63 protein-coding genes (1 of these 63 running past the window's edge) are annotated in these 56,120 nt (G+C 44.5%); 32 read left to right on the top strand and 31 right to left on the bottom strand.

From position 1 onward, the window contains the following. On the top strand, positions 1 to 127 hold the final stretch of the coding sequence (gene fnr / locus BGI33_RS00320) for a fumarate/nitrate reduction transcriptional regulator Fnr (RefSeq protein ID WP_100089398.1). Its footprint begins 617 nt before the window's first position; 127 of the gene's 744 nt are visible here — the last part of the coding sequence; the start codon falls outside the window, past its left edge; its stop codon occupies positions 125 to 127. A gap of 125 nt (positions 128 to 252) precedes the next feature. On the opposite strand, the gene BGI33_RS00315 is transcribed toward fnr, so the two are convergent. From BGI33_RS00315 to BGI33_RS00295, 5 genes are all read right to left on the bottom strand, one after another. Beyond that, positions 253 to 1,035 (bottom strand): hypothetical protein, encoded by a 783-nt coding sequence (locus tag BGI33_RS00315; protein WP_100089397.1) that lies wholly within the window; start codon positions 1,033 to 1,035, stop codon positions 253 to 255. 68 nt (positions 1,036 to 1,103) lie between these two features. Next, the gene (locus tag BGI33_RS00310) at positions 1,104 to 2,417 is read right to left on the bottom strand and encodes an NAD(P)/FAD-dependent oxidoreductase (RefSeq protein ID WP_100089396.1); all 1,314 of its coding nucleotides are present in this window, start codon (positions 2,415 to 2,417) and stop codon (positions 1,104 to 1,106) included. 80 nt (positions 2,418 to 2,497) lie between these two features. Next, the gene (locus tag BGI33_RS00305) at positions 2,498 to 3,379 is read right to left on the bottom strand and encodes an ABC transporter permease subunit (RefSeq protein ID WP_100089395.1); all 882 of its coding nucleotides are present in this window, start codon (positions 3,377 to 3,379) and stop codon (positions 2,498 to 2,500) included. Then, a complete protein-coding gene (locus tag BGI33_RS00300; protein ID WP_100089394.1) occupies positions 3,372 to 4,340 on the bottom strand; it encodes an ABC transporter permease subunit in 969 nt (322 codons plus the stop codon). Before BGI33_RS00300 ends, BGI33_RS00305 begins: the two co-directional genes overlap by 8 nt. A 19-nt stretch (positions 4,341 to 4,359) precedes the next feature. Beyond that, positions 4,360 to 5,490 (bottom strand): ABC transporter ATP-binding protein, encoded by a 1,131-nt coding sequence (locus tag BGI33_RS00295; RefSeq protein ID WP_180297080.1) that lies wholly within the window; start codon positions 5,488 to 5,490, stop codon positions 4,360 to 4,362. Positions 5,491 to 6,014: 524 nt separating this feature from the next. On the opposite strand from BGI33_RS00295, the gene coaBC reads away from it, so the two are divergent. Beyond that, a complete protein-coding gene (gene coaBC, locus BGI33_RS00290) occupies positions 6,015 to 7,202 on the top strand; it encodes a bifunctional phosphopantothenoylcysteine decarboxylase/phosphopantothenate--cysteine ligase CoaBC (RefSeq protein WP_100089392.1) in 1,188 nt (395 codons plus the stop codon). 79 nt (positions 7,203 to 7,281) lie between these two features. Beyond that, complete coding sequence (gene dut / locus BGI33_RS00285) at positions 7,282 to 7,743, top strand: dUTP diphosphatase (protein ID WP_100089391.1); 462 nt, start codon at positions 7,282 to 7,284, stop codon at positions 7,741 to 7,743. A gap of 136 nt (positions 7,744 to 7,879) precedes the next feature. Here dut and ppk1 read toward each other — a convergent pair whose 3' ends face one another. The 9 genes from ppk1 to aroQ all read right to left on the bottom strand — a co-directional run bounded on the left by ppk1 (position 7,880) and on the right by aroQ (position 16,607). After that, a complete protein-coding gene (gene ppk1 / locus BGI33_RS00280) occupies positions 7,880 to 9,943 on the bottom strand; it encodes a polyphosphate kinase 1 (RefSeq protein ID WP_100089390.1) in 2,064 nt (687 codons plus the stop codon). An 85-nt stretch (positions 9,944 to 10,028) separates the two neighbouring features. Further along, positions 10,029 to 10,580: a serine acetyltransferase gene (locus BGI33_RS00275; RefSeq protein WP_100089464.1), complete on the bottom strand. Its 552-nt coding sequence runs from the start codon at positions 10,578 to 10,580 to the stop codon at positions 10,029 to 10,031. A 72-nt stretch (positions 10,581 to 10,652) separates the two neighbouring features. After that, positions 10,653 to 10,925, bottom strand: coding sequence for an oxidative damage protection protein (locus BGI33_RS00270; RefSeq protein WP_100089389.1), 273 nt, complete (start codon positions 10,923 to 10,925; stop codon positions 10,653 to 10,655). A 62-nt stretch (positions 10,926 to 10,987) separates the two neighbouring features. Further along, positions 10,988 to 12,325, bottom strand: coding sequence for an amino-acid N-acetyltransferase (gene argA, locus BGI33_RS00265; protein ID WP_100089388.1), 1,338 nt, complete (start codon positions 12,323 to 12,325; stop codon positions 10,988 to 10,990). Continuing rightward, positions 12,322 to 13,122, bottom strand: coding sequence for a hypothetical protein (locus tag BGI33_RS00260; RefSeq protein WP_143557246.1), 801 nt, complete (start codon positions 13,120 to 13,122; stop codon positions 12,322 to 12,324). The genes argA and BGI33_RS00260 overlap by 4 nt, the downstream gene beginning before the upstream one ends. A 124-nt stretch (positions 13,123 to 13,246) precedes the next feature. After that, complete coding sequence (prmA, locus tag BGI33_RS00255; protein WP_100089463.1) at positions 13,247 to 14,143, bottom strand: 50S ribosomal protein L11 methyltransferase; 897 nt, start codon at positions 14,141 to 14,143, stop codon at positions 13,247 to 13,249. 91 nt (positions 14,144 to 14,234) lie between these two features. Then, entirely contained in the window at positions 14,235 to 15,593 is a 1,359-nt protein-coding gene (gene accC / locus BGI33_RS00250; protein ID WP_100089386.1) for an acetyl-CoA carboxylase biotin carboxylase subunit, read from the bottom strand. A 46-nt stretch (positions 15,594 to 15,639) separates the two neighbouring features. Then, entirely contained in the window at positions 15,640 to 16,107 is a 468-nt protein-coding gene (gene accB / locus BGI33_RS00245; protein WP_100089385.1) for an acetyl-CoA carboxylase biotin carboxyl carrier protein, read from the bottom strand. Between the two features lie 41 nt (positions 16,108 to 16,148). Continuing rightward, positions 16,149 to 16,607: a type II 3-dehydroquinate dehydratase gene (gene aroQ / locus BGI33_RS00240; RefSeq protein WP_100089384.1), complete on the bottom strand. Its 459-nt coding sequence runs from the start codon at positions 16,605 to 16,607 to the stop codon at positions 16,149 to 16,151. A gap of 1,006 nt (positions 16,608 to 17,613) precedes the next feature. Between aroQ and queA the strand changes: the two genes are divergently transcribed. The 6 genes from queA to pntB all read left to right on the top strand — a co-directional run bounded on the left by queA (position 17,614) and on the right by pntB (position 23,928). After that, positions 17,614 to 18,654 carry a tRNA preQ1(34) S-adenosylmethionine ribosyltransferase-isomerase QueA gene (gene queA, locus BGI33_RS00235; protein WP_100089383.1) on the top strand — a complete coding sequence of 347 codons (1,041 nt, stop codon included), beginning with the start codon at positions 17,614 to 17,616 and terminating at the stop codon, positions 18,652 to 18,654. A gap of 11 nt (positions 18,655 to 18,665) precedes the next feature. Beyond that, positions 18,666 to 19,058 (top strand): lactoylglutathione lyase, encoded by a 393-nt coding sequence (gene gloA, locus BGI33_RS00230; protein WP_100089382.1) that lies wholly within the window; start codon positions 18,666 to 18,668, stop codon positions 19,056 to 19,058. A gap of 223 nt (positions 19,059 to 19,281) precedes the next feature. Then, positions 19,282 to 19,599 carry a quaternary ammonium compound efflux SMR transporter SugE gene (gene sugE, locus BGI33_RS00225; protein ID WP_100089381.1) on the top strand — a complete coding sequence of 106 codons (318 nt, stop codon included), beginning with the start codon at positions 19,282 to 19,284 and terminating at the stop codon, positions 19,597 to 19,599. 148 nt (positions 19,600 to 19,747) lie between these two features. Next, the gene (locus tag BGI33_RS00220; protein WP_100089380.1) at positions 19,748 to 20,689 is read left to right on the top strand and encodes a siderophore ABC transporter substrate-binding protein; all 942 of its coding nucleotides are present in this window, start codon (positions 19,748 to 19,750) and stop codon (positions 20,687 to 20,689) included. Between the two features lie 308 nt (positions 20,690 to 20,997). Then, entirely contained in the window at positions 20,998 to 22,536 is a 1,539-nt protein-coding gene (locus BGI33_RS00210) for a Re/Si-specific NAD(P)(+) transhydrogenase subunit alpha (RefSeq protein WP_100089378.1), read from the top strand. A 12-nt stretch (positions 22,537 to 22,548) separates the two neighbouring features. Further along, a complete protein-coding gene (gene pntB / locus BGI33_RS00205; RefSeq protein WP_100089377.1) occupies positions 22,549 to 23,928 on the top strand; it encodes a Re/Si-specific NAD(P)(+) transhydrogenase subunit beta in 1,380 nt (459 codons plus the stop codon). 418 nt (positions 23,929 to 24,346) lie between these two features. On the opposite strand, the gene mog is transcribed toward pntB, so the two are convergent. Continuing rightward, the gene (gene mog, locus BGI33_RS00200) at positions 24,347 to 24,922 is read right to left on the bottom strand and encodes a molybdopterin adenylyltransferase (RefSeq protein WP_100089376.1); all 576 of its coding nucleotides are present in this window, start codon (positions 24,920 to 24,922) and stop codon (positions 24,347 to 24,349) included. Between the two features lie 70 nt (positions 24,923 to 24,992). On the opposite strand from mog, the gene moaC reads away from it, so the two are divergent. The 3 genes from moaC to BGI33_RS00185 all read left to right on the top strand — a co-directional run bounded on the left by moaC (position 24,993) and on the right by BGI33_RS00185 (position 27,791). Further along, positions 24,993 to 25,478, top strand: a complete 486-nt coding sequence (gene moaC, locus BGI33_RS00195) for a cyclic pyranopterin monophosphate synthase MoaC (protein WP_100089375.1) — start codon at positions 24,993 to 24,995, stop codon at positions 25,476 to 25,478. Positions 25,479 to 26,537: 1,059 nt separating this feature from the next. Then, a complete protein-coding gene (locus tag BGI33_RS00190; protein ID WP_100089374.1) occupies positions 26,538 to 27,281 on the top strand; it encodes an XRE family transcriptional regulator in 744 nt (247 codons plus the stop codon). A gap of 189 nt (positions 27,282 to 27,470) precedes the next feature. Further along, positions 27,471 to 27,791 carry a tetraacyldisaccharide 4'-kinase gene (locus BGI33_RS00185; RefSeq protein WP_100089373.1) on the top strand — a complete coding sequence of 107 codons (321 nt, stop codon included), beginning with the start codon at positions 27,471 to 27,473 and terminating at the stop codon, positions 27,789 to 27,791. Between the two features lie 311 nt (positions 27,792 to 28,102). Here BGI33_RS00185 and BGI33_RS00180 read toward each other — a convergent pair whose 3' ends face one another. Next, positions 28,103 to 28,375, bottom strand: coding sequence for a DksA/TraR family C4-type zinc finger protein (locus BGI33_RS00180; protein ID WP_100089372.1), 273 nt, complete (start codon positions 28,373 to 28,375; stop codon positions 28,103 to 28,105). 671 nt (positions 28,376 to 29,046) lie between these two features. Between BGI33_RS00180 and BGI33_RS00175 the strand changes: the two genes are divergently transcribed. The 3 genes from BGI33_RS00175 to BGI33_RS00165 all read left to right on the top strand — a co-directional run bounded on the left by BGI33_RS00175 (position 29,047) and on the right by BGI33_RS00165 (position 31,340). Further along, complete coding sequence (locus BGI33_RS00175; protein WP_100089371.1) at positions 29,047 to 29,376, top strand: four-helix bundle copper-binding protein; 330 nt, start codon at positions 29,047 to 29,049, stop codon at positions 29,374 to 29,376. 171 nt (positions 29,377 to 29,547) lie between these two features. Next, positions 29,548 to 30,204, top strand: a complete 657-nt coding sequence (locus BGI33_RS00170; RefSeq protein WP_100089370.1) for a hypothetical protein — start codon at positions 29,548 to 29,550, stop codon at positions 30,202 to 30,204. Positions 30,205 to 30,221: 17 nt separating this feature from the next. Then, complete coding sequence (locus BGI33_RS00165; RefSeq protein WP_100089369.1) at positions 30,222 to 31,340, top strand: XRE family transcriptional regulator; 1,119 nt, start codon at positions 30,222 to 30,224, stop codon at positions 31,338 to 31,340. Positions 31,341 to 31,451: 111 nt separating this feature from the next. On the opposite strand, the gene dapB is transcribed toward BGI33_RS00165, so the two are convergent. Together dapB and BGI33_RS00155 are read right to left on the bottom strand one after the other, a co-directional pair. Beyond that, a complete protein-coding gene (gene dapB, locus BGI33_RS00160; RefSeq protein ID WP_100089368.1) occupies positions 31,452 to 32,264 on the bottom strand; it encodes a 4-hydroxy-tetrahydrodipicolinate reductase in 813 nt (270 codons plus the stop codon). Between the two features lie 3 nt (positions 32,265 to 32,267). Then, positions 32,268 to 32,651 (bottom strand): outer membrane protein assembly factor BamE, encoded by a 384-nt coding sequence (locus BGI33_RS00155; protein ID WP_100089367.1) that lies wholly within the window; start codon positions 32,649 to 32,651, stop codon positions 32,268 to 32,270. 129 nt (positions 32,652 to 32,780) lie between these two features. On the opposite strand from BGI33_RS00155, the gene fur reads away from it, so the two are divergent. Genes fur through dapD form a run of 3 tightly spaced genes read left to right on the top strand, consistent with a single transcriptional unit; the run spans position 32,781 to position 34,858 of the window. After that, positions 32,781 to 33,215 (top strand): ferric iron uptake transcriptional regulator, encoded by a 435-nt coding sequence (gene fur / locus BGI33_RS00150; RefSeq protein WP_100089366.1) that lies wholly within the window; start codon positions 32,781 to 32,783, stop codon positions 33,213 to 33,215. Positions 33,216 to 33,241: 26 nt separating this feature from the next. Then, positions 33,242 to 34,024 (top strand): leucyl/phenylalanyl-tRNA--protein transferase, encoded by a 783-nt coding sequence (aat, locus tag BGI33_RS00145; RefSeq protein ID WP_100089365.1) that lies wholly within the window; start codon positions 33,242 to 33,244, stop codon positions 34,022 to 34,024. Between the two features lie 15 nt (positions 34,025 to 34,039). Next, positions 34,040 to 34,858: a 2,3,4,5-tetrahydropyridine-2,6-dicarboxylate N-succinyltransferase gene (gene dapD, locus BGI33_RS00140; RefSeq protein ID WP_100089364.1), complete on the top strand. Its 819-nt coding sequence runs from the start codon at positions 34,040 to 34,042 to the stop codon at positions 34,856 to 34,858. Positions 34,859 to 34,969: 111 nt separating this feature from the next. On the opposite strand, the gene BGI33_RS00135 is transcribed toward dapD, so the two are convergent. The 3 genes from BGI33_RS00135 to BGI33_RS00125 form a co-directional block, all read right to left on the bottom strand. Continuing rightward, entirely contained in the window at positions 34,970 to 35,263 is a 294-nt protein-coding gene (locus tag BGI33_RS00135) for a hypothetical protein (RefSeq protein WP_100089363.1), read from the bottom strand. 2 nt (positions 35,264 to 35,265) lie between these two features. Beyond that, a complete protein-coding gene (locus BGI33_RS00130) occupies positions 35,266 to 35,673 on the bottom strand; it encodes a phage holin family protein (RefSeq protein ID WP_100089362.1) in 408 nt (135 codons plus the stop codon). An 86-nt stretch (positions 35,674 to 35,759) separates the two neighbouring features. Then, positions 35,760 to 36,074 carry a DUF883 family protein gene (locus BGI33_RS00125; protein WP_100089361.1) on the bottom strand — a complete coding sequence of 105 codons (315 nt, stop codon included), beginning with the start codon at positions 36,072 to 36,074 and terminating at the stop codon, positions 35,760 to 35,762. A 223-nt stretch (positions 36,075 to 36,297) separates the two neighbouring features. Here BGI33_RS00125 and BGI33_RS00120 point away from each other — a divergent pair, with 223 nt between their 5' ends. The 5 genes from BGI33_RS00120 to BGI33_RS00100 all read left to right on the top strand — a co-directional run bounded on the left by BGI33_RS00120 (position 36,298) and on the right by BGI33_RS00100 (position 40,431). After that, on the top strand, positions 36,298 to 37,161 hold the full coding sequence (locus BGI33_RS00120) for a phosphoribosylaminoimidazolesuccinocarboxamide synthase (RefSeq protein WP_100089360.1): 864 nt from the start codon (positions 36,298 to 36,300) through the stop codon (positions 37,159 to 37,161). A gap of 649 nt (positions 37,162 to 37,810) precedes the next feature. After that, positions 37,811 to 38,080 (top strand): hypothetical protein, encoded by a 270-nt coding sequence (locus BGI33_RS00115; protein WP_100089359.1) that lies wholly within the window; start codon positions 37,811 to 37,813, stop codon positions 38,078 to 38,080. Between the two features lie 508 nt (positions 38,081 to 38,588). Further along, positions 38,589 to 39,386, top strand: coding sequence for a polyamine aminopropyltransferase (locus BGI33_RS00110; protein WP_100089462.1), 798 nt, complete (start codon positions 38,589 to 38,591; stop codon positions 39,384 to 39,386). A gap of 68 nt (positions 39,387 to 39,454) precedes the next feature. After that, entirely contained in the window at positions 39,455 to 39,790 is a 336-nt protein-coding gene (locus BGI33_RS00105) for a (2Fe-2S) ferredoxin domain-containing protein (protein WP_100089358.1), read from the top strand. 5 nt (positions 39,791 to 39,795) lie between these two features. Then, positions 39,796 to 40,431, top strand: a complete 636-nt coding sequence (locus tag BGI33_RS00100; protein ID WP_100089357.1) for an alpha/beta hydrolase — start codon at positions 39,796 to 39,798, stop codon at positions 40,429 to 40,431. Between the two features lie 291 nt (positions 40,432 to 40,722). On the opposite strand, the gene BGI33_RS00095 is transcribed toward BGI33_RS00100, so the two are convergent. Then, positions 40,723 to 41,289 carry a TetR/AcrR family transcriptional regulator gene (locus tag BGI33_RS00095; protein ID WP_100089356.1) on the bottom strand — a complete coding sequence of 189 codons (567 nt, stop codon included), beginning with the start codon at positions 41,287 to 41,289 and terminating at the stop codon, positions 40,723 to 40,725. 173 nt (positions 41,290 to 41,462) lie between these two features. Between BGI33_RS00095 and BGI33_RS00090 the strand changes: the two genes are divergently transcribed. The 7 genes from BGI33_RS00090 to BGI33_RS00060 all read left to right on the top strand — a co-directional run bounded on the left by BGI33_RS00090 (position 41,463) and on the right by BGI33_RS00060 (position 45,819). Beyond that, positions 41,463 to 42,014 carry an HPP family protein gene (locus tag BGI33_RS00090; RefSeq protein ID WP_100089355.1) on the top strand — a complete coding sequence of 184 codons (552 nt, stop codon included), beginning with the start codon at positions 41,463 to 41,465 and terminating at the stop codon, positions 42,012 to 42,014. A 274-nt stretch (positions 42,015 to 42,288) separates the two neighbouring features. After that, entirely contained in the window at positions 42,289 to 42,954 is a 666-nt protein-coding gene (locus tag BGI33_RS00085; protein ID WP_143557247.1) for a hypothetical protein, read from the top strand. Next, complete coding sequence (locus BGI33_RS00080; protein ID WP_100089353.1) at positions 42,951 to 43,388, top strand: putative T6SS immunity periplasmic lipoprotein; 438 nt, start codon at positions 42,951 to 42,953, stop codon at positions 43,386 to 43,388. Before BGI33_RS00085 ends, BGI33_RS00080 begins: the two co-directional genes overlap by 4 nt. A gap of 168 nt (positions 43,389 to 43,556) precedes the next feature. After that, positions 43,557 to 44,000 (top strand): putative T6SS immunity periplasmic lipoprotein, encoded by a 444-nt coding sequence (locus BGI33_RS00075; protein ID WP_100089352.1) that lies wholly within the window; start codon positions 43,557 to 43,559, stop codon positions 43,998 to 44,000. A 170-nt stretch (positions 44,001 to 44,170) separates the two neighbouring features. Further along, on the top strand, positions 44,171 to 44,611 hold the full coding sequence (locus tag BGI33_RS00070) for a putative T6SS immunity periplasmic lipoprotein (protein WP_100089351.1): 441 nt from the start codon (positions 44,171 to 44,173) through the stop codon (positions 44,609 to 44,611). A gap of 170 nt (positions 44,612 to 44,781) precedes the next feature. Further along, on the top strand, positions 44,782 to 45,210 hold the full coding sequence (locus BGI33_RS00065) for a putative T6SS immunity periplasmic lipoprotein (RefSeq protein ID WP_100089350.1): 429 nt from the start codon (positions 44,782 to 44,784) through the stop codon (positions 45,208 to 45,210). A gap of 171 nt (positions 45,211 to 45,381) precedes the next feature. After that, complete coding sequence (locus BGI33_RS00060) at positions 45,382 to 45,819, top strand: putative T6SS immunity periplasmic lipoprotein (protein ID WP_100089349.1); 438 nt, start codon at positions 45,382 to 45,384, stop codon at positions 45,817 to 45,819. A gap of 529 nt (positions 45,820 to 46,348) precedes the next feature. On the opposite strand, the gene BGI33_RS00055 is transcribed toward BGI33_RS00060, so the two are convergent. After that, on the bottom strand, positions 46,349 to 46,630 hold the full coding sequence (locus tag BGI33_RS00055; protein ID WP_100089348.1) for a hypothetical protein: 282 nt from the start codon (positions 46,628 to 46,630) through the stop codon (positions 46,349 to 46,351). A 323-nt stretch (positions 46,631 to 46,953) separates the two neighbouring features. On the opposite strand from BGI33_RS00055, the gene hslO reads away from it, so the two are divergent. Further along, entirely contained in the window at positions 46,954 to 47,868 is a 915-nt protein-coding gene (hslO, locus tag BGI33_RS00050; protein WP_100089461.1) for an Hsp33 family molecular chaperone HslO, read from the top strand. Between the two features lie 230 nt (positions 47,869 to 48,098). On the opposite strand, the gene BGI33_RS00045 is transcribed toward hslO, so the two are convergent. From BGI33_RS00045 to BGI33_RS00010, 8 genes are all read right to left on the bottom strand, one after another. Continuing rightward, positions 48,099 to 48,395 carry a hypothetical protein gene (locus tag BGI33_RS00045; protein ID WP_180297074.1) on the bottom strand — a complete coding sequence of 99 codons (297 nt, stop codon included), beginning with the start codon at positions 48,393 to 48,395 and terminating at the stop codon, positions 48,099 to 48,101. Continuing rightward, positions 48,340 to 48,789, bottom strand: a complete 450-nt coding sequence (locus tag BGI33_RS14030; protein ID WP_373885068.1) for a DUF2778 domain-containing protein — start codon at positions 48,787 to 48,789, stop codon at positions 48,340 to 48,342. The genes BGI33_RS00045 and BGI33_RS14030 overlap by 56 nt, the downstream gene beginning before the upstream one ends. Positions 48,790 to 49,211: 422 nt before the next feature. Further along, positions 49,212 to 50,534 carry an aminopeptidase P N-terminal domain-containing protein gene (locus BGI33_RS00035; RefSeq protein ID WP_100089346.1) on the bottom strand — a complete coding sequence of 441 codons (1,323 nt, stop codon included), beginning with the start codon at positions 50,532 to 50,534 and terminating at the stop codon, positions 49,212 to 49,214. Between the two features lie 2 nt (positions 50,535 to 50,536). Then, positions 50,537 to 50,932, bottom strand: a complete 396-nt coding sequence (locus BGI33_RS00030; protein WP_100089345.1) for a VanZ family protein — start codon at positions 50,930 to 50,932, stop codon at positions 50,537 to 50,539. Then, positions 50,929 to 51,138: a dioxygenase gene (locus BGI33_RS00025; RefSeq protein WP_100089344.1), complete on the bottom strand. Its 210-nt coding sequence runs from the start codon at positions 51,136 to 51,138 to the stop codon at positions 50,929 to 50,931. Before BGI33_RS00025 ends, BGI33_RS00030 begins: the two co-directional genes overlap by 4 nt. 71 nt (positions 51,139 to 51,209) lie before the next feature. After that, a complete protein-coding gene (locus tag BGI33_RS00020; RefSeq protein ID WP_100089343.1) occupies positions 51,210 to 51,938 on the bottom strand; it encodes a YebC/PmpR family DNA-binding transcriptional regulator in 729 nt (242 codons plus the stop codon). Positions 51,939 to 52,107: 169 nt separating this feature from the next. Next, positions 52,108 to 52,584, bottom strand: coding sequence for a low molecular weight protein-tyrosine-phosphatase (locus tag BGI33_RS00015; protein ID WP_100089342.1), 477 nt, complete (start codon positions 52,582 to 52,584; stop codon positions 52,108 to 52,110). A 1-nt stretch (position 52,585) separates the two neighbouring features. Continuing rightward, positions 52,586 to 53,689, bottom strand: coding sequence for a conjugal transfer protein (locus tag BGI33_RS00010; protein WP_100089341.1), 1,104 nt, complete (start codon positions 53,687 to 53,689; stop codon positions 52,586 to 52,588). 214 nt (positions 53,690 to 53,903) lie between these two features. Between BGI33_RS00010 and htpG the strand changes: the two genes are divergently transcribed. Next, on the top strand, positions 53,904 to 55,802 hold the full coding sequence (htpG, locus tag BGI33_RS00005) for a molecular chaperone HtpG (protein ID WP_100089460.1): 1,899 nt from the start codon (positions 53,904 to 53,906) through the stop codon (positions 55,800 to 55,802). Positions 55,803 to 56,120 lie beyond the last annotated feature (318 nt).

Raw genomic sequence — 56,120 nt, 5'->3', positions numbered from 1 at the left:
GAGCCGCACACTGTCCAAATTCCAGCATGAGGGCTGGATTAAGGTTGAGCACAAGCACATACAGTTGTTACAGCCGTGGATGTTGCAGGAAATGGTGATGCAGTGCCAGAAAGCAGCGGCGAATTAAATTTTGCCTTTATCTTAAACAGGGCTGTAGCACACGATTGTTGCTACAGCTTTTTTGTTTTAGGCAATTGCTGAGTGTGCCCGAATGCAAGCGCATCACAACCAGTTTACTGATATCCGGCTGTATCAGGCATAACTGGCCATGGCTGCCAGCTTGAGGGTGTCTTTGCCATAAAATCTAGCGGTGAAGTAGCGCATCCAGCGGATTTTACGCAAACTGTTGACCACGATGGTGTGAACTTCTTGAGGCTGATTATGCAGCATACTGTCCCACAAGGCTTTGGCCTGGTTGGCCACGCTATATTCCTGCATCAGGCGTGCGCCTGAGTGCAAGTAACACAGCCAGTCGCGGGCATGGCAGTGGGGTAAAGTCATAACTGACAGCGGGTCGTCTTCAAAATCAATGAAGCCTATGCTGTGCTGATTCACGTAAATCATGTTGCGGGCAAAGGTTTCACTCAGGTATTGCTTGCGTTTGTGTACATCTGCGATAGCGTTAAGACCAAGCTGCCAGCGTTGCAGCAGGATTTCTGGCTGCTGTTTGTGCTGTTTCCATTCCTTTTCCAGATTGTGTTCGCCAATGTGGCTAATCATCAGTGCATTCTGCTGCTGCGCCAGAATGGCCGGTACCTGAACACCTGCTGTGGCCAGAGCCTGCAAACGGGCTGCTTCGGTTTGCAGGGAAGGAGTGCCGCCCAGATTGGGTACAGGCTGAAGCATGTGAATACCGCTGATTTTCTGGGCTATTTTTAACAGACGATAACGCCAGACACTGTTGCGCGCGCCTGCCTGTCGTACCCATACTTTTTCTCCATTTGCCAGTGTATGGCTTTGCATCAGATCAGTTTGTATCAGTAGGCACTGCTGTAAGGCATGTTGATAAAAGGCAGTCGAATCGGAAACAGTCATGTAGCTTGTTGCTGAAAATTCAAAACAGGACATTGATTGTACTATAGTTGTGTTTAGTACTCTTAAATTTAAGGTAATAAATCTTTCAGGCGGTAATAACCGACACCAAGCCATTGTGCTGGCAGGCGTAACAGCTTGCCACCCGGAAAATTGTGATGAGTTATTTTTTCAAACAGACGCAGGCGGCTGTCATCACCGCCGATGGCTTCGGCAATAATCTGTCCGCCTAGTCCGGTAGCAGCTACACCATGCCCGGAAAATCCCTGTAAAAAGTATAGCTGCGGATTAAGACGGCCGAAATGGGGAATACGATTCATGCTGATGTCAACCTGTCCGCCCCATGCATAGTCAATGTGCACGTCTGCCAGTTGCGGAAAAACTTTTAACATATCCTGGCGCATGCCCTGAATTAATTGCTGCTGGCCGGGCTCATGGCCAGAGTAGTTAACTTTGCCACCAAATAACAGGCGCTTGTCTGCGCTGAGGCGGTAATAATCAAGTACAAAACGCGTGTCACATACGGCCATGTTGTTTAGTATGAGTTGCTGAGCACGCTCACCTAATGGTTCTGTAGCAATCATATAAGTGCCTACTGGCAGAATTTTGGCTGCCAGTGACTGGATGGGCGCGTGTTGCAGGCTGCGGGTAAAGGCATTAACGGCGATAACAAGGTTTTTGGCCATAATACAGCCGTTCGGCGTGGTAATCCGGTAGCCATGCTGCCATGGTTCAAGGCTAAGCATGGGGGATTGTTCGAATAGCAATGCGCCGGCTGCTGTCGCAGCACGTGCCAGCCCCAGCGTGTAGTTGAGTGGATGCAAATGGCCGGCCTGATAGTCAAATATCGCGCCTGCATAGCGTTCACTAGCCAGTTGTTGTTGTAGCTGGTGTTGATTCCATATCTGGTAATCGTGAAAATGATAATGTGTGGCGGCTTCTTTCACCCATTCAGTTAGGGCATGCAGATGTCGTGGCCGAATGGCAACATGGGCATAGCCACGGTGCCAGTCGCAGTCTATCCGGTAAGTTTGTATCTGTTGTTCTACCAGAGCAACGGCTTGGCGACTCCAATGCCATAGGGTTTGGGCATTTTTCAGGCCAATCATGCTGGCTATGCTGCTCATTTCGGCAGCATAGCCATAAATCACCTGACCACCATTACGACCGGAAGCGCCGTAACCAATCTGTGCTGCTTCGATAAGCGCCACGCTGCGCTGCTGCTGTGCCAGTGGCAATGCTGTGCCGATACCACTTAGGCCACCACCGATAATGCACGTTTCAACTTCTATCGTGCCCTGTACACTGGGGTAATGAGTGTGGTCATTGCGGCTGGCAGTATAATAGCTGTGAATGGGTTCTGTATGCGTGAATGATGTAGACATGGGCGCTGGGTGAAACAGGGCTGAAAGATAAAAAAATTGGCAGTTATCTTGAATCAGATAACTGCCATTGTAAACGGATATTATTTATTAGCCTCAAGTAATTGGCTCTGGCGGTAGGCTTCAGCCATTTCCCGTTCGCGTCTGGTATTTTGTCGCATCATGCAATAGTTGATACCGATAGCCAAGGTGCCTACCAGTGCGATGATGATGGTGGCCAGTACATTCATTTGCGGATCCAGTCCCAGTTTGATTTTGGAGAAAATAATCATAGGTAGGGTGGATGAACCCGGGCCGGATAGGAACGAGGTAATCACCAGATCATCCAGTGATAGGGTAATGGATAACAGGAAGCCAGAAGCAATTGCCGGTGCAATAGAGGGCAGGGTAATCAGGAAAAATACTTTTAATGGACGTGCTCCAAGGTCTTTGGCCGCTTCTTCCAGCGACTGGTTCAGCTCAGACAGGCGCGAGCGGATAACAACAGTCACGTAAGCCATGCACAGGGTAGTATGACCCAGCCAGATGGTAAAGAAGCCGCGTTCAAAATACAGGAAGCTGAAAGCACTGTTTTGCAGCAGCATTTGCACCTGAATAATCAGCAGCAGCATGGACAGGCCGGTGATGATATCCGGCATAACCATCGGTGCTGATACCATACCGGCAAACAGGGTATTGCCGCGAAAGCGCTTGATACGTGCCAGTGCATAACCGGCCAGTGTACCCAGAATAACGGCTGCTGCGGCTGAACACAGAGCAATGCGTACGGATAACCATGCTGCGTCCAGTATCTGTTCGTTCTGTAGCAGCTTGCCATACCATTGGGTTGAAAAGCCGCCCCAGACAGTAACCAAACGCGAGCTATTAAACGAGTAAATAACCAGAATCACCAGCGGCATGTACAGAAAGGCCAGTCCCAGAATCAGCATACCTCTGAGAAACCAGGATGATTTTTGGTTATGCATGGCCGGCTCCTTCTTCAATTTCGCGGGTTTCATAGCGATGGAATAGGGTAATCGGAATCACCAGTAACAGCACCATAATTACGGCTACGGCTGAAGCCAGGGGCCAGTTATTTTCGCCAAAGAATGCTTGCCACAATATTTTACCAATCAATTGGTTTTCAGGGCCGCCTACCAGTTCGGGAATCACGAATTCGCCTACTGCCGGAATGAATACCAGCATTGAACCAGAAATAATACCGGCCTTGGACAGGGGCAGGGTAATGGAAACAAAAGCCTTAATCGGACCCGCCCCCAGATCAGCTGCTGCTTCTAGCAAACGGTTATCCAGCTTCACCAGCTGGGTGTATAACGGCAGAATCATAAAGGGCAAATAGGCGTAAACCATCACTAGATTTAGAGAGAATGAGTTGTAAAACATATCCAGTGGCTGGTCGATAAGCCCCCATTTCAGCAGATAGGTGTTAATGATGCCGTTATGGCCGAGCAGGCTCATCCATGCATACACACGCAACAGGAAGGAAGTCCAGAAAGGCAGCATGATGGCAAGTAGCAGACCATTGCGGATTTTTTCTGGTGCCCGGGCAATGGCGTAGGCTATCGGATAGCCAGCCAGAAGGCAGATTAGTGTGGTGGTAAAGGCGGTTTTAATCGACAGCCAGTAAGTCAATAGGTAAATATTGTCACCACGATTGCCAGTTAGCATCTGTCCGAGAGAAAGCCAGAAATCGTTAAAGATGTCAGCATAATTCTGATAGCTGACCAGAATATTAATGCGTCCTAAGTCGGTATCAAGGTTGTATAACGGTGTATAGGGCGGGATGGCAATGGCCTGTTCGCCGAAACTGATTTTGAGTACGATAAAAAACGGTACCAGAAACAGTCCCAGCAGCCAGATGTAGGGTATACCTATTACCAGCCCCTGCGTTGGTCGCAAGCCTTTCAGGCGGTTAAACCAGTTCATGTTTAAGCTCCCACGGCTGTTAATGAGTCAAGGGGCTGGCCTGATTGTCTGGCCAGCTAATGTAAACTTTTTCTTCCCAGGTGGGCATGGGAATGTTGGATTGTTCCCAATATGAGGATAAAACCTGGCTTTTGATGATTTTGCCGGAAGGGAGCTGGATATGAAAAATACCAAAGCTGCCCAGATAGGCAATTTCTTTGACGATGCCTGCTGACCAGTTGTATTCCTGCTGTGGCTGTTCGCGATAGATATTGATGTCTTCCGGACGAATGGACAGCCAGATGTTCTGGTCTTCCGGTCCGCTGATGCCATGACCAAGATAAACCATCTGTTGCAGGTCAGGACACTGAATAATGGTGTGATCGGAACCATCTTCTGTAACTTTACCGGCCAGAATATTGGTTTCACCCATAAATTCAGCGGTAAAGCGGCTGTTAGGATAATCGTAAATGTCAGAAGGCGTACCTACCTGTTGCAACTGTCCGTCAGACATGATAGCTATGCGCGAGGCCATGGTCATGGCTTCTTCCTGATCATGAGTAACCATGATGCAGGTGGCACCTACTTTTTCTAGTGTATTAACCAGTTCGAGCTGGGTTTGTTGCCGCAGTTTTTTATCTAGTGCACCCAGTGGTTCGTCCAGTAGCAGCAGTTTCGGCCGTTTGGCCAGACTGCGCGCCAGTGCAACACGCTGCTGCTGCCCGCCGGAAAGCTGATGTGGTTTACGCTTGGCGTATTTGGCCATTTGTACCAGACGCAGCATTTCTTCGACACGAGCGCTGATTTCGCCTTTAGGAAGTTTGTCCTGTTTCAGGCCGAAAGCAATATTCTGTTCGACACTCATATGAGGAAACAGGGCATAACTCTGAAACATCATATTGATGGGACGGTCGTAGGGTTGCAGTTTGGTGATGTCTTCACCATCGAGGATAATTTGCCCCTGAGTCGGTGTTTCCATACCGGCCAGCATGCGTAACAGGGTTGATTTACCGCTACCGGAGCTGCCAAGCAAGGCGAAAATTTCATTTTTTTTAATAGTGAGATTGACATGGTCAACGGCGTAGTTGTCGCCATAGGTTTTGACGATGTCTTTAATCTGTAAGTAATGTGCGGGATCGGCACCTAGCTTGGTGGTTGCGTTTTCGCTCATGATAAAGGTTACTCCAGAAAAATCGTTCCAGCCAATGCTCGGCATATGGATGTTTACTGTAATGTGTAAAGAACGGTGCAAAAACGATTCTGCTCCTGCTTTAGGGGGGGCATTGTATGCAAGCATTTTGCGTGGGGCAATGAAATTTAACTGTTAATACATTTAAATTCTCCACTTTGTGTATAACTTTGCATGTAAACAGGTATTTAGTACTGCTTTCTAACTTGAATTAATTTTTGTTAGGATCACGCTAAGGTACGGGTTTTAAAGTATGGCCTGTCTGGCGAACTAAGTAATGCCTAGTGTATCATGTAATAATTGTCTGTTATATTCGTTCAGGTCTGGCTTTGTCTGATAACTGAACCATATTACTTATATGCATGGATGTCTATTTACCAATATAAATGGATTATGCAAAAAATTTTCCATTTAATCAAAAAGTTTTCTTCATTTTACTGAATTGGTAATGTGAATTTGATGTGATTGTTGCTGTAAGCTGATTTTGGCTATAGGTGGTATAGGTAATGAAAAAAAAGGTATTGCTGGGTATTTGTGGTGGTATTGCTGCATATAAAAGCTGTGAGCTGGTGCGGCTGCTGAAAAAGGCAGGGCATCAGGTAAATGTGGTAATGACTCAGGCAGCTACTGATTTTATCAGCCCAACTACTTTTCAGGCTCTAAGTGGTGAACCAGTGTTGCTGGATACACACGATGGATCTGGTGGTAATGGCATGGCACATATCAATTTAAGCCGTCAGGCAGATGTGATGCTGATTGCGCCGGCTTCTGCCAATACGCTGGCAAAAATAGCTCAAGGCATGGCAGATAATCTGCTGACCACACTGGTAGCTGCCCGTAGCTGCCCGCTTGCTGTTGCACCAGCGATGAATGTGCAGATGTGGAATAATCCGGCTAATCAGCGCAATCTGGCCTTATTACAGCAGGATCAGATAAAAATACTGGGGCCGGCTGTTGGCGAACAGGCCTGCGGTGAAGTCGGCAGCGGGCGTATGCTGGAAGCGGCAGAGCTGGCTGATTTGCTGGTTGATGTCTGGACACCACCTGTACTGGCGGGCAAAAGGGTTTTAATGACTACCGGAGCCACTTTTGAAGCCATTGATCCGGTACGCGGTATTACCAATATTTCCAGCGGGCAGATGGGGATGGCGCTGGCGCGTGCCTGTCGCGCTGCCGGAGCTGATGTGTCTCTGGTGTATGGGCAGGTACAGACGGCACTGGCCGCCGGGCTGGCTTATACTGAACAGGCTGTCAGTGCGGATGCGATGCTGGCGGCGGTGCAACGCTTATTGCCTGAGCAGGATGTATTTATATCGGTAGCTGCGGTGGCTGATTATAAGGTTAGAAACCGCAGTGAACAGAAACTGAAAAAACAGGCCGGTCAATCCATACCGGTGATAGAGCTTGCTGAGAATGCTGATATTCTGGCTATTGTGGCTGCCCAGGCTGATGCGCCGTTCTGTGTGGGTTTTGCCGCTGAAAGTGAGCATGTGCTGGAGCATGCACGTGCCAAACGGCTGAAAAAAGGCGTGCCGTTATTGGTGGCCAATGAGGTGAGTCAGGCAATGGGTAAATCCACTAATCAGGTGATACTGCTTGATGACGAGCAGGAAACTGCCTTGCCGCAAATGAGTAAAGATGATACAGCTACTGCAATTGTTGCCCGGCTGGCGCAACTGCTGGCGCAGCAGTAAGTAAGACTGTATTTATGTATCGGGGAGCTTGCTGCCCCGATATTTGTTAACTATAAATTATATAAAGACTGGTTGGTTTATGAGTGCTTCTGAGTTATCTGTACAAATTAAGGTATTGCATCCGTTAATGGCGGAACAGTTACCACAATATGCAACTATTGGTTCGGCTGGTCTGGATTTACGTGCCTGTATTGAAGCACCGGTTACTTTACAGCCGGGAGAAAGCTTTCTGTTGCCAACCGGGCTGGCCGTATATCTGGCCGATCCGGGCTATGCAGCCTTAATCTTGCCGCGCTCCGGTTTGGGGCATAAGCACGGTATTGTGCTGGGTAATCTGGTGGGACTGATTGACTCTGATTATCAGGGTGAATTAAAAGTATCGCTGTGGAATCGCAGTCAGGAAGCATATGTAATTGAACCATTGGCACGGATTGCGCAGATGATTATTGTGCCAGTGATGCAGGCGGCTTTTACCGTTGTGGATGAATTTGCGCAAAGCAGCCGCGGAGAAGGTGGCTTTGGCAGTACTGGCCACCAGTAATTTTGGGCGTTAAATAAACGAAAAGCAAGGTATCCGGATGGATTACCTTGCTTTTTTTGCCATGGCACTGGCTAAACTGCTTACTGTAAATTTACTTCAGCATTCTGACTGGCCAGATTGATGGCTGATAACCGCATTATTGTTGGCGATAACGTTCAATCAGCATATTCTGCATATTAGATACAGACTCATTGTCTGCTGCTTTAACTCGCTGATACCGGCCATCAGGCTGCATCACCCATGCACACTGATTATCAGCCAAAGCGAGCATCAGCGTTTCCTTGATTATACGTTGTTTTAGCTCAGGTGTTTCAATTGGTGTGCAAATTTCTACACGGCGGAACAGATTGCGCCCCATCCAGTCGGCACTGGATATCCATACTTTAGTGTCGCCGCCATTTTCAAAATAAAATACTCGTGCATGTTCCAGCAGACGGCCGACAATGGAACGAACCCGAATATTTTCCGATAGTCCTTTAACGCCTGGGCGCAACACGCACATACCACGCACGATTAGTTCTATCTGTACGCCAGCCTGACTGGCTGCATACAAGGCATCCACTATAGTAGGTTCAACCAGAGCGTTCATTTTGGCAATAATACGCGCTGTTTTTCCGGCTTTTGCCTGTTCGATTTCACCATTAATACTGTCGAGCAGCATTTTGTGCAGTGTAAACGGACTCTGGGCTATTTTATTCAGATGATTAGGTTGTCCCAGCCCGGTAATTTCCATAAACACTGTGTTGACATCAACACTGATGTCGGGGTTGCAGGTCATGAATCCTAAATCGGTATAGATGCGGCTGGTACCTTGATGGTAGTTGCCAGTGCTCACATGAGCATAACGTTTCAGTTTGCCGTCTTCGCGGCGCACAATCAACGCCATTTTGGCATGAACTTTGTAGCCGAATACACCATACACTACATGGGCGCCAGCGGTTTCTAGCTGGCTGGCCCAGTTCAGATTGGTTTCTTCGTCAAAACGTGCCATCAGTTCAACCACTACTGTAACCTGTTTACCGGCCAGTGCCGCTTTCATCAGCGCTTTCACCAGATCAGAATTACTACCGGTACGGTAGATAGTCATTTTAATGGCAATAACCTGAGGGTCATCTGCCGCCTCCTGAATCAGGCGCACTGTTGGTTCAAAAGACTGATAGGGGTGGTAGAGCAGAATATCGCGCTGGCTGATAATACTGAACAGGTCGCGATTTTTATTCAGTATGGCCGGCGTACCGGGAATAAATGGCGGGAATTTTAAATCATTGCGTTCAACCATATCCGGTACGGCCATCAGGCGTACCAGATTGACCGGACCATTCACCCGATACAGTTCATCGCGTCCCAGATGAAAATGGCTGAGCAGGAAATCGTAAACATGTGCCGGACAGTTGTCTGCTACTTCCAAACGTACACCATCCCCATACTGACGTCCCTGTAATTCACCGGCAATGGCGGTGCGCAGGTTTTCTAAATCCTCTTCGTCAACGCTTAAATCACTGTCGCGGGTAATGCGGAACTGGTAGCAGCCTTTGACACTCATACCTGTGAACAGAGTATGTACATGGGCATGCAGGATTGAAGACAGAAAAACAAAACCATCGTGTCCATTACATAGTTCTTTGGGTATTTTTAATACCCGTGGCAGAATACGCGGCGCCTGAACAATTGCCATGCCTCCAGTCCGGCCGAAAGCATCTTTACCTTCCAGCTCTACGGCAAAATTCAGCGATTTATTGAGTAAACGTGGAAAGGGATGAGATGGATCCAGTCCGATAGGTGTAAGAATGGGTAACAGTTCATGCTGGAAATAGTCAGCCACCCACTGGCGCTGCGCCTCACTCCATGCACTGCGCGGATAAAACGATATGCTTTCACTGCGCAAGGCCGGAATCAGCTCGTCGTTAAACAGGCGGTATTGCTCGGCAATGATGGCATGTGCCTGTTTGGTGACGTTGGTGATGACAGTATCCGGCAGTTCGCCATTGGCCAGCGGAATATGGGGCGAGAGCTCACGGGTACGGCGCAGCCATGCCATCCGAACTTCAAAAAATTCATCCAGATTGGAAGAAACAATGCATAAAAAACGTAAACGCTCAAGCAGGGGTACCTGTGTATCCTGTACTTGTGCCAGTACACGACGATTGAATGCCAGTAGGCTAAGTTCACGGCAAAGTAAGTGTGGCTGAATTTTGGACATGGAGCATACCTGTTACTATCATTATGGGTAAGGATGTGTCAGCTTGATGTTAATCTATTAACATTGGCACTGTTTTACAAATAGGTCAAGAGTCATGTTGATTTATTGGTGGCCAGCGATTGTGAATAAACTGACCAGGATTCTGAAAATTTAACACCTTGGCGTAATTACCCGCAGCAGTTGCATTTGCCGGGATATTTTTAGTGACCACACTGCCAGCGCCAATGGTAGCATTGTCACCAATACTGACATTTTCAATCAGGTTACAATTAGGACCGATATAGACATTGTCACCAATGATGGCCGCTGGCCCCTTATTGGCACCAATTACTGTATAGGGTGAGAGGTTGACATTGTTACCCAGCCGGGCACTGCTATTAATAATCAGCGGCCCGCCATGGCCGATATACAGCCCGTAGCCAATAGGCGTGCGCGGGCTGATGATGATTCCACTGCGGCGTTTCTGCCATACATACATCGGGTAGGCCAGTTTGCGCCAGACTCCCGGTGCAGCAGCCAGTCTTAGCCAGCAGGTAAAGCGAAAGCCCCGGTTACAAAAGTAATGGCGTATGAGTGTGCGCCAGTCAGTACGGCCGCTGTAACGAAATAAATCACTTTTAATGAGCTGTATAACCATAAAAGCTGTAACAAGGTATTGGACAAATAAAAAAAGCTGTTCATCTGCATACAGTCGAACAGCCATTAGATTTTATTCCTGTGGCGGAGTATAGCCGTTAATGTGGTCGGCACCATCGCCGAAGAAGTAATTTTCCATTTGTTGGGTAATGTACTGACGGGCACGTGGGTCGGCCAAACTGAGGCGGTTTTCATTAATAATCATGGTCTGATATCGTAACCAGCCGTCCCATGCTTCTTGTGATACATTATCGTAAATGCGTTTACCCAGTTCATTGGGAAATGGCGGAAATTTCAAGCCGGGTGCTTCTTTGCCCAGTTTGACGCAATGCACTGTATGACTCATGTGTCTTCCTTAGTGGCAATCAGAGAAAAGGGTAGATTGTAAAAGATTTTTGCTGGCCGCGTTCAAAGTTGGCGGCGAAATATTTTCGAACGGCGTTTATTGCTGGTGTACTGTTGCTGCCGCTCTGCCGGTAATTGTGCCAGTGTGGCACTGCTGAAGCCACGTTCGACAAACCAGTCGCCGGTATGGGTGCTCAGGGCAAACAGTGCCTGTAGCTGTAACTCTTGTGCCTGTTTGATGACATGTGCCAGCAGCAGCTCGCCGTAGCCGCGCGCACGCGCATCCGGGGAAACAATCAGGCAGGCCAGCTCACCAGCATTTTCCTCGGGATAAACATGCAGAGCTACGCAGCCATAAACGTAGCAATCCTGTTCCAGCACGGAAAATTCATGGATATGGTTTTCCATGTACTCACTGTCGCGCGGCAGTAGAACACCGGTAGCTTCCAATGGGGCAATCAGTTGCAGAATTTCGCCGATGTCTTTGTTTTCAGCCGGGCGGATACGCATGAACGGCGCTTTGGCCATGGCGGTGCCACTGCCTTCGCGGGTAAATAATTCCTGTAGCAGGCTGCCGTCCTGCAGGCCGGAAAGAACATGCACGCGTTGTACGCCATGTTCGAGTACGTGTGCCGCAGTCTGTAATAGCTCAGTCTGGCGTTTATCGGTGATGTTTCTGGCCAGAAGCTGACGGATTTCAATACAGTTCAGTTTACTGATGGTTTGCTGCTGTTCATCCAGCAAACCTTGCTGGGTACCGAGAAAAATCAGTTTTTCCGCACTAATGGCTTCGGATACAGCCTGAGCAACTTCATTTACCTGTAAACGATAACACTGACCACTAAGTGAGTGACCAATTGGGCTGATTAATACCAGTTGATTGTGTGCCAGACGCTCTTCAATGGCGGTCGCATCCACTTTGCGTACACAGCCGCTGTAGCACATATCAATACCATTAATTACGCCTAGTGGTTTGGCACGCAGAAAATTGCCACCAGCAATGCGTATATTGGGTGTACTGTGTTCCATTATCTGTGTCGGTATCATGGACAGTGCTGCTTCCAGATTGAAGCGAGCTATGCCACTAGCCTGTTTGACCAGCTCAAGAGCAGCCTCATCGGTAATAGGATTTTCATCAATACTGATGGCAGTGCTGCGACCGGCTATGGCCTGAATATATTGGCTGCAACCGTGAATGATGACCAGCCGCATGCCAAGACTGGTGAGTAACAGTATATCGGCAGCCAGTGCAGCCAGTTTGTCACTTACCAGAACATGGCTGCTGATGGCCAGTACCAGAGTCTTACCATTAAAATGATGAATATAAGGAGAAGCCTGCCGAAAATCGTGAATAAAGCGGTTATTGTGAAAAAATTCTTGATTACCTGCACGGGTGTTCATTTTACTGCCATTAAATAAAATAACTGCATCATCAGTACCGTTAATGCAACAATTGTGGCCAGTGTCCAGTTAAATTCTTTGGATAATTTGTCCTGCTGGTGGTGCAGGAATTCTGTTTTGGCATGGATGGCATCGGTTTTTTCGATCGCATCATTGAGCAGCAATGGTACATCTGCCTGATTTGGGTTGTCATTAGGCAGTAAGGTAAAAACAAGATTATTCAGGTTATTCACATTACTGTTCATGGATATATTGGTGGTGTTTTCCTCCGGCACAGGTACCGGTGTATTGGTAGTGGCCGGTATTTCTTTTGCCGGAGCCTGTGCAAGAGCAGGATTACGCAGCAATTCACTGCTGGCCAATTGCGGCTGCGGCGTAGATAAATGTTCTGGTTCCGGTTCGGCTACTGCCGGCTGGCGGATTTCAACTTTATTGGCCACCTGATTTAACAGTGTATTCAGGTTCGGCCGCTTATCGATGACTGCGGTATTTTTGGGCGTAGGTGCACTGGTATAGATTTGTGTTTGCGCGCGTTTTTTTGGGGGGGGCTGATTCAGTGCGCTGCTCAGCATATCCATGACTTCTTCGGCACTCAATACCTGCTGGCCGGAAGCAGAATTGTCGTTTTTGCTGGGCGCAGGCTGCGGGGTAACATTTTTACTGTTCCGGATTTTGGATACAACAGTAAATTTGTACTGACACTCACGACACACAACACGTCCTCCATCGCGTGGCGGTGTCATTACGGTGTTTTCTGCATGGCATTTGGGACAAATAACAGTAATTGTTTTAGACATGATTATTTCAGTAAACCAAAATAGTTAAAAAAGGAGGAAATTCAGTACTGTCAAAAGCGGATAGCCGTTAAATTGCATTCGCGTGTCGTATCAGTGCTATTAGACAAATGGCAGTGCCGGGTGATTATGCTCTTTTACGACCACTAATGCATACCCAGCCATCCAGTGTTATGGGTGGATTCAAATCAAACCACTGGCGATAAATTTCACTTAGCTCTTCCGTCTGTTCAGCCAGAATACCTGATAGAACAATTTCGCCACCAGTGCGCGTACGTTCAGCCAGCATTTGCGCTAGCAGACGCAGCGGATTGGCCAGAATATTGGCGATAACAATATCGAACTGCTGTTCGGCAGGCAGGTCGTCTGGCAGGAAAAAATCGGCATTTACCTGATTCTGTAGCGCATTGTCCTGACTGGCGCGTATAGCTTGTGGATCGATGTCTACACCACATGCACGGCCAACTCCCAGTTTTAGTGCTGCGATTGCCAGAATGCCTGAACCACAGCCGTAGTCAAGCAGAGTTTCACCGCCACGCACATGTTTATCCAGCCATTGCAGACACAAGTGGGTAGTGGGGTGGCTACCCGTACCAAATGCGAGTCCGGGATCCAGTTGCAGATTAATCACACCCGGCTCAGTTGGCTGATTATGCCACGAGGGCGTTATCCATAAGCGGGAAGAAATCTGAATCGGGTCGAACTGTGATTGCGTCAGTCGTACCCAGTCCTGCTCAGGAATGGTTTCCAAATAGTAATGCGGCATGTCAATGGCGCAATCCCGTGCAGCAGCAGACACGATGGCTTCAATATCGGCATTTTCATCAAATAGTGCCACAATATTGCTTTGCAGCCATACCTGCTCAGTGGGCATATCTGGTTCACCAAAAATTGGCTGCTCATTATCATTACCGGCATTGGCGTCTTCAATAGCAGTACTCAATGCGCCGTTTTCAATCAGTGCATCGGAGAGCTTATCAACCTGGTCTTGTGTAACTGTGATGACAACTTGTTGGTAGTGCATGGCTTTTTTACCGTATGTGGATGTTTTATAAAACTTCAGGCAGCCACTGCGGCTGCCTGTAAACAAAAGCGCAATGTACGCGTATTGTAAATTATTTTTGTGCTTCTTTGTGTTTTTGTAACCATTGCTCAAGATAGTGAATACTTTCACCACCCTGAATAAAGCCCGGATCAGCAAAAATGTCGCGATGCAGGTTGGTATTGGTTTTTATGCCTGTAATGGCCAGTTCCCGCAGGGCTACACGCATTTTGGCGATGGCTTCTTCGCGGTTACGGCCGAGAGTACAGACTTTACCAATCATACTGTCGTAGTAAGGCGGCACGGTATAGCCCTGATAAATATGGCTGTCGATGCGCACGCCATTGCCACCGGGCTGGTGGCAACTGGTAATCAGGCCGGGGCTGGGGACAAAGGTGTACGGATCTTCGGCATTAATCCGGCACTCAAAAGCATGTCCCTGCAAGCGGATATCAGCTTGGGTATAGGATAACGGCAGGCCGGAGGCAACACGGATTTGTTCCTGCACAATATCCACACCGGTAATCAGCTCAGTAATGGCATGCTCTACCTGGACACGGGTATTCATTTCAATGAAGAAAAATTCGCCGTCTTCATACAGGAATTCAAAAGTACCTGCACCACGGTAGCCGATGCGCTTACAGGCAGCCACACAGGCAGTACCGATACGTTCCCGTTCTTCTGGTGTGATAAACGGCGCTGGTGCTTCCTCAATTACTTTCTGATGGCGCCGCTGCATAGAGCAGTCACGTTCACCCAGATAGATGGCATTGCCATGCTCATCACACAATATCTGGATTTCAATATGGCGCGGTTTTTGCAGATAGCGTTCCATATACACGGCTGGATTGCCAAAAGCTGCGCCAGCTTCGGTGCGGGTCATTTCTACCGCAGCCAGCAGGTCTTCAGCTTTTTCCACCACACGCATACCGCGACCGCCACCACCACCGGAAGCTTTAATAATCACCGGATAGCCAACTTGCGCACCGATTTTTTCAATTTCATGTGGGTCTTCCGGCAAAGCACCGTCTGAACCGGGCACACACGGCACACCGGCAGCCTGCATGGCCTTTTTGGCAGAAACCTTGTCTCCCATATGGCGGATGGTTTCTGGACGTGGGCCGATAAATACAAAACCGGACTGTTCCACCTGTTCGGCAAAACCATCATTTTCAGCCAGAAAACCATAGCCGGGATGAATAGCATCCGCATCGGTAACTTCAGCTGCAGAAATCAGGGCAGGAATATTCAGATAACTCTGGGCAGAGCTGGCCGGGCCAATGCACACAGATTCATCTGCCAGCTTCACATGTAAGGCATCACTGTCGGCTTCCGAATGCACAGCTACAGTTGCAATACCTAGCTCGTGGCAGGCGCGCAGAATGCGCAGCGCAATTTCGCCACGATTGGCAATAAGAACTTTTTTTAACATAAGGCAATACCTTGTAAGAAACGGGAAATATTACTGATATTGAGAATTACTCAATAATAAACAGCGGTTCACCGAATTCAACAGGCTGTCCATTAGCTATAAGAATTTCTTTCACCACGCCACTGTGATCAGCTTCGATTTCATTCATCAGTTTCATGGCTTCAATGATACACAGGGTATCACCAGCATTAACCGTCTGGCCCACTTCAACAAACGGTGCGGAATTGGGGCTGGCTGCCCGGTAAAAAGTGCCCACCATCGGTGATTTTACCGCCTTGCTCAGATCGGGGGCGGCAGCTTCCGGTGCAGACGCAGTTGCTGTTGTTTCTGTGGCTGCCGCCGCAGGAGCTGCCATCATAGCAGGCTGTTGTTGCATCGGTGCTGCATATACTGGCTGGGTTGCCGCAGTAGTACGGGTAATGCGTACCTTTTCCTCACCTTCGGTAACCTCGATCTCGGCAATGCCGGATTCTTCTACCAAATCAATGAGTTTTTTCAGTTTACGTAAATCCATATTATGAACCCTTGTGTGTTTCGACTTGGCCGCAATAGGTATTAGTGTTGGCGGCTGGTCTCTTGAATGTATTCAATTGCCCGATGTAATGCCGCTTCGTAACCATATACGCCCAGACCACAGATTACGCCCATGGCAATATCGGACAGATAGGAATGGCGCCGGAAAGCTTCGCGGGCATGTACATTGGAAATGTGTACCTCAATAAATGGTTTGCCGGCAGCAGCAAAAGCATCACGGATGGCCACACTGGTATGTGTAAACGCGCCCGGATTAATGATAATAAACTGGGTATCATCAGTTAAAGCGGCCTGAATGCGTTCGATCAGAACATGTTCAGCATTACTTTGCAGTGTTTCCAGTGTCATACCGGCTGCCTGTGCCTGTATCCGCAGTTTCTGGTTGATGTCTGCCAGTGTGGCATGACCATATATATGCGGTTCACGCACACCCAAAAGATTAAGATTGGGGCCGTTTAAAACCAGAATAGAGGCACTCATAGATTTATTGGTTTTAGCAAAATTGCGTCATTTTTGCCGAAAATGCGCGCAGATGTCCAGTGTTTTCGTATTTATTTCACTGTATAAATGATATCCTGCTGTGCGGCTTATAGCCTGGCAGCCTTATTTTGCGTGCACACTACTTAAATTTTTGTCTGAATGATGACAGGAATTGAGAGAGTAGAAATATAAATGTCAGGCAAGCTGTTAAAGGCACAATAATCGGATCTTCTTTTATCAAATGGTAATTCATTCATTATGATTTAGTCATAGTAATAAACAAGACCTTCTTCAATATTCTTAACTACTAACTCATCCTCAGTTAGAATTTTTCCGTCTCAGATATAATCAGGTTTGTCTTTTGGTATAACTTTACCAACAGGATTATTGTGAAAATAAAAATATCCATTATTAATAATTAATGCTTTTATCATTATTAAAGTACATCAAACCTTTAGAGCATGAACATGTAACAGTTTGATAACTTGCCAGGCTTTTTCTGCCTTCACCCCAGATAATGTTTGTAATTTCATCATAACCAAGCTTCATGAAATAATATATAAGCAATTTTAAAGTAGAGAGCTAATACATAAAACAATGATTAAATATAATATTTTGGTTTTTTGTTTACTGTTCAGGTAGCTTATTGGGTTAGTTTAAATTTCGTCTTTCCATAGTTGCATACTTACTAGCGGTATTAAATGGATGAATAACAGAATTAAACCATAGTGTTACTTTAAACACTTATCGTTTTTTGTGATGATTATTTAAAAATAATTAATGTTTGGTGGTTTGTTATGGTGCTGATTAAGATAGGATAAAGGTATGATTTGAAATTAAATTTCAATATTGAAAACAGAATTAATGATAAAAATACTTAAGATAACATTGATTTCCGGGAAACCGGCTAATTGGCCTCTGGCCAGTATGCTATCGCATGCTACTGCTTCGCAGCTTACCGCAGCAGGCATATAATACGTCTTTTGCCGTTTTCAGGCACTAGTACATGCATATTAATGATTTTGACTTTGATTTGCCGCCAGAACTGATTGCGCAGCATCCGCCAGCCGAGCGTGGTAGCAGCCGTTTACTGGTTGCTCTGCCCGGACAACAGCCGGCAGACAGCGAATTTACCCGGCTGGCTGACCATATTGCAGCCGGTGACGTATTGGTATTTAACAATACCCGTGTAATGAAAGCCCGCCTGTTTGGCCACAAGGCCAGTGGTGGGCAGATTGAGGCGTTGATTGAGCGCGTGCTGGACGCGCATACCGCGCTGGCACATGTGCGTTCATCCAAATCACCCAAACCGGGTACGGAACTGATTTTTGAAGGTGGCCTGCATGCACATATGCAGGCACGTCAGGGTGAGCTGTTTGTGCTGCACTTTGCTGGCAGCCAGACAGTATGGGAGTTGCTGGCCGCTCACGGGCATCTGCCTTTACCGCCATACATTACCCGTTCGGCCGATAATGACGACGATGAACGTTACCAGACAGTATATGCCAAACATGAAGGTGCAGTGGCTGCACCGACTGCCGGTTTGCATTTTACTGATACCCTTTTGCAACAATTGCGTGACAAAGGCGTGCATCTGGCCGAAGTAACCTTACATGTCGGTGCTGGTACTTTTCAGCCGGTGCGGGTAGAGAATATCGCCGAGCATCATATGCACAGTGAATGGTATGACGTGAGTGAAACGGTAGTGGCAGAAATAGAAGCTGCGCATGCCCGTGGTAATAAAGTCTGGGCAGTGGGTACCACCGCAGTACGCGCACTGGAATCTGCCGCGCGCAGTGGAAAATTGCAGGCCGGGCAGGGAGATACCAATATATTTATTACCCCCGGTTATCAGTTTAAGGTTATCGACCGCATGATTACCAACTTTCACCTGCCCAAATCAACGTTACTGATGCTGGTGAGTGCTTTTAGCGGTTATGATGAAATCCGTGCCATTTACCAGCACGCCATAGCAGCACAATACCGTTTTTTCAGTTATGGCGATGCCATGCTGCTGGGTAATCTGGCGCAAACAAAAACAGAATAAAGGAACAAATCATGAGAATGTTGCATACTATGCTTCGTGTAGGTGATCTGGATAAATCACTGGCGTTTTATCAGGATGTGTTAGGCATGAAACTGCTGCGACGCGAAGATTTTCCCGGCGGCCGTTTTACTCTGGCCTTTGTCGGCTATGGTGAAGAATCCAATAGCACCGTACTGGAATTAACCTATAACTGGGATACCCATGCCTATGAGCTGGGTAGTGGATACGGACATATCGCTATTGAAGTAGACGATGCTTATGCTGCCTGCGATGCTGTGCGCGCTAAGGGCTGTCGGGTAACACGTGAAGCCGGACCCATGCAGCATGGCACGACAGTAATAGCGTTTGTGGAAGACCCCGATGGCTATAAAATTGAATTTATCCAGAAAAACAAATCTGCATAATCAGCTGGCGGTATTTTAAGCCTTAAAGTGTCACCAACTGCTAAGATTATGCCAAATGGCCGTGATGCCATCTGCTGCTGCATCATGGTTTCTCAGTGCTTGACGCTGGCTTTGTCAGCCTACTATGATGCGGTTATTCACATGCTTATACATCCGGTCTGGGACGACTCGGCCGGTAAATTCTCATGCAGGACGGCCTGCATTAGCCTGTACAGGAACAATCATGGCTTGGCTGTCATTATTACTGGCCGGATTACTGGAAGTAGTCTGGGCCATTGGTCTCAAATATTCACAGAATTTCACTAAACTGACGCCCAGTATCATTACTCTGGTGGCTTTGATTGGCAGTTTTCTGCTACTGGCACAGTCGATGCGCTCCTTGCCGGTAGGGACAGCCTATGCGGTATGGACCGGAATTGGTGCGGTGGGTGCAACCATTGTAGGTATTATTGTTTTCAGGGAACCGGCCGGTGCCATGCGCCTGATTAGTCTGGCACTAATTATTATCGGTATCATTGGTCTGAAATTTGGTGCCCACTAAAGCATCGCCGTGTTTAGCCGGTTGCCAGTTTCTGCTGAAAATCACCTGTTTACAGTTTACAGCCATTAATAACAACCGACAGGCTGGACTTTTGCCTTAATATAAATAATAATTATTATCATTATTTAACGCAAAAAGGTAATTTGTCATGAAGAAAATTCTGGCGATAGCTGTGTTATCTGCATTAGCTCTGGGGCTGAGTGCCTGTCAAAGTACAACACCGGTTAAGGTAGCGCAGACAGGTGAAGAATTGAAGCTGCCGGCAGCACCACAAAAAATTGTGGTGATGGATTTTGGTGCACTGGATACCTTGGATGCACTTCGTGTCGGTGACAGGGTAGTTGCCGTGCCAGAGCAGAGTATACCCAGTTATCTACACCAGTATCAGAACAATCAGGTACAGAATGCAGGTCAAATGAAAGAGCCGGATATGGCCGCTATTCAGGCACTCAAACCAGACCTGATTATTATGAGCGGACGCCAGAATGCTTTCTATAAAGATTTAAGTGCCATTGCTCCTACCTTGAATTATTCAGTTAATGCTGCAGATGGGCATTATTATGAGGATGTGAAAAAGCAAATCCGCCAGTTAGGAAAAATTACCGGTAAGGAAACACTGGCGCAACAGCAAGTGAAAGCGTTAGACCTGAAAATGGGTGCGGCGCGTGAGCTGGCACAACATTCAGGCCAGAAAGCCATTGTGGTGCTGCATAATGACGGCCATGTCATGCTGATGAATCAAGGCACTTATCCGGCACTGATTTTTGATGAGCTGAAGATTAAACGTGCTGTGGCTGCGGATGTGCTGCCCACACCTATTATCGGTGATAATGGCAGGCCTGCCCCCGTAATGGTGGATAGCCAGTTTATCAACCAATACCAGCCAGATATTGTCTATGTTGTTGACCGCAGCAAAGCCATCGGCAAAACACCAATGCGCAATGACTATTTTGATGACAAAGTATTGCAACGCGCCGGTACAAAAGTAATCTATCTCAGTGCAGACTTATGGTATCTGTCTGGTAACGGGCTGGAAAGTCTGAACCAGCAGATTGATGAAGTTGTGAAACCCTTGAATGACGTTAAATAACATCACTTAATACTCAGCCAAAGCCAGCCATTACTTCTGATGGCTGGCTTTTTTGTATCACGTACTTGTCTATTCTTTCTGAAGCAGATATTTGACTTTTATCTGCGTCAGTTTGATGTTATTGTTAATTTTTTTAAATCAGACAGCAATAACGCCATCATTGCGGTTTTATCGCCCTGTTTTCGATACTATAGCGGTTGTAAAAGCAGCATAGAATATTGCTGTTCTGGCCTGCCAGTGGCCTGATGGCATATCAATTACTGTCAAAAAATTGATTTTTACGGCACCTTCCTCGGAAAGGAATAAGAATGAAGATAGGTATTCCACGCGAATCTCTTGCCGGTGAAACCAGAGTAGCGGCTACGCCGAAAACCGTTACCCAGCTGATTAAATTGGGGCATGAAGTTATTATTGAACATGATGCCGGCAAAGCGGCCAGCCTGTCTGACGGGCTGTATCATGAAGCTGGTGCAACCGTGGCTGATGCTGCAACCGTCTGGCAGTGCCCGCTGATATTTAAGGTAAACGCGCCCAATACTGACGAAATTGCGGCCATGAATGAAGGTACGATTCTGGTTAGCTTTATTATGCCGGCACAGCAGCCAGAACTGCTTGAACAGTTGCAGGCGAAAAAAATCACCGTGCTGGCCATGGATATGGTTCCGCGCATTTCGCGCGCGCAGGCGATGGATGCACTGTCTTCGATGGCCAATATCAGTGGCTATCGCGCCGTTATCGAAGCTGCGGAAAACTTTGGCCGTTTTTTTACCGGTCAGATTACTGCTGCCGGTAAAGTACCACCGGCTGAAGTACTGGTCATCGGTGCCGGTGTGGCTGGTCTGGCCGCCATTGGAACTGCGCGCCAGCTTGGTGCCGTAGTCAATGCTTTTGATACCCGACCAGAAGTAGCAGATCAGATTGAGTCCATGGGCGGTAATTTCCTGCATCTGGACTATCAGGAAGAAGAAAGCAGCAGTGGTGACGGCTACGCCAAAACCATGAGTGCTGCCTACATTGAAGCAGAAATGAAACTGTTTGCCGAGCAGGCCAGACAAGTTGATATCATTATTACCACGGCGGCGATTCCGGGCAAACCAGCCCCCAAACTGATTACCCGCGACATGGTAGACAGTATGCGCGAAGGTTCGGTAATCGTTGATCTGGCTGCTGCAACTGGCGGTAACTGCGAATATACCGAGCCCGGTAAAATCATTACCACAGCCAATGGCGTGAAAATAATCGGCTATACCGATATGGCCAACCGGCTGGCTGGCCAGTCTTCACAATTATATGGCACCAATCTGGTGAATCTGGCTAAATTACTCACGCCTAATAAGGATGGCGAATTAGCGCTGAACTTTGAAGACGTGATTATCCGTAACATGACTGTGACCCATGAAGGCAACAGCATGTATCCGCCACCACCAATCCAGGTGTCCGCCGCACCCAAAGCGGCACCAAAGGCCGTAGCGCCCACTACTGCTGCGCCGGCAGTACAGCCGGATACGGCAAAGAAAAAAATGATTTGGGCGGCTATTGCCGTTATGCTGGTGTTATGGGTTGGCGCCGTGGCTCCGGTGGCCTTTCTCGACCACTTTATGGTGTTTGTACTGTCCTGCGTCGTGGGCTACTTTGTAGTATGGAATGTGAATCATTCCCTGCATACGCCGTTAATGTCGGTAACCAATGCCATTTCCGGCATTATTGTACTGGGTGCATTGCTGCAAATCGGGCAGGGACACGGTTTTGTGTCGTTGCTGGCCTTTATTGCGGTGGCCATTGTCAGTGTCAATATCTTCGGCGGCTTTGCTGTTACCCGTCGTATGCTCAATATGTTTCGTAAGTAAGGGAGAAACAGGATGTCTCAAGGTATCGTAACTGCCGCCTACATCGTTGCTGCCGTATTGTTTATTCTGAGTCTGGCCGGGCTGTCGCAGCAAGAAAGTGCCAGACGCGGCTGCTATATGGGGATAGCCGGCATGGCCATCGCCCTGATTGCTACTGTTTTCAGCCAAGATGCGCACGGATTGGGCTGGGTGATTATTGCCATGGTAATAGGCGGTGCAGTTGGCCTGCAACAGGCTAAAAAAGTAGAGATGACCCAGATGCCGGAGCTGATTGCTATGCTGCACAGCTTTGTTGGTCTGGCCGCTGTGTTGGTAGGCTTTAATAGCTATATCGATCCGCACAATGTAGATTCGGATATGTTCACCATTCATCTGATTGAAGTTTTTCTGGGTGTATTTATTGGTGCGGTCACATTTAGCGGCTCTCTGGTGGCGTGGGGTAAACTGAATGGCAAAATTGCCAGCAGCCCCCTGCAACTGCCACACCGCCATCTGCTTAATCTGGCTGCCCTGGTATTGTCTTTCCTGCTGATGCTGTGGTTTGTGGGTGTGGATGGTTCTGGCTTTGCGCTGATTGTGATGACCCTGATTGCACTAGCCTTTGGTTACCATCTGGTAGCCTCAATTGGTGGGGCGGATATGCCAGTAGTAATTTCCATGCTCAACTCCTACTCAGGCTGGGCTGCTGCCGCTGCCGGTTTTATGCTTGACAATGATTTACTGATTGTTACCGGTGCACTGGTGGGTTCTTCCGGTGCCATTCTATCGTATATCATGTGTCAGGCCATGAACCGCAAGTTTCTGGCAGTGATTGGCGGTGGCTTTGGTGCAGCACCCGTAGCTGCTGGTGGCGACAATACTCCTGCCGGTGAAGTGCAGGAAACCACGCCGGAACAAGTAGCCAAAGCATTGAAAAATGCGCATAGTGTTATCATTACCCCGGGCTATGGCATGGCTGTGGCACATGCTCAGAATGCAGTGGCTAGTATCACGGCCAAATTGCGCCAGCAGGGTGTGAATGTGCGCTTCGGCATTCATCCAGTGGCCGGCCGCCTGCCCGGGCACATGAATGTACTGTTGGCTGAAGCCAAAGTACCATATGATGTAGTACTGGAAATGGACGAAATCAATGATGATTTCAGTGATACCGACGTGGTATTGGTGATTGGTGCCAATGATACCGTTAATCCGGCAGCGGTTACTGACCCGAACAGCCCCATTGCCGGTATGCCGGTATTGCATGTCTGGGAAGCCAAAAATGTAATTGTCTTCAAGCGTTCCATGCAATCTGGCTATGCGGGTGTAGATAATCCATTATTTTATGAAGAAAATGTCAGAATGTGTTTTGGTGATGCCAAAGCAACATTGGACGAAGTGGATAAAAATATCTAAGCAGTAGTTAAAAATACAGTCTGGAAACTATCCAGACTGTTTTTTGTTGCTAAAAAGATTATCCCCAGCAGCTATAGTACAATCATAGCTTTAGCAGCTAACATAACCACTGTGCGACTGTAACTACTTTATGTTAAGCCAGACTACACAGCTCCCGTAACAAATCAAAAGATGCTTACACATACACATAAGCAATAATCTGCCACCATGTCATTAGTTTTGGCTTTTTTGTTACTACCATGCCGTTATTCAAGCGACAGGTTATGCAAATCTTCAACATACTTGATGACATGCACTCGCTGGTGTGTAGCAAAAGCCAGAATAAGCAGTCAATCACCCCATATAATGCGCTAATACACCAGAAAACGTTAGATTGTTAATTGAAAATCAGTTTTTAGCAGCTTTCAAAAGCTCAGCATCAGCGCTTGGGCAACACCACCGGACAGAAATCCGCATCAGTCTGAATCAGCGGACCGCCAACGGCATCCACCGCAATCGGTATCGAAGCAAAAATTCCCGGAATTAGCGTTTTACCATGCTCATCTTTTACCCCGCCCAGCGTTTCAGCAATGGCAGTCGGTTTACCGGGTAAATTCAGAATTAGACTGTTTCCACGCAATACGCCTACCTGACGCGACAGAATAGCCGTGGGCGTAAAGTGTAAACTGATTTGCCGCATCAGTTCGCCAAAGCCGGGAATTACCCGGTCGGCCACTGCTAGCGTTGCTTCTGGTGTCACATCGCGCAGATAGGGGCCAGTGCCACCAGTAGTAAGAATCAGCGGGCAAGCTTCCTTATCCGCTAGCTGCGTCAGTGTACTTTCAATCAGAGCCTGCTCATCCGGTATCAGATGTTCGACCAGTTCCAGCGGATTCAATACCGCCCGCTGCAACCATTTTTTCAATTCCGGCAAACCCTGATCAGCATAAACACCAGTAGATGCCCGGTCACTAATAGAAACCAGACCGATTTTTAATAAAGGTAGTGTGCTCATATCAAACCATTCCCAGCAGCAAAAAGGCAATTATTGTAATATAGACCTTTTAGCCTGTCAGTGAAGCAAGATGAATTCAGACGAGTTAACTCATTTCAATAGCCGTGGCGAAGCTCATATGGTAGACGTAGGTGCCAAGCCACACAGTAAGCGTATTGCCATTGCAAGCGGTACAATTAGTGTCAACGACAATGCCTATAGCAAAATACTTAGCGGTGACAGCAAAAAAGGTGATGTACTTGGTGTCGCTCGGATTGCAGCCATACAGGCGGCCAAACAAACCAGTAATCTAATTCCTCTGTGTCATCCCATCGCCCTGACCCGGGTGAATGTGGATTTTAATCTTGATGACGAAAAGCGCAGTATAACCATCTGCGTACAAACCGAAAACACGGGACAGACTGGCGTGGAAATGGAAGCCTTAACCGCAGCCAGCATCGGCCTGCTGACCATATATGATATGCTCAAGGCAGTAGACCGCAGTATGACTATCAGTGACATTTGCCTGCAACATAAAGAAGGTGGCCAGTCAGGCAGTTGGCAGCGTCAGCCCTAAAATAATGATCAGCATTTGCAGTTAGTGAATATCACTGGCTGCATCTGGCGGTAATAACGATAATTTATTGAGCTTAAAATATTCTGTAACCGGAAAAGCCGTTTAATCTTTCAAACTTTTGTTAATAAAATATCCAGATAATCCAGAAGCTGTCTATTCATCCGAGTATTGATTACAGAGCATCCAATAGCTAACAAGTTTTATATATTTCATATTGTTACGCAGCGCGCTATTTTTAACTTTGAAGTAACATTTCTTTTAATATCTGTATAAAAAAAGATAAGTAAAACTGAAATGAAGATTGAATAATAGTTCAATAGCATTAAAATAATGATAAATCTTGATAATAAATTAATGATATAATCAAATGTATTTACAAATTAACTTGTATAAATAAATTTAAGTTTTTTGTTGTACAAATTGAGTTTATATTTAGAATATCGCAAGTTTTATGAACTGAAAGGATAGTAAGCAGTAAGATAAACCAGAAAAATCAGTTTTAAATAAATAATTATTCAAGTTTAATTATAGAATAACTTATGTTTATTTTATGAAAAAAAGGCTATAAAATTAACACAAGTTCACATATAATATGTTTATAGCCCGCCCCTTATATAAAGCAAACTTTACCAATGGTTGTAATATTACGTGTTAACTTACGATTGCCTGATTGTATATACAGTGATTTAGGCGCAAATTAACTCATGTCCAAGCATTTTCTTGTACATGACGACATGGTATCATCAACGCTTACCCGATAGAGATATCATATTAAGCAGCTATAGTGCAGTACAAGTAATTGATGCTACACCAGTAAGCTTAAATAGCAACTTTGGCTTAAATTTATAATGTTAGTTTGGAATATATTTAATGTGTTGAATTGCTACTCCTAATATATATACATGCTAAATTATATCGCAAAAGTTATTTTTAGCAAGGTTTAATTTAATTTTATATAGCTGAATGTTGTATTTAATTAAACTTTAAATTGTAAATGATTGTTTAATAATAAATTTTAAATTAAACCTTACATTGTTTTTATTTGAAGGTAATTCAAATATGGAAAATTTTAATGTTGGCTTTGCCTCCAGAATGCAGGAAGTAGTGGATATTCTCGGCAGTGTATCTGAGTTGTCCAGAAGAGTAGAGGTAGCGTACCCAACAGCATCAAAATGGGTTAGAGACGGAGCAGAACCCAGTACTACCAATCTGATAAAAATAGCTCGTGTTGCACAGGTAGAAATAAAATGGCTGGCAACAGGCATAGGGCCAAAATTTGACCAGAAAAATGCAAAGTATTACGCAGAACTGCCTAATCCACTGGCAAAGAATACGCCTATCGGTGAAACCGATTGTGGTTATGGCAACCATCCTCATGCAGTCTGTGCCAGCGATTATGCATTTATTCCAGTATGTTCAACCGAAAACCCGGATAATATTGAAGCCACAGAAGGCAAAGCAATGTGTACCATTGCCTTTAACCGTAACTGGCTGGAAAATTATCTGAATGTAGATCCGCAAAAACTCAGTACCCTGATTGTCAAGGATGACAGCATGACCGGTGTGCTAAACGATGGCGATCATGTGCTGATTAATCACAGTAAAAAAGCTGGAGGCGATGGCCTGTATGTGTTACGCATAGGAAAGAATATTCTGGTAAAACGTACACAACTCAAACCAAATAATCAATTGCTGGTAACATCAGCCAATAATGCTTATGAACCATTCACTATCGATTTGGCTAATAGCGAACAGGATTTTGAAATTATCGGCAAAGTAGAGTGGTTTGGTCGCAAGATCTAAACCGCTGAAGTATGCTATATCTGGTTGTATGCATTGTAGCTGGTAAACCAGAAACCACTAATTAAACCCGAATAAAGTCTGTTTATCGGTTATAGTGATTTTTATATAATTAGAAAGATACAGCATAGCGCTTGCCTGCACCGAAAAGCAGATGCATGCAGATATGTGCTACTAAAAGCATGTTCATTAATGTGTGCAGATCAGGCCGGTGGTGTGTCAATCATCCATAGCACATTAAATTATGCTGATTTTTATTGCCTGAACCAGCCGCGGCAGACTGCTCAAGCAATAGAGTTTGCAGGCAAGCATTGTGCAGCTATCGCTGCTATTGGCCGACCAGAGCGCTTTTTTCAGGCATTACAAACTTTAGGCATTGATTTGAAGCAAACCATTGCGTTGGACGACCATGTCGTGATTAAACCAGCAGACTGGCCTGAGGCGGATGTGATATTTATTACCGAAAAGGATGCAGTTAAGCTGACTATGCCTTTGCAACATAATTGCTGTTAGTGGCAACGGATAGAACCAATACACTTAATGGCATAGTTAGTTATGATTATCAAATCGATTTTCTATCGGGCTGATTTACTGCTTTCAACATATCAGACTAATTGTGCCAAACAAGTTTTTCAACTTCAGATACAGAAATAATACCGGTACATCAATAGTGGGCTTAAAACTTCATACTGACTTTAAGCACTAAATTTCAGGCCATTACCATCACTTTTTCCAATAAATATTTATCATTTAAATAGAAATTGTGTGAATCTTTGCACAGTGCAGGCCATTCGATCTGTGCCTGATAGCCCAATTCAATCAGCCTAGCGTAGCTGACTGTCCTTACTGCCACGCCGGTTATATAAACTGAATGTTTTCTGTATTTCCTTATCACGTTCGGTTTGACAGCCAACACAAAAGCGCACGCCCTGAATTGCCTGACGGCGTGCTAATGGAATAGCTTCACCACACTCTTCACAAAATTCTGCACTTTCTGTTGCCTGTTCCATCTGCTGGCGTACATGATTGAGGGCATCTGCTATTGTGCTCTCTATCTGCTGGTTTACAGCATCATCTGAAGCCCATCCACTAGCCATAATAAATTCCTTTAAATATCAGGGTATTGAAATGGGGTTGTTCATTTGATTTTCAATATACTGCTGATTAATATCGTTATTGTCAGACTGGATGCTTAGATAAAATCATTGCCGCAGCCATCAAGAAAAAACACAAGATAAACGGACAATGCCGGCTGCGAGTAATGATTGGTCTGAAATGATTAAAATGAGCGCCGAGAAACGATGATTGTTGTAGTTGAAAGCGATTGTGACCCATTTATCCGCGCGGCAGTTATAGTGTTTTGTACAAATCTTATTAAATAAAATTTGATATACAATGGGTTACATTATATTTTGTATCGATTGTCATATTGCTGTGTTACTTTGTAGTGAAACAGCGCCTGTTAATTATTCAACCCATTTGCTGACAGGGCAGGCTTGAAAGACAAATAATTGTAAATTTAGAAAATAATCATTCAAACCATCAATTTTAAAATCATTCCTGAATTTTCCACTGGCCAGTTTACAGTAACAGGCAGTTGATATTGTGTATTTGGCATATATTGATTATTTGCTAGTAAAAGTTAAATAAACATATCTAAATCATATATTTATTTACTTCTGGCTGGATTGCAATATGCGCTATGGTTTTATAGACTGATTTTGATTTCTCTTGTTAAATCAAAATATTGTTGAAAAGGATGCGAATCATGGATGCGCTGAAATTTAAGGAATGTGTAGAAGCATGTAACTGTTGTATAGCCTTGTGCCAGTATTGCTCAACAGCCTGTCTACAGGAAGATGATGTCAAAATGATGGCTAAATGTATCAGTCTGGATCTGCAATGTGCTGAAATGTGTGCCCTTGCGGTTAATTTTATGTGTAAGAACAGCGCTTTTGTCCCACAGGTATGCCAGCTATGTGCTCAACTATGCCGCGCTTGTGCGCAGGAATGCGGGCGGTTTGATATGGGGCACTGCCAGCGCTGTGCCGAAGCCTGCAATGCCTGTGCAGACAAATGTATGGCTATGGCGGCCTGATTCATTTACTAATCATCCGGCCATTGTTGCAGACAATGGCTTTTAGTTATGGACTAAATAATTAAGCATAAATATACTTTTTATCTAAAAAAAAGGGTTTTAGAAAAATATTGATTCTTGTTCAATTTCCTATTATTATACCTCATATTGATGTCTACAAATAGGAAATTTATGTTTAATCTAACAGTAGTTGAACCTTTATTTGATTCAATTTTTATCAGTGATAAAAATCAGGTTCGCAAAGAATTATTTGATATTGATTCACGATTAACTCCAGAATTTTTTGTAGAAGTAGTTTCGGCAGCATTACTTAAGGTTCATGATACTAAATCTCACTATTTCCCAAAATTTACTTTTAATAAAATATTGCCAGACTATATTGTGGCTTCAATGCGTGAAAAGTTATTACCTTTTGGGTGGGTTTCACGTGAAGGGCGTGGTGAAATAGCTTATACTATTACTCCTGATAGATGTAGTGCACTATATGTATGTACTGGAACTAAAGATGTAGCTGTTGAATATGCTTGTCCTTGTAATACTGCGAGAAAAGGTTCTGAATTAAGTAAAGCACTTTCACAATCAGAATTTTATTTTGATCATAAAACCAAAATTTTTGTACTTTTGTTTCATCACGATTCAGAAGAGTTAAAAATGGAACTATCGATTCCAGCTGATTTTAAAAATGGGTATGTTAAAGCGTGGAAGAAACGAATTCTTTTACCAAGCATAAGTTTCAATTCTGTTAGTGACAGACTTATCGCACGAATACCTGACCCTGTGAAAGCTGAAAAGATTGAAATTAGTCGAAAGATAGGTTCTAGTAAGTAATTTGAATAGGTGTAATTATGTTTAATCCACGTCGGCTTGAATTTGCTTTAGACCGGCGCGGGCTATCTAAGGCTGCGCTTGCAGATGCATTAGGTGTTACTACCAGAACAATTAGTAATTATTTAGCTGGTATTAGTGAGCCTGATCTGCAATTGTTGGGGAGAATTCTGCAATTCTCTCCTGATTTTTTTGTTATTAATGATGATTTACCAGTACTCAGTGATCATCAGGTAAGTTTTCGAGCTAACTCTAAAACTTCTAACCGATTAAAACGTTTGGCATTAACTTACGGTATTATTGCTTTTATGCTAAATGATTGGTTTGATGAGCGTTTTGAGCTTAAAAAAACTGATTTGCCAGATTTATCGGACTACAGCCCTGAGACAGCTGCACACGTGCTTAGGTCTGAATGGGGATTAGGTATTCGACCTATTGCAAATATGGTGGAATTACTTGAGTCAAAAGGAATTAGAGTCTTTTCTTTGGCGATTGAAGCTATAGAAGTAGATGCTTTTTGCACTTGGAACAGAAATATACCTTTTGTTTTTTTGAATAATAAAAAATCAGCCGAACGTAGTAGATTTGATTCTGCTCATGAACTTGGGCATCTTGTTCGCGATGTTTATAGTATGAAACATGACCTGTATTCATCAAACAATAATAATGATGCGGGACCATTTTGTGAATGTAGTGTGAATGACAATAGGACTATCGAAAAAAATGCAAATGAATTTGCTTCAGCATTTCTCATGCCTAAAGATGCTTTATTGCCCTTTCGTAATCAATCAATAAACAGCATTGAACAGCTACTTAAATTAAAATCAGTTTTTGGAGTTTCAATAGCAGCGCTAGCTTATAGATTATATAAACTGGAAATAATTTCGGAATGGACATACGCAAGAGTATTAAGTCCCCAAATAGCTAAATTGGGGTATAGAAAAAAAGAACCTCAACCTATGCGTAGAGATACTTCTAAAGTATGGCCACAATTATTTAATTATTTGGATGAAGATAAAATATCAATTAAGGATATTGCAAATGAATTAAATATTGATTCTAATGATATTGTAGATTTGACTTTTGGTTTGGTAAGCAATAAACCTCATTCTATGTATCATCTAAAGTTGATTAAGTAAATATAATGTAAAATATATAACTTTAATTTATAAATTTAGTGTGTTAAATTTCTAAAGAAAAAGGTTAGTAATTTATGCTTACTAACCTTTTTCATTTAAGACTAGTGTAGTTTATTTTAATTCTAGCACATCCTGCATATCAAATAATCCCTGCTGATGCTGGCGCAGCCATACTGCTGCACGGACAGCACCATTGGCAAAAGTAGCGCGGCTGGAAGCTTTGTGACTGATTTCCACACGTTCGCCATCGGTAGCAAACAGGGCAGTGTGGTCACCAACAATATCACCAGCACGAATAGTGGAAAAGCCGATGGTTTGTGGGTCGCGAGCTCCTGTGTGTCCTTCGCGGCCATAAACTGCGCAGGTTTTCAGGTCACGGCCAAGGGCATCGGCAATCACTTCGCCCATGCGCAGCGCAGTGCCAGAAGGGGCATCTACTTTGTGACGATGATGCGCTTCTATAATTTCAATATCGTAGCCTTCGTTTAACACGCGTGCTGCGGTATTAAGCAGGGCAAAGGTCAGGTTTACGCCCACGCTGAAATTGGGCGCAAACACAATAGCCGTTTTTTCAGCAGCATCAGAAATGCGCTGTTTGCCAGCCTCATCAAAGCCGGTGGTGCCGATCACGTCCTTAACACCGAGGCGTTCGCAAATAGCCAGATTGCTGAGTGTGGATTCCGGTTTGCTGAAATCAATCAGTACATCGGTATTGTCCAGTACTTTTTCGGGGTCGTGACAAATGCTCACGCCAAGTTCCAGCCCGATGGCAAAGCCGGCATCCAGTCCGATAGCCGGTGAGGCATTGTGTTCCAGTGCACCACTTAATACACAATCGTGCCGCTGGCTGATACTTTGAATAAGGGCTCTGCCCATGCGGCCGTTGGCACCGGCAACAGCCACTCTCAAGCGAGATGTAGACATAAGTTACTCCGTTTTTTCAGGCACAGCAGTGGTTATTGGCTGCGGTTGTGCAGTGATGACATCACCTTCGGCATGAATCAGTTTGCCATTAGCATCAAAATAAAGAGTCAGTTTTCTTTCTTCCTGAATCTCGCTGGCGCGGGTAATTACATACAGATAATCCCAGCGGTTGGCATGAAACGGGTCGCGCAGTAATGGTGTGCCAAGCAGCATTTGTACCTGCTCACGGCTCATGCCGGGCTGTAATGAATTCACCACATTCTGGTCAAGTAATTCATTACCCTGAATGATTTTGAGTTTGTACGACGGGATTTGTGCCAGTTTGGTTGTAGAGCAGGCACTCAGGCCGAGAGCGGCCACTGCCAGCAGGCAGTATATTTTTTTCATGCTGATACCTCGGAGCTGGGACGAAACAGTTAGCAATGGCGATGGCGACATTGTATGACACCCAGTGGGCAATTGCCTTAAAAGTGCGTATTATAGCGAGTATTATCATCTAGTGGTGAAATAAGCATCATGAATAACAATGTAGCTCAACTGAAAGATAACGGTTTAAAGGTGACAGGGCCCAGACTGAAGATTCTGGAGCTATTTGAAGCTCAGCCCGAAGAGCACCTGAGTGCAGAAGATGTATACCGGCGCCTGCTGGATGAAGGGGTTGAAATCGGCGTAGCCACCATTTACCGCGTACTTACCCAGTTTGAACAGGCCAATATTTTGTTGCGCCACCATTTTGAAACCGGCAAGGCAGTTTATGAACTGAATCGTGGCGGCCATCATGACCATCTGGTTTGTATTAAATGTGGCAAAGTAACTGAGTTTTGCAGTGAAGAAATTGAAACACTGCAAAAGAAAATTGCCGACGATAACGGCTACCGTATTGTTGACCATGCGTTGTATATGTATGGTGTGTGTGGCGAATGTCAGCAGTTTGAGAGTAAACACTTCTGAACTGAATAAGGGCAGGATGTGCGTGTATGAATCAGCCTGAATACCGGCCATGTATTCCGGTGCTGTGTAGTGAAAATCTGGATTTTCCTGATATAGAGCCTGCGCAGAGCCAGCGTGATGGTCTGGTAGCCATCGGCGGTGATTTAAGCCCGGCACGAATACTGGCCGCCTACCGGCGAGGTATTTTTCCGTGGTATGCGCCAGATGAACCAATTATGTGGTGGGCTTTTGCGCAGCGGATGGTATTGCTTCCGGCTGAATTGAAAATCAGCCGTTCGCTAGCGAAAAATCTGCGTAATAAACCCTATGCGGTAACGATGAATTATGCTTTCCGGCAGGTTATTACCAACTGCGCGCAAACGCCACGTAATGGCCAGAACGGCACATGGCTGGTGCCGGAAATGCAACAGGCGTATTACACGTTGCATCAACAGCAGCATGCCTGTTCATTTGAATGCTGGTATCAGAACGCGCAGGGGCAGGCTTTTCTGGCAGGCGGTTTATACGGCGTGTTGCTTGGGCAGATATTTTATGGGGAATCCATGTTTGCCCATGCTGGCGACGCTTCCAAAATTGCCTTTGTCCATGCTGTACATTATTTGCAGCAGCAGGGTGTACCGCTGATTGACTGTCAGGTTTATACCGATTATTTGGCCAGCTTCGGTGCGCGGGAAATTCCGTTTACTGATTTTGCCGCCTGTCTGCATCAGTTTAATGCACAGCCACTGCCACTGCCTGTTAAGCCACAGGTACTGGCCGACAATGGTGTTATCCCTTTACCCGGCGATAGTCCTTACCTGAATCATTGATTATAGGAATACTTTATGTCTTTACAACAAGTGATTGAAACTGCTTTTGAAAATCGTTCCGAAATTACCCCTTCTTCTGTAACTGCGGAAGTAAAAGAAGCGGTAGCAGAAACTTTGCAGCAACTGGATAGCGGCTGCCTGCGTGTGGCTGAAAAACAGGGCAATCAGTGGCAGGTTAATGAATGGGCGAAAAAAGCAGTATTACTGTCATTCCGAATCAGTGACAATGTCATTGCCGATGATGCGGTAAACCGCTATTTTGACAAAGTGCCCACCAAGTTTGCCGGCTGGAGCGCGGCTGATTTTCAGCAGGCTGGTTTTCGTGCTGTGCCGGGCGCAGTGGTGCGTGCTGGCAGCCATATCGGTAAAAATGTGGTGCTGATGCCTTCATTTGTGAATATAGGTGCATTTGTTGATGAGGGCACCATGGTAGACACATGGGCAACTGTAGGTTCATGCGCCCAGATTGGTAAACATGTTCACCTCAGTGGGGGCGTGGGAATTGGCGGCGTACTGGAACCTTTGCAGGCTGCACCAACCATTATTGAAGATAACTGCTTTATCGGTGCCCGTTCTGAAATTGTTGAAGGGGTGATTGTTGAAGAGGGCAGCGTGATTTCCATGGGCGTGTTTATTGGCCAGTCCACTAAAATCTACGACCGTGAAAGTGGTGAAATCACTTATGGCCGTGTGCCAGCCGGTTCTGTAGTCGTGTCTGGCAGCCTGCCGGCCAAAGATGGCAGCCATAGCCTGTACTGTGCTGTGATTGTGAAAAAAGTGGATGCCAAAACCCGTGCCAAAACCAGCGTGAATGAATTATTGCGTGGTATTTAAGCTTAAATCTGTTTGCAATAAATAAAAGCCTCTTACTACCAGTAAGAGGCTTTTATATTGGGATGGGCAGATTACATATCTGGCAAAATCCATCGTATTGATTTTATCAATCTAAGACCGACGGATGGACCGATTGATTTTGCTGGCCATCAGCGAGGCAACAGTCAATAATGCACCTACCAGTATCTTGTTACGCCAGCGTTTGGGTTTATTGGCCAGTTTCAGTGCCAAACCACCAGCCGGAATTTTATCCACGATATTCAGTGAACGCTGCCACAGGTTTGATTTAGTGGCATGATTACCATTTTTAAGCTGTTCGGCCAATAGTTTTAATCGCGCACCTTGTGCCTGTAGGTTAAGCAGCTCACGTTGCTGTGCTATATTCCGCTTACCGAATTTACTCATATTCAGTGTTCTCCATTAGCCTTGGCATTGCTTGTGTGTTTGAGATAGCTTATATCTTTATTTATGGCTGCGAATGTTTCAGTCATAAACTGACTTTGTTTGCGCAGTAATTTAACAATCAGAATGGTCAGAAGCAGGATTAAAAGTAAAAACAGAATGGCAATGCCAAAAAACACCCATACTTTGGCCTGTGGTGTGAGTAGGGTATTCAGACCGAATAACAGACTGATAAAGCCCAGAAAAAACACCACCCCAGCCAGCACCACAAGCACCATCAGTACAATAATACTTTGTAGCTGGGCAATGGCATCCAGCCGCAGCATACGTGCACGAATCCACAATAACTCGCTACCGTATGTCAGCCAGATTTTTAGCTTGCGCAAATCGCGGCCAAGATTACCTATACTCATGCCATGGTATCCGTTTAAGAGTGAATCATATTCAGGCAATTGGTATGTTTACCGTATTGCCTGAATGTAGCCTGTGCTGGCAGTGTTCAGCGTTTGCAGCGTCCCAGCATAACACCGGCAATAAAGCCAGCCGCGGCGGCGATGCCCATGGCGTAATATGGCTGTTCATGTACCAGCTCATCGGTGCGTTCGGCTGTGGCACGGGCTTTTTCGGCCAGTGTGCTTTCCAGATCGCTCAATTTGGATTTGGTATTACCCAGTTTTTTGCGTAGCTGGTCTTTCAGCTCCTTGGCCTGATCAGAACCATTGTCACTGGCGTTGTCATATAAATCTTCAACTTCATCCAGCACAGAGCGTACTTCTTTCATTAAATCTTCTTTTTGGGAATCAAAATCAGCCATGATCATTCTCCTAACAAGTGGCGTCAAAATACTGACAATATCAAAATCAACAGCCAGCTTAACCTGTGTCGTGCAGCAAACAGACTGCCAGTTTTGTTGCAATATCGGTTAAAATAATTATTGGCTGCTAACATCTGTTACACAAGAACTACCTTAGCACAAGGATATGTTTTTGCACAGATATTGATCTGTTAGCAATTGACCGTTTTAATGGGGATGGATAATGAGCGAGCTGGCGTTAGAGAAAATATATTCGGGTAAAGTACGGGATTTGTATGCAATTGACGGGCAGCACATGCTGATGGTCGCCACTGATCGCTTATCCGCTTTTGATGTAATTTTACCTGAACCTATAACAGGAAAAGGCGAAATTCTTACCCAGATATCCAATTTCTGGTTTAAAAAACTGCAACATATCATGCCAAACCATTTTACTGGTGCAACAGTTTATGATGTGCTGCCACGCGAGCAGGCGGATAAAATTGCCAAACGAGCAGTCGTAGTGAAAAAGCTGACACCGCTGAAAATCGAAGCCATTGTCCGCGGTTATCTTTCCGGCAGTGGCTGGCGCGATTATCAGCAGACAGGTGCGGTTTGCGGCATTCAGTTACCGGCAGGATTGCGCGAAGCCGAACAGTTGCCGGAAGTGATTTTTACCCCATCCAGCAAAGCTGCTGTAGGCGACCATGATGAAAACATCAGTCTGGCACAATGCACCACCTTGCTGGGTGAAGAACTGACCAGACAGGTAAGCACCAAAGCGATTGAGCTGTATACCGAAGCAGCCACTTATGCCCGTAGCAAAGGCATTATTATTGCTGACACAAAATTCGAATTCGGTTTGGATGAGAATGGTACATTAACTTTAATGGATGAAGTGCTTACTCCTGATTCCAGCCGTTTCTGGTCGGTAGATAACTATCAGGTTGGTACCAATCCACCTTCATTTGACAAACAGTTTATTCGAGACTGGCTGGAGGCATCCGGCTGGAATAAACAGCCGCCAGCACCGCAAGTACCGGCCGACATTATTGCCAAAACACTGGCTAAATATCAGGAAGCACTGCATTTACTCGCAGAAGTGTAAGTATTTATTCAGAGTGGCAGATAAACAGCCTAGTCAGTAACTGCTTGTGATGTGATAAATAGCTGACAGGAATATTCCGGCTGGAATATAACATGCCAGTACGTGAAAATAGCAAACACAGTATTGGCTGGGCGAAGAGCGAATTAATTGCTGCTATTCATGATTAAAGAAATAAGTGGTTGGCCATGCAAGCCAGCCATCATCACTGATTCCTTTTAAGGAAATTCTGCTTTAACCAGACAGATATTATCCGTATGCTTACTAGGATTTAACATTTACCCAGTGTTAAAAGCAAAACTTAGCCTTAGCAGGAAGCATTTGTTTTAAACAACACCCGTATTAGCCGGCCACGTGCCGGTTTTTTTATCTGCATTCCGGCAGATTGAATTCATTAATATTTACTTAATATAGGTCGTAATTAAAGAAAAAGAGTAAAGAATATCTCCGCAACAGAAAAATTACGGTTACAACCTTGCATCGTGCGCAATTTCAAAGACCAGCACTTACAAACGAGCAATATATACGCGCATCTGCATCAGATTTTTTACAGCAATGTACAATTATCTGCGTTACCGATTTGCCATTGCGTGACCAGATTCATACTGTTTGGCAGCAGGAGGGAGCACAACGGTGACTTACCGGCTTTTGTGTGTTTGACCCGTATCGCAAGCATCACATCTGTACCCAGCTTGGTTTGGCCGATGATGGCTCAATCAGTACAGATATTTTTATTCTGGGCATAGAAAATACCATGATTGCGGCACTGAGCATGACTATCGCCGCTGAATGCATGGAATTGCGTAGCGTATATCTGGCTAGTATTCAAAAAGATATCCGCCAGATTATCCAGATGCCCCACCTGCCCAAACAGGCTTTTACAATAGCCATGCCGATAAGTGTTGCCACTCATCTGTTCTGAACACAAACATCGTATGGCATTGGCAATGCATTCATTTCAAAATCATAATCAGGACATATTCAATCTGGCCGATTTTGCTGCATACAATGAAATTGTGCAGATCTATAAAGATGTGTGCGGCAGTGAATAGCGCATTGATGTATATACTACGCAAATAGCCAGCAAGTTAGCATGTAAACATTATAAATGTAGTGATATATTATCCGTCCTTCACAAACAGGGTTTTTGCGTTCTTTAAATAAAACATAAATCCTGCCATACATATATAATACGCCTGCACAGACCTCACTGTGTGTACGGTTAAACCGGTCTGCTCAGTGAGCTTGTATTTTTGCCAGCAGCTCCTTACAGTACAGTGCTGGCTTACTTATCCACAATACCAGCTTACTTAGCAGATTCCTGATACTCTGCTGATTAACGCTGGCGTGAACAAATATACGTAGCCGGCGCTTATCCAGTTACCAAACAGGCGCCCACCAACCCATGTTATCTGATGATGGAAACCACCATGCCACAACATCCTTATCGCCGTTTACGTCCCGCACGCCATGAATTACCGGAAGTAGGCATATCCGAATCAGGTAACATCCGTTCCTTGCATCTGGGTACGCCTACCATTCAAAGCTCAATGAATGTAGATAATCCGGCCGAGCTGGTACTGTCATACAGTCGTGCCATGATGGCCTGGCTGCTGTTTGTCGATGATATGCCGCAGCATATTACCCAGATTGGGCTGGGCGGTGGCTCATTTGCGCGCTGGATTGATGCCTATCTGCCTGATACCAGCCAAACTGCTGTTGATATCAATCCGCAGGTCATCAGCATTGCGCGCAGTATGTTTGAATTGCCGTTTGAAGGTGAAAAATTCGAAATTATCGAAGACGATGGTGCCGAATACATCAAAGTATTACGAGGCAATACCGACATCATTCTGGTAGATGGCTTCGATGGCGAGCAGATTATAGACAGTCTGGTAGCTGAACCATTTTTTGCTGATTGCCGTCAGGCACTCAGCGAACATGGCATCTTTGTCACCAACTGGTGGCAGGGTGACAAACGTTTTCAAACCTTTGTACGCCGCCTGCGCGAAGTATTTGACAACCGTGTGCTGATGGTGCCGGCAGAAACCCATGGCAATATTGCCGTACTGGCCTTTCAGCAGCCACCATTACTGCGCGACTGGGATAAGCTGAAAAAACGTGCCGGGCAGCGCGCCAGCCAGTTTAATCTGGATTTACCCGCCATGCTGGCTGCCATAAAAGCTCAGCAGGTACACGGCAATCGTCCGCTGTCATTTAATGATTAAATAACCTCACGCTGGCGCACCAACTCGCACTGCCAGCGTAAACAGGCAGAAAGAATAAAGGAAAACCCGTGAGTTATTATGCCAAACATCTGTTTGTCTGCACCAATCGCCGTGATAACCCGTGCCGCCAGAGCTGCGGTGACGATAACGTCGGTGCCGATGCAGTTGATTACCTTAAAGGCCATGCTAAAGCAATGGGGCTGATGGGCGTGGGTAAACTGCGCATCAGCAGTGCCGGCTGCCTCGGACGCTGTGATGAAGGGCCAGTTATGGTACTGTATCCGCAGGGGCGCTGGTATACCTATGTAGACGAAAGTGATTTACAGGAAATTCTCGATGAAGAACTGGCTAACGACCGTGTCGTTACCCGTTTATTAATGGATAAACCCGAAAGTAGCGAGTAAACCCGATGCTAAAGCAACAACCCAACATCTGGATTAACGGGCCGGCAGGACGGCTGGAAACCATCTATCTGCCGGCACAGGGCACCGCCCGTGGTGTAGCCGTGATTAATCATCCTAACCCATTACAGGGCGGGCTGAATACCAACAAAGTCGTACAGACTGCTGCCAAAGCACTTACCGGACTGGGCTTTTACTGCTATCTGCCCAATCTGCGCGGTGTGGGCAACAGCGATGGCGAGCATGATTATGGCCGCGGTGAAGTAGCAGACTGCCTTGCTGTAGTTGATTTTGCCCGTTCCCAGCATCCAGAAGTGAACAAACTGGTGTTGTCCGGCTTTTCCTTTGGCGGCTATGTTGCCTTATTCAGCGCCTTAACTGCCCGTCCGGATGCCTTACTGCTGATGGGGCCTGCGATTGGCATGTATCCTGTTGATGCACCCAATGCCTACAATCCAGCCACCACCTTGCTGATTCATGGTGAAAAAGACGAAGTAGTACCACTGCAAAACAGCATGAACTGGGCAGAGGCGCAGGATTTACCTGTACTGGTTGTGCCGGGCTCCGGCCATTTTTTCCATGGCAAACTGATTTTGCTGCGCCAGTGGATTGAGCGGCTGTTTCCAGCGTTACTGGTTGAATAATAAAAATATTACTACCCTGAATGCTTAAATAAAATATAAGTAATTAAATATCAATACACTGATTTTAAAAGAGTTGTTCAGGGTAAATCAGAATTTACCTGCTCAGAATCTTATATTGGCAAGCACACCTATTAAACAATATAGCCAACAGCTGAAAATAGGCAAGCCAATATAAAATTAATAAAGCACGCTATCAGTTGATTACAGAATGTGCAGTACGCATCAATTCCTGATTTAAAATCACATCTGCATAAAATTGACGATTAGATAGATAAACGGCTATTAATGATTTTATGCATTAGCGTTACCAATAGCGTCAACTATATCATATATATATATCTTTTCTCGTTCAAAATCATGCCCCTCAACACCAAAAACCGATGCGTAGGCAATCATACCTTCAAGTATTAACATAATCAGGCAAGCCGCCTGCTCACATGCTGCGGTTCCGCCCAGCCATTGAGCAATTGAAGCCTGCATCCATTGTTTGTGTTCTCTAACAATAGAGCATATTTCTTCACTCCTATTGCCATATTCAGCCTGAGCACGCACAAACATGCAACCGCGATAGTCGTCATCATTAAACCACCTGATATGCCATGAAATAAGCGCATTAATTTTATCTTTTTTCTCCGAAAATACCGCAATCACATCTGTAAGTGACTTTTTAAAAAAAGCATTCCTCCTAAGTAATACTTTACTCACCAGCCCATTTTTGTCACCGAAATATTTATATAACGTTCGTTTCGATACTCCTGCACGTTCTGCAACGAGCTCCAGACTAACAGTGCAGTAACCAAATTCATTAAACAGTGATTCAGCAGCAGCAAGTATCTTATCAATAATTTCAGATTTCATTATTTTGACGTTTTTAGCATATTTTTTAATTTTATCACAATAACACCAATTTGGTTAATTATAAATATTATTTGACCATTTGTGGTTTTAAAAATACAATAAGTAAACGTAATCGTTTACTTATTGTATTTATTTGAACAATAATGTTTACTTATTCATTACAGGAGGAACTCATGTTAGTAAAAATTAAAGGGGGAGAGGCCATGCAGCCCCGACCTAATGCAGTAGCGATATTGAGAGGTTTTACTGGTGGCACTTTTGGAATTTTCGTGTTACTCCTGATAACTTACTGGAGCGGTACTTTAGCAATCATGGCTCCATTTGGTGCAACATGTGTATTATTATTTGCCGTACCTAAAGCACCATTAGCCCAGCCAAGAAGTGTTATCGGGGGGCATTTTATCTCGGCTTTAGTAGGGATTTTGTTCATCAATTTATTTGGTAATGGAATACTATCCATAGCATTAGCGGTTGGCATATCCATTGCTTTAATGCAATTTTTACGTGTAGTCCATGCCCCTGCGGGTGCAAATCCCATTCTTATCATGATGTCAGGAATCACTGACTATTCATTCTTGTTGACACCCGTACTGATAGGTTCAGTTCTGTTAGTTCTTGTCGCTTTAATAGTCAATAATATCGGAACCGGAACCCATTGGCCCTGTTATTGGCTGGGCTATCGTTCAGGTATGGATAACAAACATATAAAATCAAAAGGGGATTAGCATGCCTGTATAGTTTGGCAGAGTGGTTAATAATATATTACGCCAATTAATATAAAGCAGTGAAACACATAGCGAATTTTCTACTTGATTTATGCGCCAGATATATGATACTAACAATTGAGCACTAAAATAATTTATATCTGGGGAATCCACAGCCTGAAATGGAGGGGCTGGTTTGCCAGAGCACAGGTAAATAACCAGATCACCTGCCGCGAATTAATTGCTCAGTGTGCAGCATACATTACCTGCCATAGTTCAATTGGCCGTGGCTAATATGGCAATCACCAGCAGCAGGCTGGTTCTGGATGATTTTGAATACCGTATAAGGAGAAAATTAATGACTGGATTGCTTGTTAGATATTTATCAAGTGAAATGATAGGAAATCATCTGAAGGCAAAGCCACGACTATTAACACTAGGTGAAATGGCCATGGTGACCTCGGTATTTAAAGCAGCGATTACGCTTACAGACGTACGGGTTCGCAAAGGTCCTATCCTGCCTCTTCAAGGCGAGTATGCAGTAACTCCAATGGGTGAAATATACTGGCCAACAAAAGAGTATTTAGAAGATTATTCCCTTGAAAAGATCGACGACAAGCATTTTTTTATGCATGAAATGGTACACGTCTGGCAATATCAGATGGGAATGTGGGTAGCTCTGCGGGGAGCGTGTAGCTTATTAGTAGATTACCACTATGCATTAACAGACGACAAAGTATTATCCGATTATGGTATGGAACAACAGGCATCTATTATTGCTGATTATTATATTCTAAGAGATTTTGGCTATGACCATTGGTTAAGAAAAACAAAGCAGAAATACAAAGGAAATAAACCCAGAAACAAACAACTTGTACAAGATTTGTGGCTAAAAATGTATGAAAATACCTTGCGTTTATTTTTAAAAAATCCAAAAGATAAAAAGGCGTTATTCGGATGAAACAAAGGTATATTTATTGGTTACTGATGTTTTTAATCTTACCATTGCTTGTAAGTTGTATTTCTTACAATGTTCCAGATATTGTTCTGAAAGACGATGGTCAGCCATGCATCAGTATACCATCGGATGAAGATTTCTTTAGAAGAAATAAACAATTTAAGATTATATTCACAGATGTATTTCAAACAGGGATTGGGGAACTCTGGTCGAAAGATTATCAGTATTCTTCAAAACCGTATTATGTAAAGACACAAGAGTGCTTACGCTTTGACTATCATTTTCAAAATAATATTACCTATTCGGTCGGTTTTACCTCAACAGAAAAAGGAACTGATGAAAATAAGTCATGGTCTAGACATATGCGTATTAAAAAAAATAAGGATGGGACTTTGCAATTACTACTTGATGAGCATGCCAGAGATGTAACTCAATAATGCTTCAAAAGAACAGGGTGATGATATTTGGCATACAGTAACAAAGCAAAAATACAAAGGAAACAAGCCTAAAAACAAATAACTTGTACAAGACCTCTGGCTAAAAATGTATGAAAATACTCTGCATTTATTTTTAAAGAATCCACAAGATAAAAAGGCGTTATTCGGATGAAACATATTCACTGGCTGCTGATAACTTTGCTTTTAGGCATAATAACAGGTTGTTTTGTGCATTGTAATATGCTTTATACGCCGGATATTGTTCTCCAAGACAGTGGCCAACCATGTATAAGCATACCATCGAATGAAGATTTTTTTAAGAGAAATAAAAAATTTAATATTATAGATACTGGTGTATTTCAAACAGGGGTTGGGGAACTTTGGTCCAAAGACTATCTGGATCTTTCAAAACCATATTATGTAAAGACTAAAGAGTGCTTACGTTTCAACTATCATTTCCAATATAACATTACCTATACGATACATTTTATGTCCACAGAAAAAGGAGATAATATAAATAAACCATGGCTTAGAGATATGCGTATAAAAAAAAATAAGGATGGGACTTTGCAATTATTACTTGATGAGTATGCCAGAGATGTAACTCAATAATGCTTTAAAAAAAATGGGGGTGATGATATTTGGCATACAGTAACAAAGCAGAAATACAAAGGAAACAAGCCTAAAAATAAATAACTTGTACAAGACCTCTGGCTAAAGATGTATGAAAATACCCTGCATTTATTTTTAAAGAATCCACAAGATAAAAAGGCGTTATTCGGATGAAACATATTCACTGGCTGCTGATAACTTTGCTTTTAAGCATAATAACAGGATGTTTTGTGCATCGTAATATGCTTTATACGCCAGATATTGTTCTCAAAGACAGTGGCCAACCATGTATAAGCATACCATCGAATGAAGATTTTTTTAAGAAAAATAAAAAATTTAATATCGTAGAAACAGAGATAGTTCAAACTGGTGTTGGACAGTTATCATTGAAATATTATCATGATCTCTCAAAACCGTATTATGTTAAAACCCAAGAATGCATTTATTTTGACTACCATTTTCAAAATAATATTACCTATTCGATCGGTTTTGCATCAACAGAAATAGGAGATGCTGAAAATAAACCATGGGTTAGATATATGCGTATTAAAAAAAATAAGGATGGGACTTTGCAATTATTACTTGATGAGCATGCCCGAGATGTAATTTAATAATGCTTTAAAAGAATAGGGTGATGATATTTAGCATAAAGTAATAAAGCAGAAATACAAAGGAAGTAAACCCAAAAACAAACAACTTGTACAAGATTTGTGGCTAAAATGTATGCAAATCCCCTGAGTTTATTTTTAAAGAATCCAAAAAATAAAAAGGCGTTATTCGGATGAAACGAAGATATATTTATTGGTTACTGATGTTTTTAATCTTACCATTGCTTGTAAGTTGTATTTCTTCGGGTCTTCCAGATATTGTTCTGAAAGACGATGGTCAGCCGTGTATAAGCATACCAGCAAATGAAGATTTTTTTAAGAGCAATAAACAGTTTAATGTCATGGCAACAGAGATAGGTCAAATCGGTGTTGGACTGTTATCATTGAAATATTATCATGACCCTTTAAAACCGTATTATGTTAAAACCCAAGAATGCATAAATTTTGATTACCATTTTCAAAATAATATTCCCTATTCAATCAGCTTTACGTCAACAGAAAAAGGAAAAAATAAACCATGGGTCAGATTTATGCGTATTAAAAAAAATAAGGACGGGACTTTGCAATTATTACTTGATGAGAATGCCAGAGATGCAACTTAATAATGCTTTAAAAGAATAGGGTGATGGTATTCGGCATACAGTAACAAAGCAGAAATACAAAGGAAACACGCCTAAAAGTAAACAACTTGTATAAAATCTATGGCTAAAGATGTATGAAAATATCCTGCATTTATTTTTAAAAAATCCACAAGATAAAAAGGCGTTATTCGGATGAAACAAAGATATATTTATTGGTCACTGATGTTTTTAATCTTACCATTGCTTGTAAGTTGTATTGCTTCAGGTCTTCCAGACATTGTTCTGAAAGATGATGGTCAACTATGCATCAGTATACCCTCGAATGAAGATTTTTTTAAGAGAAATAAACAATTTAATATTATATCTACAGATGTATTTCAAACAGGAGTTGGGCAACTTTGGTTGAAAGATTATCAGTATTCTTCAAAACCGTATTATGTAAAGACCCAAGAGTGCTTACGCTTTGACTATCATTTCCAAAATAATATTACCTATACGATCGGTTTTACCTCAACAGAAAAAGGCAATAATGAAAATAAGCAATGGCTTAGATATATGCGTATTAAAAAAAATAAGGATGGGACTTTGCAATTATTACTTGATGAACATACCCGAGATGTAACTCAATAATGCTTTAAAAGAACAGGATGATGGTATTTGGCATAAAGTAACAAAGCAGCGATTCAAAGGAGACAAGCCTAAAAATAAACAACTCGATACACTGTTGCTTTGCACTGCTAATAGGCATATATCTTGATATCAACAAGTGGCGAAATAACGCCGTTACACCATAACGGTGCTGGTTTGTTTTCTACTTTAGTATATTGTTTTCCATCTGTCGTTGCTTAAACTCTTCTCGTAAGCCAATCAGTTCATGTTCTTTCGGCCTGCGCCTATCTTTTGCCTTAAAAAGTCCGTTTTTGTTTGATTGATTTATCCAGTGGTCTAAAGCAGATAATGTCAAATCATGTTCTGGCACCTATTCAGTGCGTGATTTCGCTTGCTGATAAGGTTTAGCTGTTTATCCGTTGAAATCTGCTCTGGATGTTTGTTTTGCACGTTTTTTGATTTATCTTCTTTTTATAAAGCTAAGTTTAGTTTACCCGTTAGAGTAAATTATATGACTTGGTGTAGCCATTCCATGACAGTGAGAATTAACTCAGTTTTTTTGATGAGGTAGGAAATAATAAAGGCACTTACATAGTGGAACGCCAAAAATAACCCATAATCCAGCCGGGTCAAATTCTCCATCAGCCAAGGCAATTTTAGCTGTATTTAATAAATCATCTATGAAGAATGATAATTTTTTCATGAGTTGCCAAACGGGATGAACGAAAAATACTATTGCCTGACATATTGTGTAAATAACTATGAATAATGCAATGGAATGTAGGCGGCTATTTGATTTTGCAATTTGCATGGTTTGTGCTTTCTTTAACATACAACATATCTGTATGTTTCAATGCCATTTTTAAGTGTAACCAGTTTTAAAGAATATAACTGTTTCTATCATTATTATTAATGATATGGTACTAGTGAAAGCTATATCTTTAAAGTTATATTTTATTAATATTTATTTTTTATCAAGTGTGTGAGCAGTTGCTGTATTTTGATATGCCAGTGTATCGCTTTCTATTTATACAGCTCTTATATTTCGTATGCTGAATTGATTGGGGTTTTCAGGTTTTGGTCTGGTGATAATCTGACTTGATTTTTTTGGCCGGTGCGGCCATATTGGCTGATTATTTTGCTGGGATGGTAATGATGACAGAAAGTAAGATGGCTAAGGCAGATCAGTTGACGCGTTTTATGTTTGATGATTGTCCGGTGCGTGGTCTGCATGTGAATTTGCAGCAGGTATGGCGGCATGTGGCGCAGAATAAGGCTTATCCGAAGGCGATTCATCAGGCTTTGGGGGAGCTGACGGTAGCGGCGGTGTTGCTGGCCAGTAATTTGAAGTTTGATGGTAATCTGATTGTGCAGGTGCAAGGTAAGGGGGTGTTGAAAATGCTGGTGGCGGAAGCTACGTCAGCAGCAACCTGCCGGGCAACTGCGCGCTGGGATGAGTCTGCGGTAATTGATGAGAATATGAAGCTGGTGGATTTGCTGGGTGAGGGCGGCATGTTTGTGCTGACTTTGCAACCGGCTCAGGGTGAGTCATGGCAGGGGGTGGTGGAACTGGCCGGTGACAGTATTGCGCAGATGCTGATGAATTATATGGCGCGCTCGGAACAACTGGCGACTCATATTACGCTGGCGGCAGATGATGAGCATGCCAGTGGATTGTTGCTGCAAAGATTGCCAGAACAGGACATCGAGGAAGATAGCTGGACGGAATTGTCTGCGCTGGCTGGTACGCTTACTGGGGATGAGTTGTTGCAACTGGATGCTGAGACTTTGTTGTACCGGCTGTTTCATGAACATGAGGTAAGGCTGTTTGCGCCGCAGGATGTGGAATTTGCCTGTACCTGTTCCCGTGCCAAGGTGGGTGATATGCTGCTGTTGCTGGGTGGACAGGAGGTAGGTGAAGCGGTAGTGGAGCAGGGCAGTATTGAGGTGAATTGTGATTTCTGTTATGCGCGCTATGTGTTTGATGAGGCTGATGTGAATGCTCTCTTTGGCAGTGATGTTGTGGCAACGGCACAGCAGGAGCTGGCGGCGCGGCAGTTGAATCATTAGTACTGAGTTTGCAACAGAAAGCAGCCAGCGGGATTCGCTGGCTGCTTTTTTGCAGACAATCAATTCAAATAATAGCTTTATATTATTTTTGATAAAGGTCTGTATGCAGGTAGCGAAAATAAATTACGTCATTTTTTTCCAAAGCCATACTTGATATTATTGGCATAGGTTGTAAAAGAATTAATTGTATTTATCTTATCCTGAAAAGAGGCTTTACCTGATTGTCAAAATTAACTTAGTTTTTTGATGAGGTAGAAAATAATAAGAGTACATAATAAGGGAACACCAAAAATAACCCATAATCCAGATGGATTAAATTCACCATCAGCCAATGCGATTCCAGTTATATTTAGTAAATCATCTATGACGAATGATAATTTTTCTATGAGTTGCCAAACAGGATGGACGAAAAATACTATTGCCTGACATATTGTGTAAATAACTATGAATAATGCAATAGAATGAAAGCGACTATTTGATTTTGCAATTTGCATAATTGGTGTTTCCTCTAATGACAATTTGTCCATATGCTTGAACGCCATCTTTGACTTTAACTTTTTTTGTAGAAAGAAGTGCCCTTCTAAGCATTTGAAACTGCGAATATTGGCGAAATGTTATACAACCCCATGATTCACCGGAACCATTTGGGCGTAATGGATGTAGCCTAAATCCGCCTCTTTCAACGCCATTAACAAAAAGGTGATCACTCATCGTTAAATTGCTATACAACCCAAACCATTCACTGTGGTCTGTTCCATTTATATAATCTTTTATGAAAGTCTGTACACGATTAGCAAAGCTACCCTCAGGACGCGGGACTATCCCATAAGTTCCAGAAGGAAGGGCTGCCTTATTCTTAAATGCACATTCTGCAATATTTGTTGTTGGATTTACGCCCGAAAAGACGTCAAATACTCCTATCCCGAAACATATTTAATTTAATAGATTTACCATCTGCCGTAACGTTATTTTAATCCATAGCACACTGAATCATCGATTACCCTTTTGTCATTTATGACGGTTATTGCTTGATCATGTTTATCCATCTATGGCCAGTACGTGATATATATATTTGTTATATATAAAAATATAACTATTTCTATCACTGTTGTTAATGATATTATATTATTGAAAATCTTAATTTCAAAATGATATATGGTGTAATTGTTTCTTTTTTATCTATCAACTAATGTGAATGCTCTCTTTGGCAGTGATGTTGTGGCCACGGCACAGCAGGAGCTGGCGGCGCGGCAGTTGAATCATTAGTACTGAGCTTGCAAGAAAGCAGCCGGCGTAATTCGCTGGCTGCTTTCTTGCTGTCTGATTGTGGTAATGCTGCTGTTTTAATGCTGCATTAATGTTTCTATCTCTGTGGTGGTTTTGGGCACGGAGGCGGTAAGGATTTCGTTGCCTGTTTCGGTAACGAGTACGTTGTCTTCTATGCGGATGCCGATGTTATGAAATGCTGCTGGTATGTCATCGGCAGCGCTGATGTACAAGCCGGGTTCGACTGTGGTTACCATGCCGGGCTGTAACAGGATAGGCTGTTCGTTTTCATCAAAGCGGCCGCCAACATCATGGACATCCAGACCGAGCCAGTGGCCGAGGCCATGCATGTAAAAGCGTCGGTAGGCTTTAGTTTCGATATTTTGTTCAAGGCTGCCATGCAGTATACGCAAATCTATGAGCCCCTGAGTAAGCATGCTGATGGCTGTGGCGCTGATAGTTTGCCAGTTGGCTTGTTTGACGGTAGCGGCAATACTGGCCTGATTAGTGGCCAGTACGATGTCGTAAATATCTTTTTGCGCGCTATTGAAGCGGCCGCTGATAGGGAAGGTACGGCTGATGTCGCCTGCATACATCTGGTATTCGGCACCGGCATCTATCATGAGTAGTTCGTTGTGCTGAAGCTGGCAGTTATTGCTGACGTAATGCAGGCAGCAGGCATTTTTGCCACTGGCGACGATGCTGTTGTAGGCAGGGTAGCGTGCTCCGCGCTGCATGAATTCGTGCAGGATTTCGGCTTCTATCTGATATTCATATTGTCCCGGGCGGGTGGTCTGCATGGCGCGGATATGCGCTTGTGCACTGATTTCGGCGGCTGTGCGCATTAATGCCTGCTCATGCTGGTCTTTAATGAGACGCATTGGGTCGAGTATGGTGGCCAGATTGACCATGCTGTCTGGTGCGAGGGTGCTGCCATTGGCGCTGCGATAGTTAGCGATGCGGGCAACTTCGTACCATAATTCGATTAGTTTCGGGTCGTTTTCAGGATACAAACCCCATAGGGCAAAAAGGCGCCGATGTCCGGGCAGGGCATTTCTGAGGTAAGTCGGCCATTGGCTGATGTCGTCGGTGGCATCAAAAGCAAATATTTCCCGTGCTGCTGTGTGACCATAGCGAAAGCCATTCCAGATTTCTTGTTTGGGGTCTTTATTACGGCACAGCAGGGTGGCGCTGTGTTCTCGGCCATTTAGTATCAGTGCGGCGCCGGTTTCGGGAAAGCCGGTCAGGTAATGAAAATAGCTGTCCTGCCGAAAAGGGTATTCTGTATCATTGCTGCGGCGCTGTTCTGGTGCGGCAAAAAGAATGGCAATGCCATCTTCGCCGATTTGTTCCAGTACTTGCTGACGACGTTGCTGATAAACGGTAATGTCGATATCCATTGTTAATATTTCTCCCTGTTGCTGTTGCTGTTGCTGTTGCGGCGAGCAGTTTGTATTTGTTGAGCCAGCCACAGTGCCAGTGCTGCACCGATGAGGTCGGCAATGGCATCCATTATATCCCCTTCACGGGTGGTGAATAGTGCCTGAATGGTTTCGCTGGCTGCTGCCCAGATGATTGCTGTTATGATAAACAGGCGTTGTGGTATGGTGATGTTGGCACTGAAGTAGGCTTTGGCCAGTAACCAGAACTGACCGAAAAACAGGCCGAAGTGGCAGATTTTGTCGAACTGGGGAATGGGTACCGGATTGCCGCCGGCTTTGAAAAACAGAAAGTAGATGCTGGCGATAAACCAGCAGGTGGCCAGTAACAGCCATTTGTTAAGGTAGGCAATTTTCATTGGGGATTGGTTTCGTTCAGCCATTGCTGGCATAGGGAAGCCAGACGGATAAATTTGCTGCCACGCTGCTGGAAGAGTTGCTGCCATTGCTGCACTGTCTGTGTATCCGGTGCTTGATCAAGGCTGCATTCGTTTAACCAGAAATCGAGGACTTCGGCACATTCTCCGGCTGAAGCTGTTTGGAAAAGTTGGGTTGTGGCTTGCATGAATCTGTAGGTACTAATGGTTGTGGGGCGGTGAATAATAAAAAACGGACTGGATTGCAGTCCGTTTTGTTTTATTCAGTTTCCAGTACGGCGGTGGTGTACACGTTCTGGACATCATCCAGGTCTTCGAGTGCATCCAGAAGTCGCTGCATTTTTTCTGCTTCGGCTCCTGCCAGTACGGTTTCGTTGACTGGGCGCATGGTTACTTCGCCATCTGCGGCATGAAAGCCGGCAGCTTCGAGTGCTTCTTTGATGCTGCTGTACTGATAGGGCTCGGTGATGACTTCTTTGGAGCCGTCTTCCTGAATGATGACGTCTTCGGCACCTGCTTCCAGTGCGGCTTCCATTAAGCTGTCTTCGTCTACATCCGGGCTGAAAAGCAGATAGCCCTGATGGGTAAACTGGAATGCTACGGAACCATCGGTGCCCAGATTACCGCCATGTTTGGTGAATGCGTGGCGTACGTCGGCCACGGTACGGGTTTTGTTATCGGTGAGGCAGTCTACCATGACTGCTGCGCCGCCGATGCCGTAGCCTTCGTAACGCAGTTCTAAATATTCAACGCCTTCGAGATTGCCTGTGCCTTTGTCTATTGCACGCTGAATATTGTCTTTGGGCATGTTGGCATCGGTGGCTTTATCCATGGCCAGACGCAGGCGCGGGTTGGCGTTTGGATCACCGCCTCCGAGTCTGGCGGCAATGGTAATTTCTTTGATCAGGCGGGTGAATATTTTGCCGCGTTTGGCGTCCTGACGTCCTTTACGATGCTGGATATTGGCCCACTTGCTGTGTCCTGCCATTTTGAAATCCTTGTTTTTGTGATGATTTTATGCGTTAAAACAAAGCCAAAGCTTGGGGCTTTGGCAGGTTGGAACGCCATCAAATAATTGAAATATGGTATTAATTTTACCATATTGCTTTTTTATTGAGTAGGTTGCTATCTTGTATAAATTGGGTGGGTAATCTGAGCTATTTTGTACGGTTGTTTTGCCAGTGGTTTAGCCAGGCGATGCAGCCGGCGTGGACGATGGTGTAGGTTTCGCTGAAATTGCCGCTGAAATAGGGGTCGGGTACGTAATCGTATTCGCTGTCTAGCAGTAAATCGGTAATTTTATAGACTTTGTCTGGGCGATTGCTGCCAAAAATCCGGGATAAATCTTGCAGATTTTTGTCGTCCATGGCGATGATATGGTCGTAGATGGCGATGTCTTCCGGCTTTACTTCGCTGCTTTGGAAGCCATTGGTGTTGATGTTGTGCGCATGCAGAATGTCTTTACTGCCTTGATGCATGTCTTCGCCGTTGTGCCAGCCGGAAGTACCGGCGCTGGCAATTTCAATCTGTTGACTCAGGCCTTTTTGGGCTATCAGATCACGCAGAACATATTCAGCCATGGGTGAGCGGCAGATGTTACCCAGACAGACAAACAGGACTTTGGTGACAGACATGTTAGTGACTCCGTGGAAAAAGGGGATTGTGCCCTATCATGTTGATAGACTGGGCATAACTGGGAAGTTGCGCCTGTGTGCTGATGGGTTCGTGCAGCAGGCGGATATTTTCAACTTGGCATTCGGCCAGTAAATCAATGAAATTTTGTACGATGCTGTCGATATTATCAGCCTGAGTGAGCGGCCAGTGGAAAATTTGTGGCTGTAGTTCGAATGCGCTGTCGGTAGCGTTAAAGCCAAACAGAATTTTTCCACCTTCCTGTGCCGCGATGACGACACCTACGCGCGGACTTTGCAGGCGTATGGCGCGTATGGCGTTGGTGGTGAATACATCGCAGGCCATGCGCAAACGCATGGTATTACCTGAACGCAGGGCATTCAGGGGCGATTGTGGAGAAAGCGGGTTGATGAATAAAGTGGCACCGGCGGTAGCCAGATGGGTTTGCCAGACTTGCATCAGGGGCAGGGCGGTATCGGCCAGATTGTAGTTCAGGGCAGGCTGAATGTCTGTGCTGGTAAAACCCAGGGCGTAGAAAACCTGTACTGATTGCCCGCTTTCTACCAGTAGCAGTGAATGTGGTAACTGGCCGAGGAAGTTGGCGGCCACTTGCGGGTTTTGTTTGGCTGCAAACCACTGGCTGGCCTTGATATGGGTTAAGGTGGTGTCATTGATGAGATAGTCTGCCCAGTGAATGTTATTCCAGGCTTCAGTCCAGGGCTGGTTTTTAAAGGTTTCGGCGATGGCGGCTGCGGGAATGGTTTCGGGCAGGCGGATATTTTCTTTGGCACCACCTACTACTATGACAGGTAAAGCCAGCCACTGTACTTCTGTCTGGTTGTGTGCCTGTAATACTGTTTCCATGGTGTTCCACAGGATATTGTAAATATCGCTATTGGCAGCCATGGCCAGTGCTACTGAAAGGTTGGTGTAATTATTTTGTGCCAGCATTCGGGTGATTTCTGCTTGCAGGCTTTCGCGGGCGAGGGTGGTTTGGGCTTTTGATGTAGGCGTTACCAGACTGGCTGCATGCAGTAACAGCTCGTTTTTAACGTGGTCGGTAGGATAGGCACGTGTATCTGGCAGACAGTGATGTGTGGTATTCATAATGTTGAGTCAATTTTAGTAGACTTGTGTAAATGTGCTATTGTAGCAAATTAGTTTTGGCGGAAATGCAGATGCTGATATCTGGTTGTATTTATTTGCTTGCTGGTGTAAGTGGGCAAGCTGGTAATTTGGGCAACAGGCTGGCTTGAAACTGGATTGTGCTGCCCTTATTTTGAATCTACAACAATTATTTTTAGGTATTTTGAGAAAGATTATGAAACAGACACACAGTTTCCAGACTGAAGTAAAACAGTTGTTACAGTTGATGATTCATTCTTTATACAGTAATAAAGAGATTTTTTTGCGTGAGCTGATTTCCAATGCGGCAGATGCTTGCGACAAATTACGCTTTGAGTCATTGAATGATGCTTCTTTGCTTGGGGATGATACGGAATTCAGAATTACTGTTACTGCGGATGCGGAGGCTAAAACGATTACAGTATCTGATAATGGTATTGGTATGAATGAAGCAGATGTGATTGAACATCTGGGTACGATTGCCAAATCTGGTACTAAAGCATTTCTGGAAAAGCTGACGGGTGATGATAAGAAAGATGCCAATCTGATTGGTCAGTTTGGGGTAGGCTTTTATTCTGCATTTATTGTAGCAGACAGGGTAACTGTTGAAAGCCGTAAGGCTGGTGTGGCTGAAAATGAGGCGGTGCGCTGGGTGAGCGCCGGTGATGGTGAGTTTACTGTTGAATCCATCAGCAAGGCTGCGCGTGGTACGGATGTGATTCTGCATCTGAAAGAAGACGAAAAAGATTTGTTGTCTGACTGGACGTTACGCCGGATTGTGACTACTTACAGTGACCATATTTCTGTGCCGATTTATATGAAAAAGGCGCCGGAATATGATGAGGAAGGTAATGTAAAACCTTCAGATGAGCTGGAGGTGGTTAATCAGGCTCAGGCTTTATGGCAACGGCCGAAAAATGAAATTACTGCTGAGCAGTATCAGACTTTTTATCGTCATGTATCGCATGATTATGATGATGCTCTGGCATGGACGCATTTTCGTGTGGAAGGCCGGCATGAATATACGGGGTTGCTGTATGTGCCTAAACATGCACCGTTTGATTTGTATGAACGTGAACCCAAGCACGGGGTGCAGCTGTATGTAAAACGTGTGTTCATTATGGACGATGCGAAAAAGCTGATGCCTTCCTACCTGCGTTTTATCCGCGGTGTAATTGACAGCAGTGATTTACCGCTGAATGTATCACGTGAAATTTTGCAGGAAAGCCGTGATCTGGATGCTATTCGTTCTGGTAGTGTGAAAAAGGTATTGTCTTTACTGGAAGACCTGAAGAAAAACCAGCCGGAGAAATACACTGAATTCTGGCAGGTATTTGGCAATACGCTGAAAGAGGGTGTTGCTGAGGATTATAATAATAAAGATAAAATTGCTGGCTTATGCCGTTTTGCCTCTACGCATAATGATAGCAGCGAGCAGAGTGTGACGCTGGCTGATTATATTGGTCGCATGAAAGAAGGGCAGGAGAAGATTTATTATATTACTGCCGATAGTTATGCTGCTGCCAAGAATAGCCCGCATCTGGAAATTTTCCTGAAAAAAGGTGTTGAGGTATTGCTGCTGACTGACCGTGTGGATGAATGGGTGGTAAACAGTCTGCCGGAATTTGATGGTAAAGCTTTGGTGAGTGTGGCCAAGGGTTCGCTTGATTTGGGTAATCTGGCCGATGAGGAAGAAAAAGCGGCACAGGCTAAAACTGAAGAAGACAATAAGGACTTGGTTGAGCAGGTTAAAGCAGCTCTGGGTGATAAAGTAGATACTGTGCGTGCAACAGCGCGGTTAACTGAAAGCCCGGCCTGTCTGGTGGTTGGTGAGCATGATATGAGCCAGCATCTGGCGCGCATGCTGGAAGCTTCTGGCGCGGCCGGACAGATTCCGCACACCAAGCCAACGCTGGAAATTAATCCGGAACATCCGCTGATTAAGAAAATTGCAGGGGAACAGGATGAAACTCAGCGCAATGAGCTGGCTGAGCTGGTATACGATCAGGCGCTGCTGGCAGAAGGTGGCAAACTGGAAAATCCGGCTGCATTTGTAAAACGCATGAATCATTTATTACTAACATTAAATCAGTAAAGCTGTTTATATGGTTTATAAAGGCTGTCTCGTCTGAGGCAGCTTTTTTATTGCTGTTTGAATAGTTGTTTTATTATCTGACGGGGCTTGTGGCAAAGTGGTATAAGGTAGATAAATTCAATTATTTATTTTGCTGTAATTATAATTTCTTTCCGATATGCTTTGTTTGATAAGAAAAATTAAATACATTCAAAAACATGATCAGTGGTATGAGATTGCGTACTATCTTTATCGCTCAGATAGGTTAGTTCAACACGGGTTTATGGTTTCAGAAGCTGTTTTATAAAATAAAATGTAAAGAAATTTTTGATTAAATTA

Origin of the sequence: Snodgrassella alvi (assembly GCF_002777425.1) — a bacterium.
In the GTDB taxonomy this organism is placed as follows: domain Bacteria; phylum Pseudomonadota; class Gammaproteobacteria; order Burkholderiales; family Neisseriaceae; genus Snodgrassella; species Snodgrassella alvi_B.
The sequence above is the reverse complement of the archived record's forward strand: the minus strand, read 5'-3'. Positions and strand labels throughout refer to the sequence as shown.

Coding starts and splice junctions, on each gene's coding strand:
- BGI33_RS00315 (WP_100089397.1), bottom strand. CDS start 1,035: ATGACTGTTTCCGATTCGACTGCCTTTTATCAACATGCCTTACAGCAG.
- BGI33_RS00310 (WP_100089396.1), bottom strand. CDS start 2,417: ATGTCTACATCATTCACGCATACAGAACCCATTCACAGCTATTATACT.
- BGI33_RS00305 (WP_100089395.1), bottom strand. CDS start 3,379: ATGCATAACCAAAAATCATCCTGGTTTCTCAGAGGTATGCTGATTCTG.
- BGI33_RS00300 (WP_100089394.1), bottom strand. CDS start 4,340: ATGAACTGGTTTAACCGCCTGAAAGGCTTGCGACCAACGCAGGGGCTG.
- BGI33_RS00295 (WP_180297080.1), bottom strand. CDS start 5,490: ATGAGCGAAAACGCAACCACCAAGCTAGGTGCCGATCCCGCACATTAC.
- coaBC (WP_100089392.1), top strand. CDS start 6,015: ATGAAAAAAAAGGTATTGCTGGGTATTTGTGGTGGTATTGCTGCATAT.
- dut (WP_100089391.1), top strand. CDS start 7,282: ATGAGTGCTTCTGAGTTATCTGTACAAATTAAGGTATTGCATCCGTTA.
- ppk1 (WP_100089390.1), bottom strand. CDS start 9,943: ATGTCCAAAATTCAGCCACACTTACTTTGCCGTGAACTTAGCCTACTG.
- BGI33_RS00275 (WP_100089464.1), bottom strand. CDS start 10,580: ATGGTTATACAGCTCATTAAAAGTGATTTATTTCGTTACAGCGGCCGT.
- BGI33_RS00270 (WP_100089389.1), bottom strand. CDS start 10,925: ATGAGTCATACAGTGCATTGCGTCAAACTGGGCAAAGAAGCACCCGGC.
- argA (WP_100089388.1), bottom strand. CDS start 12,325: ATGAACACCCGTGCAGGTAATCAAGAATTTTTTCACAATAACCGCTTT.
- BGI33_RS00260 (WP_143557246.1), bottom strand. CDS start 13,122: ATGTCTAAAACAATTACTGTTATTTGTCCCAAATGCCATGCAGAAAAC.
- prmA (WP_100089463.1), bottom strand. CDS start 14,143: ATGCACTACCAACAAGTTGTCATCACAGTTACACAAGACCAGGTTGAT.
- accC (WP_100089386.1), bottom strand. CDS start 15,593: ATGTTAAAAAAAGTTCTTATTGCCAATCGTGGCGAAATTGCGCTGCGC.
- accB (WP_100089385.1), bottom strand. CDS start 16,107: ATGGATTTACGTAAACTGAAAAAACTCATTGATTTGGTAGAAGAATCC.
- aroQ (WP_100089384.1), bottom strand. CDS start 16,607: ATGAGTGCCTCTATTCTGGTTTTAAACGGCCCCAATCTTAATCTTTTG.
- queA (WP_100089383.1), top strand. CDS start 17,614: ATGCATATTAATGATTTTGACTTTGATTTGCCGCCAGAACTGATTGCG.
- gloA (WP_100089382.1), top strand. CDS start 18,666: ATGAGAATGTTGCATACTATGCTTCGTGTAGGTGATCTGGATAAATCA.
- sugE (WP_100089381.1), top strand. CDS start 19,282: ATGGCTTGGCTGTCATTATTACTGGCCGGATTACTGGAAGTAGTCTGG.
- BGI33_RS00220 (WP_100089380.1), top strand. CDS start 19,748: ATGAAGAAAATTCTGGCGATAGCTGTGTTATCTGCATTAGCTCTGGGG.
- BGI33_RS00210 (WP_100089378.1), top strand. CDS start 20,998: ATGAAGATAGGTATTCCACGCGAATCTCTTGCCGGTGAAACCAGAGTA.
- pntB (WP_100089377.1), top strand. CDS start 22,549: ATGTCTCAAGGTATCGTAACTGCCGCCTACATCGTTGCTGCCGTATTG.
- mog (WP_100089376.1), bottom strand. CDS start 24,922: ATGAGCACACTACCTTTATTAAAAATCGGTCTGGTTTCTATTAGTGAC.
- moaC (WP_100089375.1), top strand. CDS start 24,993: ATGAATTCAGACGAGTTAACTCATTTCAATAGCCGTGGCGAAGCTCAT.
- BGI33_RS00190 (WP_100089374.1), top strand. CDS start 26,538: ATGGAAAATTTTAATGTTGGCTTTGCCTCCAGAATGCAGGAAGTAGTG.
- BGI33_RS00185 (WP_100089373.1), top strand. CDS start 27,471: ATGTGTGCAGATCAGGCCGGTGGTGTGTCAATCATCCATAGCACATTA.
- BGI33_RS00180 (WP_100089372.1), bottom strand. CDS start 28,375: ATGGCTAGTGGATGGGCTTCAGATGATGCTGTAAACCAGCAGATAGAG.
- BGI33_RS00175 (WP_100089371.1), top strand. CDS start 29,047: ATGGATGCGCTGAAATTTAAGGAATGTGTAGAAGCATGTAACTGTTGT.
- BGI33_RS00170 (WP_100089370.1), top strand. CDS start 29,548: ATGTTTAATCTAACAGTAGTTGAACCTTTATTTGATTCAATTTTTATC.
- BGI33_RS00165 (WP_100089369.1), top strand. CDS start 30,222: ATGTTTAATCCACGTCGGCTTGAATTTGCTTTAGACCGGCGCGGGCTA.
- dapB (WP_100089368.1), bottom strand. CDS start 32,264: ATGTCTACATCTCGCTTGAGAGTGGCTGTTGCCGGTGCCAACGGCCGC.
- BGI33_RS00155 (WP_100089367.1), bottom strand. CDS start 32,651: ATGAAAAAAATATACTGCCTGCTGGCAGTGGCCGCTCTCGGCCTGAGT.
- fur (WP_100089366.1), top strand. CDS start 32,781: ATGAATAACAATGTAGCTCAACTGAAAGATAACGGTTTAAAGGTGACA.
- aat (WP_100089365.1), top strand. CDS start 33,242: ATGAATCAGCCTGAATACCGGCCATGTATTCCGGTGCTGTGTAGTGAA.
- dapD (WP_100089364.1), top strand. CDS start 34,040: ATGTCTTTACAACAAGTGATTGAAACTGCTTTTGAAAATCGTTCCGAA.
- BGI33_RS00135 (WP_100089363.1), bottom strand. CDS start 35,263: ATGAGTAAATTCGGTAAGCGGAATATAGCACAGCAACGTGAGCTGCTT.
- BGI33_RS00130 (WP_100089362.1), bottom strand. CDS start 35,673: ATGAGTATAGGTAATCTTGGCCGCGATTTGCGCAAGCTAAAAATCTGG.
- BGI33_RS00125 (WP_100089361.1), bottom strand. CDS start 36,074: ATGGCTGATTTTGATTCCCAAAAAGAAGATTTAATGAAAGAAGTACGC.
- BGI33_RS00120 (WP_100089360.1), top strand. CDS start 36,298: ATGAGCGAGCTGGCGTTAGAGAAAATATATTCGGGTAAAGTACGGGAT.
- BGI33_RS00110 (WP_100089462.1), top strand. CDS start 38,589: ATGCCACAACATCCTTATCGCCGTTTACGTCCCGCACGCCATGAATTA.
- BGI33_RS00100 (WP_100089357.1), top strand. CDS start 39,796: ATGCTAAAGCAACAACCCAACATCTGGATTAACGGGCCGGCAGGACGG.
- BGI33_RS00095 (WP_100089356.1), bottom strand. CDS start 41,289: ATGAAATCTGAAATTATTGATAAGATACTTGCTGCTGCTGAATCACTG.
- BGI33_RS00090 (WP_100089355.1), top strand. CDS start 41,463: ATGTTAGTAAAAATTAAAGGGGGAGAGGCCATGCAGCCCCGACCTAAT.
- BGI33_RS00085 (WP_143557247.1), top strand. CDS start 42,289: ATGGCAATCACCAGCAGCAGGCTGGTTCTGGATGATTTTGAATACCGT.
- BGI33_RS00080 (WP_100089353.1), top strand. CDS start 42,951: ATGAAACAAAGGTATATTTATTGGTTACTGATGTTTTTAATCTTACCA.
- BGI33_RS00075 (WP_100089352.1), top strand. CDS start 43,557: ATGAAACATATTCACTGGCTGCTGATAACTTTGCTTTTAGGCATAATA.
- BGI33_RS00070 (WP_100089351.1), top strand. CDS start 44,171: ATGAAACATATTCACTGGCTGCTGATAACTTTGCTTTTAAGCATAATA.
- BGI33_RS00065 (WP_100089350.1), top strand. CDS start 44,782: ATGAAACGAAGATATATTTATTGGTTACTGATGTTTTTAATCTTACCA.
- BGI33_RS00060 (WP_100089349.1), top strand. CDS start 45,382: ATGAAACAAAGATATATTTATTGGTCACTGATGTTTTTAATCTTACCA.
- BGI33_RS00055 (WP_100089348.1), bottom strand. CDS start 46,630: ATGTTAAAGAAAGCACAAACCATGCAAATTGCAAAATCAAATAGCCGC.
- hslO (WP_100089461.1), top strand. CDS start 46,954: ATGACAGAAAGTAAGATGGCTAAGGCAGATCAGTTGACGCGTTTTATG.
- BGI33_RS00045 (WP_180297074.1), bottom strand. CDS start 48,395: ATGGACAAATTGTCATTAGAGGAAACACCAATTATGCAAATTGCAAAA.
- BGI33_RS00035 (WP_100089346.1), bottom strand. CDS start 50,534: ATGGATATCGACATTACCGTTTATCAGCAACGTCGTCAGCAAGTACTG.
- BGI33_RS00030 (WP_100089345.1), bottom strand. CDS start 50,932: ATGAAAATTGCCTACCTTAACAAATGGCTGTTACTGGCCACCTGCTGG.
- BGI33_RS00025 (WP_100089344.1), bottom strand. CDS start 51,138: ATGCAAGCCACAACCCAACTTTTCCAAACAGCTTCAGCCGGAGAATGT.
- BGI33_RS00020 (WP_100089343.1), bottom strand. CDS start 51,938: ATGGCAGGACACAGCAAGTGGGCCAATATCCAGCATCGTAAAGGACGT.
- BGI33_RS00015 (WP_100089342.1), bottom strand. CDS start 52,584: ATGTCTGTCACCAAAGTCCTGTTTGTCTGTCTGGGTAACATCTGCCGC.
- BGI33_RS00010 (WP_100089341.1), bottom strand. CDS start 53,689: ATGAATACCACACATCACTGTCTGCCAGATACACGTGCCTATCCTACC.
- htpG (WP_100089460.1), top strand. CDS start 53,904: ATGAAACAGACACACAGTTTCCAGACTGAAGTAAAACAGTTGTTACAG.